This is a genomic window from Cohnella silvisoli (genome assembly GCF_021190915.1).
In the GTDB taxonomy this organism is placed as follows: domain Bacteria; phylum Bacillota; class Bacilli; order Paenibacillales; family Paenibacillaceae; genus Cohnella; species Cohnella silvisoli.
The window spans coordinates 115,343-172,660 of record NZ_JAIOAP010000007.1 but is presented as its reverse complement, the minus strand read 5'-3'; the positions used below and the strand labels follow the sequence as shown (position 1 = coordinate 172,660).

The window sequence follows — 57,318 nt, the reverse complement described above, 5'->3', positions numbered from 1 at the left end:
TGTCCAGGACAGGTTAAAGGCAAAGGGACATCCTTGGCTGGCGGCCAAAGGCTTTCGGAACTCCGCACCGCTAGGTCGATGGTTGAGTTTTCCGGGCGTGCCCGCGATAACCGAGCATGATTTCGGCTTGAGGATCAACGATAAGGAAGTGCAGCGCGGGAACGCTAAGGATATGGTGTTCGGCTTGCAGCAGATCGTAGATTTCGTTGGGTTAACGTATGGCTTGGCAGAGGGAGATCTATTGTATACGGGGACGCCGGAAGGAGTCGGTTCCCTGAACGAAGGGGATACGCTTGAGGTGTGGTGGCATGAGGAGAGCTTGGGCAAGGGACAGGTTAGGCTGTCCCTCTAATTACTCTTCGTCCGTCAACCGCTTGCGAATTTCGAGGAGCTTCGGAAGTTGGCTAAAGAAGACATCGACGACGTCGGGGTCGAAATGGCGTCCTCGTTCCTCCCGGAATAAATTTTCGATTTTCTCTATCGGCCAAGCCGCCTTGTAAACCCGCTCCGCGCTTAACGCATCGAAGACGTCGGCAACCGCGGTAATCCGGCCGAAGATGTGGATTTCCTCGCCTTTTCTCCCTGCCGGATAGCCGCCGCCGTCCCACTTCTCATGATGCTGCTCCGCAACGATAGCCGCCGTTCTCAACAATTGTCTTTTGGATCCTTTAAGCAATTGGTGACCGATTTTCGTATGCGATTTGATAATGTCATATTCTTCTTCGGTCAATTTGCCCGGTTTATTCAATACCGCGTCGGGAATGGCGACTTTACCGATATCGTGCATTGGCGAGGCAGTCCGAAGCAGTTCTGCTTGATCGACGCTTAGGCCGAGACCGAGCGCAAGTACGTAAGAATACTCGGCAACCCGTTTAACGTGGTTACCGGTTTCTTTGGATCGGATTTCACCGACTTCACCCATCGTAGAGATGATCTCCCGCTGCGTGTCGATGATTTCCTGGTGCAGCATAACGGACTCCAGCGATTTGCCGGCATAGGATGCCGCCAAGGACAAGAGTTCCAAATCCCGCAGAGTGAAATAATCGATTTCGGTTAATTTATTAATGGCTTGATAAGCACCAATAATTTCCCCGTCGTTATTGCGGAACGGTACGGTAATGATTGATTTCGTATGATAACCCGTTTTGCGGTCGTTCTCCGCGTTATGCCTCGGATCGTTATAAGCATCCTCGATGATAATCGGTTCCCCGGAAATTATGGCATTGCCCACAAGTCCCGTACCGTATGGGATACGGATCTCGTCTACCCCATGTGCAACGGTAGTGTATAGTTGATGGTTAGGTTCATCTATGAGCCACACGGTGCATCTATCGGATAAAATCATTTCGCGGCCCATGTTGGCCATAAGAACAAGCACGGCGTTCAATTTCTGCTCGCTTGCGATTTTCGCCGTGTAGTCGAATATGATTCGCAATAAATCTTCCGGTGTCAGCTCTTTCTTATACATTAGGGTTCACTCCTTAACGACTCCTTTCCCTTATTCGCGAGAATCGTGTCGAATCCTGCAAGGAAAACGCAAAAAAACAATATCTTCCTATAGGAAAACATTGTTTTATAGCTCGAGGCCGTCATTTACGCGAAATGCCCGCTTAAACCATCGATGTAATAAGTGATCGCTTTGGTCAAACTCTCCATTAAATCTTCGGGCATTTGAAATCCGCCCATAGACTCCAATGAAGCGAATCCATGCACCATGCTGCGTAAACCGCGTATAGCATGGACGGCTTCCGTATCGGGAAGCCCTAAGGGCTGCATAAGCCGAATAAATAAGGCCAATATTTGTTCGGCGGTTTTATCGAATTCGGGCGGCTTCGGGTCGGTTAAGCGGTTAACCGCTTCATAAAGTCCCGGATGAACACGCACGAATCCGACATAGGCTTTGCCGATTTCGATAAGCGCCTGCTTGCCGGATTGTCCGATAGCGGCATCGTTTAATCTATCCCTAAGCAATCGTATGGCGTACAGGGATAGTTTTTGACGCAAATCAGGAAGCCCGGCTACGTGATTGTACAGGGAAGGTGTCTTGATTCCGAGTTGTCCGGCAACATTCCCCAATGTGACTTGATCCCATCCGTCCCGGTCGGCAATTTCCGCTGCGGCACCGATGACGATTTCCGGCTTAATGCCTGCCCTCATCCGCTTTTCCTCCTGCTCAATTGCTTTTCTGCCTCATTAATAGCGCGATCAATGGCGTCCGCAGGCTGATGCAGGGCATAACCGTGGCCTACAACGAGCACGGAAGGGTTTAAGTTGAGCAGCTTACGCGCGCTTTCGATCGCGGTCGGAGTGTGCCAAGTTGCCATCGCAGGGAAGGGGAAGGACCATTTCATATGTCCGGATACGGCCAACCCTCCCTTGGTTTGGAAAGCGTCACCCGCAATCAACGTATTGCTGGTCGTTTCTAGGAAAGCAAAGTGACCAGGCGTGTGACCGGGCGAGGCTACGGCTACGAGCGAACCGATACGGTCGTTATCGTCAATAAGAAAATCGGGAGAGAACAGCGCTTTTTTCGGTATCGCGCCTTTAATCGGCGTTTGGGCTTCTTGCGACAATAGACTGCGGTCACCCTTTAGGATGGATGCATCTCTGCGCGAAATTCCGATTTGGACATCGGGGAACTTTTGTTTTAGGAATGGAACGGCACCGATATGATCATCGTGCGCATGCGTAAGCAATATGCGGCTGAGCGGTTTACCCGTAGCTTCAATAGCCGTGAGAATTCCTTTGGCTACGAAGGGCATGCACGCATCGATTAGCGTAATGCCATCGTCCTCTTCAATAAGGTAGCAGTTCATCGGGAATAGCCGGGGGAGAAAATTCAGTTGCGTTACGGGTCCCCATGTTGTTTTAACCATAATTAACGCCTCCATTTACTAATTGTATTATTATAATAACTAATGTGATTAGTTTTAACAAGAGGTTTTTGCCTCAAGATGATCTTATCCCTGCTTTAGTTGTTTGACTCCCTTACTTTGGGGGAGTTTACTCTTACAATAAGGATGCAAGCAACAAACATATACCTTTTGGGAGGTCTACCTAGTGAAAAGAAACGCAATGGTCATCCTTACCCTCATTCTCGCCTTGTCGACATTGTTGGCAGCATGCGGAAGCAAGAAGAACAACGATACTTCTTCACCGTCCGCATCGACTAGCCCGAGCGCCAGTGCCAGTGCCAGCGCACCGGCAAGCGAACCCGCTTCTCCAAGTAAAGAAGTGGAGCCGTTCACCGTATCCCTTCGCCATATTCAAATCGGCGAACCGCAAAAATTCCGCAAAGCGATTCTCGACGAAGTCGTAAAGAAAACCGAAGCCGAGGTTCCGGGCTTGAAATTCGAGCTGGACGGCGTAGAGGACGCGGTAAACCGCTTCACGAAGCTGCCAGCCGAGATGGCTGCCGGCAACCAACCGAAAATTTTCGATTTGTTCGGAGGTAACGCTGACGCATTGAAATACGCGAAAGCAGGCCGCTTGCTTGACCTGACTCCGATTCTGGATGAACTGCAGCTGAAAGATAAATTCCTTAACGTATTCGGTCAATTTACATTGGATGGCAAAATCTACGGTTTGCCAATCGGAGGCAACATGGAAGGCGTATTTTACAATACGGAAATTTTCCAACAGAACGGACTAAACCCGCCTACGACATGGGATGACTTGATTAAAGCCGCCGACACGCTTAAAGGCAAAGGAATCACTCCTTTCGCGCAGGCTTCCCAAGCTGGATGGGTTCCTAACATGCTGGTCGATACTTTGCTTGGCCGTCATGTCGCAGCGGGCTTCCCGAACGGTCTCACGGACGGTACTTTGAAATGGAATTCACCGGAAATTGTCGCTGCGTATACCCTCTACCAAGATTTCGTGAAAAAAGGCTACTTTACAAAAGGCGAGCTTGGCAAAACGTACGACGATATGTTGAATGAATTCGGTGCAGGCAAAGCAGCCATGATGTTTGACGGCAGCTGGCGCTCATCCGCTTTCAAAGCGGATGGCGTAGCTAAAGCGATTAACGGTAAAGTCGCATTCATAGCCTTGCCGGCTATCCCGAACGCTGCCGGCGAACAAACATCGATCAATGCGAACTACGGAAACGGTTATGGTTTCTCTTCCGACTTGAACGAGAACGAACTGGCAGCCGTTAAAGCATTCATCAAAAATTTATACAACGACGAAATGCAGCTTCGCGGTTTGACGGAAGACGGCGTTCTTCCTTCGATGAAGCTGTCCGATGAAGCGATGGGTAAAGTTACGGATCCGCTTGTTAAACAAGTTCTGGATACGATGAAAGCCGCCGGCTCTTCCTTCGTGCACTTTGACTCCGTCGTACAAAAAGCGGTTAACGCCGAAACGGAAAATCAACTGCAGAAGCTGATCGCCAACAAAGCGACTCCGCAAGAAGTCGGGGACGCGATCCAAAAAGTACAAGATACGGAAAACGCAAAGAAATAATTTAAGCATTGGAAGTTGGTGAGGAGGCACCGCCCGCCCCTGCGTGGGTGGGCCTCCTTGTCCATAGTGGGGAGGAACCATGAAAAATACGCTAAAGAATCCCGCTGTTTACCTAATGTTCATTATTCCTACGATCACGCTGTACGGGTTGTTCTTTTTATACCCCATGTTTTCCTCCGTATTCTATGCTTTTACGAATTGGAACGGATTGGATGAGACCCGGTTCATCGGTTTGGATAATTTCACGACGGCATTCGGGGACGAGAGTTTCCGCAGCGCAATATTCAACAATATGTACTTCATAGTTTTTTCCGTAGGACTACAGGTTCCGATTATTATCATCTTAGCGCTTTTGATTAGCAACGTTAAAAAGTTAAAAGGCTTTTACAAAACGACGGTGTTCATGCCGTCCATCCTTTCCACATCCGTTATCGGGATTTTGTGGGGCTTCATTTATGATCCGGACATTGGACCGATCTCGGCTTTCTTGGGCTTTTTCGGACTCGATCCGATTTATTGGCTGGCGGAGCCCAAATGGGCTATGATCGCCATTCTGCTCACGAACGCTTGGCAGTGGGTCGGCTTTTATATCGTGTTAATTTTGGCGGCTATTCTAGCCATTCCTAAAGAAATCGATGAAGCGGCGGAAATCGACGGGGCGAATGCGACGCAACGCGCTTGGTACTTAACCGTTCCTCTGATCAAACCGATCATTTCCGTCGTCGTTATGCTTTCCATTGCAGGTGCCATGAGGGTTGTCGATATCGTTCTCGTTATGACGAACGGAGGCCCTGCCGGATCGACGGAAGTTATGGCTTCCTACATGGTCAATAAAGCGATCAAATTCGGCGACTACGGTTATGGGACCGCGCTGGCCATTATTATTTTCGCCTTCGCGTTAGTGTTTACGGCCATTTATCAGCTTACGTTCGGTAAGACGGAAAGGATTGAATATTGATGCCGACTTCATTGAAGAAAGCTGTGCCTCACGCCGTATTGTTGGTGTACGTGGCCATCATATTGTTTCCTTTCGTATTTGTTCTTTTCTCTTCGCTGAAAGCGGACAATGTCGAAATTTCCCAGTCTCCGTTCGCGTTTCCTAAAGATTTTTATTTTCAAAATTACGTAGACGCCTGGGTTCAAGCTAAAATCGACGTTTATTTCTTTAACAGCACCTATTTGGCGCTTTCAACCGCTGTACTCGGAGTGCTGCTGGCGGCGGGTACTTCATTCGCGCTGACGCGCATGAAATTCCGGATTACGAGCAAAATCATTTATCAATGCGTTCTGATCGGCTTGCTCATACCGGGTAACGTATTGTTTATCGCCCAGTATATATTAATGATGAAGCTGGATATTCTGAATACCCACTGGGCGCTGTTCTGGCCTTATACGGCAGGCGCATTGCCATTCAGCATCTTGCTCATATCCGCGTTTATGAAATCGATGCCGAATGAGCTGGAAGAGGCAGCGATCATTGACGGCTTAAGCGCTCCGGGGCTGTTCGTCCGCATCATTTTGCCTCTAACGCTTCCGGCGCTGGTAACGGTTTTCATCATTAACTTCCTGGGCAACTGGAACGAGTACTTGCTGGCGAATTTCTTTATCAACAAAGATACGCTGCGCACGTTGCCAACGGGTATGGTCGGGTTCAGGGACGCTTACCAGACGAACTATGCTCTGATTTGTACGGGAATTGTTTTCAGCGTAACTCCGGTGCTGCTCTTGTACGCATTCTTGCAGAAGCAGATTATCGAAGGGATTACGGCGGGAAGCGTTAAGGGGTAAAAATAAGGCATTAACAGACGGGCGCTGTCTCCATTTGGGGACAAGCGCCCTTTGTGTTATAAATGGGGGAGAGACGCGAAAGGAGGGGGTGCCGATGAACGTTAGCTCGTTTCCGCCGCTCATCGATGAACGCTCCCGTATTTTGATTTTGGGCAGCATGCCGGGTGTCGCATCTTTGCGGGCCTATCAATATTACGGAAATCCCCGGAACTTTTTGTGGAGGATTTTGTACGCTTTGTTCGACAATCGGGAGCCCGATCCGGATTACGAGGACAGGCTCGCGTTCGCTTTAGGCAATGGCGTCGCTTTGTGGGATGTCATCGCGAACTGCGAGAGAAAAGGGAGCTTGGATAGCGATATCAAGCTGGCTGTTCCGAACGACATTCCGGGGCTGCTCCAGCGTTATCCGAACATTGAGGCGCTTGTATGCAATGGAGCGAAGTCGTTTGCCGAGCTGAGTAAGCATTATGGCTCATTTCCTGAAGTTGCTGGCCGCAAGGTGATTCGGATGCCTTCGACAAGCCCGATACCTACGCCGCAGTACCGTGGGTTGGAGGATCGTTTGCAGGCTTGGCGCGCGATTATGGAATTGTAAGCAGCTTGACAAGATATCATTTCATCTTTATATTTAACTTTATGGTTAATTATCGAGAAGAAACGTTAAATGAAATTTTTTCAGTTCTGTCCGATCCGACGAGAAGACAGATTATTAAGCAGTTAGCCCAACGTGAAATGACGGTTATGAAATTGGCTGAGCCATACGCTATGTCTTTGCCGGCGATTTCAAAGCATCTAAAGGTATTGGGGAAATCTGGATTAGTGTCTGTGCGCAAGGAAGGGAGGTATCGCTATTACTACTTGAATCCAGCATCTGTGGATACTGCACAGCAATGGTTGACAGATTTAAAAGGGTTTTGGACTTCGCAGTTATCGAGTCTTGAACGTTTTCTGGACAAAAATACAAACAGTGATTAAGGAGTTACTTACAATGATCACAATGCAAAATGGAAAATTTACGCTTGAACTTAATCACACGTACAATACGAGAAAAGAAAATGTGTTTCAAGCTTGGACAAATCCAGAACAATTGAAGCAGTGGTGGGGACCCGAAGGGTTTACGACTACCATTGATCAAATGGATGTTAAAGCAGGGGGGCATTACCGTTTTATTATGCATTCTCCGAACGGGAAAGATCATGTTATCGCCGGTATTTATAAGGAGATTATCTCCAATGAAAAGCTAGTGTTTACCTGGAAATGGGAAAATAATGGTTCGGAGCTTGAGGAAACGCTTGTCACCATTGAGTTTCATGAACGAAATTCAAAAACGGAGCTTGTGATAACCCATGAAAACTTCTCCACAAGGGAAGAAGCAGAAGAACATAACAAGGGCTGGAGCAGTTCTTTGGAAGGAAGCTTGCTAAAGTATTTTGGTTAGGAATAGGGGTAATCCAACCTTGAAAGGAGGTGAACGGAATGAAAGAATTGGCTTGCAACTGCGGTCATGTTGTAAAGGATGAAAATCCGCATGCAGTAGAAGCGAGAATGTGGCATCATGCGATTCACGACCATAGCGACATGCTGAAATCCATGTCTGAAGATCAAATCGTAGGTTGGCTAACGGAAACACACAAAACATTGGGGCTGCAAGCCTAAAAATACATATTGGAGAGGAAGAGTTCGATGCCAAATCCTGTCGTTCATTTCGAGATTACCGGAAAAGATGGAGCCAAATTGCAAAATTATTACAAAGAGCTGTTTCAATGGGAGATTAACGCAAACAACCCAATGAATTATGGCATGGTCGATACGCAAAGCGGCGGAATTAACGGAGGCATCAGCGGATCGGACGGTGGTCCGGGATATGTTACTATCTATGTAGAGGTGGCCGATTTGCAGGCTACTTTAGACAAGGCAGTAGAGTTGGGCGGAAAGATCATCATGCCTATTACCGAAATTCCGGACATGGTAACGATGGCGCTCTTTACAGATATCGAGAACAACATTGTCGGCATTATTAAAGCTCGCGGTTAAAAGATAGATAATAAAAAGAAGCCTATTCTTGTCGCATGCCTGCGACTTGAATAGGTTTTGTTTTATTATCTGATAAGTTGCAGCTACAATGTAAAGAGAAACGAAGTGGTGAGGAACTCAAGCGAGAGAGGGATTACTAATGAGTCAAACAATTCTGATTGTGGACGACGAGCGAGAGGTAGTCGATTTATTAAAATTGTACATTGAAAACGAAGGGTATCATGTTCTGGAAGCTTTTGATGGGAAGGAGGTTATAGATATCGTTCGAAAGCATAAGGTCGATTTGGTTGTGCTTGATATCATGATGCCGGAGCGTGACGGATTTCAGGTCGTGAGGGAACTGCGTCAGTCCTTTTCGATACCTGTCATTTTGTTATCCGCACGTGTGCAGGATCATGATAAAATTTTGGGACTCAATATCGGTGCGGACGATTATATGACAAAGCCGTTCAATCCGTTGGAAGTCGTCGCGCGGATACACGCGCAGTTGAGAAGATATCATCATGTTCAGACTGAAAAGGTTGTCGCTTCCGAGCAAGTGAAGATTGGCGATCTAATTTTAGATAAAGCAAGCTGTCAATTGTACAAAAACGAACAATCCATTGGTCTGACCTCTATCGAGTATAAGTTACTCCTTCATTTTATGGAAAATCCGGAGCGGGTATTTACGAAAAGACAGCTTCTCGAAAGCGTCTGGGAGCAGTGGTACGCTGGCGATGACAATACGCTCATGGTATACATATGCAAACTGCGCGAAAAGATTGAAGCGGAGCCTAAAAACCCGGTTTATTTAAAAACGATCCGGGGACTTGGCTATAAGTTTGAAAAGAGGTGCTGAGGATGCGCCGGAGGATAATGAGCATTCGCGACATGCTGCGTCTTCACTATTTTCTTTTGGTCATCGTCATTAGCGCAGTTGGGGTTGTCAGTATATTATATGCGTCCAAAGGGGCGGATAAGAGCTACGCAGATAAAGAGTTATATGTGAGGACGGCACAGGATTTGGTGGACGCCGAAGATGATGATGAGGGAAAGGCTTCTATAATTAATGAGATTATGAGAGTGAATGGTTGGATCGAAGTACTGGATTCACAGAATAAAGTAACGCAATACATAGGGACTCCCTTGGACAGAACAACATCAGAATCGCTGCAGTTAGACAATGACCCCGAGCATGCACCATATATCAGTTCGGTAGCTTCTTTTAGCAACGAAGGAAATTCTTATTCTTATTTGGTAAAAATACCCGTAGATCAGTTAGAAGTGAGCATTTGGGACAAACAAAATGCTATAGAACGAGATAAACTCATTCAACGCTATAATTTGGGAGCCGTGTTTGGATTTATTCTGCTATCCTCTGCGGTAATTTTTGTTTACAGCAGATGGACGGCAAGAAAAATCAGTTATCCGCTTGCCAAGATTGCTGAAGGAATTGATAAATTAAAAGCAGGGGATTATACGGTTCGCTTGGAATTAAAGCTGGAAAGCGAATTTTTGCAAATTCGAGATACATTAAACGATATGGCTGAGAAATTAGAACGGGCCAATGAAGAAAAGAAGCAGATGGAACAGGACAGGCAAAGAATGCTCGCCGATATCGCCCATGATTTGAAAACGCCTATTTCTACCGTATATGGTTATGCAAAAGCTCTGCATGAAGGAATGGTCAAAGATGCGGACAAACAAAAAAGCTATCTTCTGTCCATCTATAATAAAGCGGAACGGGTTAACTCATTAATGGATACTTTGTTTGAAATGACGCAGCTTGACCATCCAACTTTCAAGTTAGATAAAAAGGAACAAGATATCGGCGAATGTATGCGTGAAATCATATTGGAGCATTTCTCCGAAATCGAAGAAAAAGGAATTGAATTGGAGATAGAAATACCAGAGGAAGAAGTGATCTATTCCTTTGACCGAGAGCAGTTGGGGCGTGTAATAAGTAACTTGATTTCAAATGCGGTACGGTACAATCCGGCAGGCACTCGCTTGCGAACCACCTTGCGAGATCAGCTCGATGGAATTTTTATGGAGATTGCAGACGATGGGAGCGGTATTCCCTTGCATTTGCAATCTATTATTTTCGAGCCCTTTGTACGCGGCGACAAAGCACGCGGTAATGACGGAGGGACAGGTTTAGGGCTGGCGATCGCCCAAAAAATTGTCGGCCTTCATAACGGGTCACTTCAATTACTCAGTACACAAGAGGAGATCACGATATTCCGTATCTTTCTTCCTAAAATTTAAGGTTGCATTAAAATTTGTTTAAGCCGAGGGAAATTTTCTCCTGTTAACATTGGAATTGAATAAAATCAAAATCCAAAAAACAGAGGTGATAAATGATGTTGTTTCAAAAGAAAAAAAATAAATTGAACTTGGTTCCATTTTTTCTAGCTATACTTTTGGCCGTTGCAGTTCCTCTGGCAGCATTTACAGAGACTACAGCGAATGCAGCAGCTGGAAATGCTGCTGGCGGTTTCTCTGAGGAGCTAAACAGCGCGAATAGCCAGTTATGGTCTTCCTCGAACGGTTGGGCAAATGGGGACGACTTTGGCAACGGATGGCGGGCGGATCATGTCGAGTTTGGAAATGGAATTATGGCATTGCGGTTGGACGATCAGTCGTGTCCTTCCGGTTGTTCAAGCAAATCGTACGCATCCGGTGAATATGCTACGAACAATAAATACAGTTACGGACGCGTCGAAACGCGCATGAAAGTGGCTAAAGGAGATGGATTGGTCACTTCTCTGTTTACTTACTCCGGTCCAACGCAGGACACCAAAAATGACGAGATCGATATTGAAATACTTGGAAAAGATACAACGAAGTTAGAAACAAATTATTTTACTAATGGGGATGGTGAGCACAGTACCGTTATTGATCTTGGATTCGATGCAGCCGAAAACTTTCACGATTATGCTTTTGAATGGTCTCCAGTAGCGATCAAGTGGTATGTGGATGGTGTACTCGTACATACGGAAACAGGCCAGCGCGGTCCGCTGCCGACAGTGCCGGGCAACATAATGGTTAACTTATGGTCGGGATCAGGAGCTGCGGAACAATGGACGAACCCGTTTGTTTATTCCGGTACACCTATTTGTGCATATTATGATTCGATTAAGTTTACGCCAGCAGACGAAATGCAAACCATGCGGCCTTTTCCACAGCATACTAAGTATGTAAAGGGCGCGATTAAACCAAACTACGTTACTCAGCAGCAGTTGGATAACGACGTGAGTAAAAAGTACGATGAATGGAAAAACACCTATTTGAAAAAACACCCCAAAAAGTCTGATCAGTATTACGTTTTTTATAATCTTGAAAATGTAGCGACACCGGCCAATGCTGTCTCTTGTTCAGAAGGACACGGTTATGGGATGATGATCACCGCCTTGATGGCAGGATACGATTCGCGTGCCAAAGAGTACTTTGACGGGCTGTATCGTTTTTATAAAGCACATCCAAGCATAAACAATTCGGCTTTAATGGCTTGGCAACAAATGATAACAAGCGATGGAAACATCATCGATACTCCTGAGAGTGATAGCGATAATGGAAATCGTTCGGCTACGGATGGAGATATGGACATCGCTTACGGCTTGTTGTTAGCGGATAAGCAGTGGGGGAGCAGCGGGAAGATCAACTATAGGAGTGAGGCTAAGGCTGTAATTAACGCGATAATGGCAAAAGATATAAATCATAGCCAATGGAACTTGAAATTTGGCGATTGGGTAGATGACAGCGATGCTGACTATGGCACTGCCACTCGCCCATCTGATTTTATGCTTAGCCATTTGAAAGTATTTCAAAAGGTTTCCGGCGATGGTAACTGGGCAAGAGTGAGTGATAAAACATATCGTATAATCAGTTCCATCGCAAGCCGATACAGTCCTTCAACCGGGTTGCTTCCAGACTTTGTAGTATTGAAAAATGGTAATTATACGCCTTCACCAGCAAATTTACTCGAAACGGATAGGGATGGTTATTTCAGTTGGAACGCAGCGCGCACCCCATGGAGAATTCCTATTGACTACCTAATATCAGGTGATGTGCGGGCATTGAAGCAGATTAAAACAATGAATAAATGGATTCAATCGAAAACAAAAGGCGATCCAAAGAAAATCATGTCCGGTTATAAATTAAACGGAACAGATCTGAAAGACAATGAAGGCACAATTGCCTATTCTGGACCGTTTGCGGTTAGTGCAATGGTGGAATCAGGCAATCAAAAATGGCTGAACACGTTGTGGAAAGAGCTTGTTAACTCTCCTACTTCGAGTAATACCTATTATGGCAACAGCATCAGATTGCTTTCCATGATAACCGTTTCCGGAAACTGGTGGACGCCGTAAATAAAAATTTAAAAAAGTTGAAATAATCCATATTTCAGTCGAAATTATTAATTGTCCCCCTGTATTCTTTCCCTTTATTATTAAAATAAAAAAATTAAACGAACTTAAAACAGAGAGGATGTGCTTTTATGTTACGTAAACTGTACTTATTAACTGTACTTACTTGTTTAGTTATGTTAACGCTTTCAGCTTCAACATCCGCTGCAGCCGGGTTAGATGCCGAATACAAAGCGCGTGCCGAAGCGATCACCAGCGTATTTGAGAACGGTACTACAGAACTTCAGTATGGATATGCGGAAAATTTGAACGACGGTCGTGGCATTACATCTGGACGCGCCGGTTTTACCACCGGTACGGGTGATGCTTATGTCGTTGTGAAAAGGTTTACAGACCTTGTTCCGGAAAACCCGCTGGCTCAATACCTGTCTGAGCTTGAGAGATTAAATACAGCATCGCAAAAAGATGACGTCTCGGGGTTGAGTGGATATATTGAGGCTTGGCGCTCCTTGGGCAACGATTCGACATTCCGTCAAGTGCAAAATGACGTCGTCGATGAGATGTACTATGGTCCTTCTCAAGTATTTGCTGACAATTTGGGCTTGAATCTGAACTTGTCTCGCGGACAATTGTATGATGCGATCATTCAACATGGCAGTTCTGCCGATTATTCGGACTCATTACCCGCTTTGATTAACTGGACGAATGAAAGGATGGGTGGAACACCTGCATCCGGCGTTGACGAGAAGGATTGGATGAACGCTTTTCTGGACGTGCGCAGAGCTGATTTGGAAAATGCGGTCGATCCAGCAACCCGAGAAGAATGGAAGAAGTCAGTCGGTCGTGTAGATGTGTACAAGAGCATTGTCGCCGATGGCAATTGGGATTTGAACGGTCCGATTACAATTAACACGCCAGAATGGCAAGTAACAGTTCAATAGCATACGCGGTTTACCTGACAATGACATGATTATCAATCCAATGAAAAGAGGTACTAAACTATGTTATTTCAAAAGAAAAGAATTAACTTGAACCCGATTCGATTTTTTCTAGCTATACTTTTGACAGTTGTAGTTCCTCAGACAGCATTTACAGCGACTACTGCAAATGCTGCTGGTAATGGTTTCTATGAGGAGCTAAACGGCATGAATAGCCAGTTATGGTACACCGCGGATGGTTGGGAAAATGGGGAGAACTTTGGCAACGGATGGCGGGCGGATCATGTCGAGTTTGAAGATGGAATTATGGCATTGCAGTTGGACGATCAGCCGTGCCCTTCCGGTTGTTCAGGCAAATCGTATGCATCCGGTGAATATGCCACACACAATAAATACGGTTACGGACGCGTCGAAGGGCGTATAAAAGCGGCTCAAGGAGAGGGGGTGGTCACTTCTCTTTTCACTTACACCGGCCCAAGTGATGGTACCCAATGGGATGAGATTGATATTGAAATTCTTGGAAAAGATACAACGAAATTGGAAACGAATTATTATACTGATGGAGATGGCGACCACGCTACTGTTATTGATCTTGGATTCGATGCCGCCGCAGACTTTCATGATTATGCTTTTGAATGGTCTTCAACAGCGATCAATTGGTATGTGGATGGTGTACTCGTGCATACGGAAACAGGCCAGCGCGGTCCACTGCCGACATTGCCGGGCCACATTATGGCTAACTTATGGCCGGGAACAGGACTGTTTGAAGGATGGACCCATCCGTTTGTTTATTCCGGTTCACCTATTCGGGCGTACTATGATTGGATTAAGTTTACACCCGCAGACTAGGATGGTGCAATGAAGCAGATTAAAACAATGAACACCGTTTCCGGAAATTGGTGGATACCGTAAATAAAAATAAAAATCTAAAGCCACAAGGATGTTTTCATAATCTTGTGGCTTTAGTTTATACAGAGCCCCTAGCCAATTCCATGTTAACATGGACCTGAATCAATGGTGTTAATTAGGTAAGGATTTAGTGGGAGGTTAAGTCAATGCTGAAAGGAAAAATATTGTTATATGAGTTAATTCGCAATTCAAGAATTAAGAATAGACTGATCGTTTCGTTTCTCTTTTTATCCATTCTTCCCTTGTTTATCACCTCCACATTTACCTATCAAAAAACGAGCGAAGCGATTCATGCCAAAAGCAGTACTTATTCTTTGCAGATATTAGATCAGGTCCGTAATGAAACTAATCGAGAGAATAAGAAGCTGGAATACTTAAGCGATCAAATTATGACGAATAATCTAGTGCAAACCAACCTGATCAATGCGACGAAATTAGATATGCATTCTGTAATGGATACCTATTATGAAGTGAATCAAACGTTCAGCGGCAGGAAGCTGCTAGATCATATTAAATCCTTGCAAATTTATAATTCTTCAGAAGAAATGTTATACGATTTGGGCTACGATCAATTGAAAGAAGAAGATATTAGTCGACTTACGAAGATGATAGCGGAGTATGATGGCAACGATGTTTGGACACATGTGACGACGAAAAATGATGTCGATTGCATTATTCTTGGCAGGCAGATCCATTCACGTGAAAATTGGCTGCATCCCATTGGTTATATTTTTATCGCAGTTAAAGAAAGCTTTTACTCTCGGGATATTTATGGGGACGTTGATATGGGGGAGGGGGCGGATCTCTTTATATTAGATTCACAAGGAAATGTGTTATCAGCCCGAAATCGGGAAATCCAGGTTGGAAAAAAACACGAAAACAGCGTTTTAATCAAACAAATCGTTTCGAATGAAGCTGAAGGTAAACGCTCTTTTTCCATAACGATGCAACGTAACGGTTATTTGGCGGCATATTCCTACGACACCTCAGCCCGATGGTATTTGATCAGCATGATTCCCGAAGCTTATTTGAATAAAGAGACGCGAAAGGTGCTGCCTTATATTTTATACGTATGCGCGTTATGTCTTGTTTTTTCACTGCTGCTTACTTTTATTATTTCTACAAGTATTTCTAAGCCGCTGAAATTATTAACTCTGAACATGAAGCATGTTGCGGACGGCAATCTGAATGTTAGTATTAAAGACTCAAACAAGGATGAAATTGGTTTTCTGACAGGAAAGTTTAATAGTATGGTTGAACAAATTCGGAACTCGATAGATCACACAAAAGAAGAACAAAATAAGAAACGTGAAATTGAATTGCAAATGCTTCAAGCCCAAATCAACCCCCATTTTTTATTTAATACTTTAAATTCATTAAAATGGACGGCGATGTTGAATAACGATGTTAGTGTAAGCAGTGGTTTGACGTCGCTTGCCGAGCTGCTGCGCAGCACAATCGTCGATAAAAAAGAATTGATTTTGTTAAGGGACGAACTCAAAAATGTGGAAAACTATATTGTTATACAACGGCTCCGCTATGGAACCTCGTTTGAGGTAGAGTATCAGATCAATGAAAGATTAAGGGATAGCCGTATTCTTAAATTTATATTGCAGCCTATTGTTGAGAATTCAATTATTCATGGATTGAATCCCAAGGAAAATGATTCGAAGATTATTATTTCCGCTGAAGAATTGGGTGCATATTTGCGAATCACTATTCGCGATAATGGAAAGGGAATGGACGAGCAGCAAATCGAGAAGTTGATGGAATCCGGATATAAAGACAAGCATCGGCTATCCAATATTGGGATTTCAAATGTGAATGAACGGATAAAGCTTAACTATGGCGAAGAATTCGGGCTGACGATTGAAAGTGAAGTGGGAAAAGGAACCCGAGTAATCTTGATGATGCCTCTGCTGGGAATGGAGAGTATGGACAATGATTAAAGTGTTGCTAGTCGATGATGAGAAGATCATGCGAATTGGGATCAAGATGATGATTCCATGGGAGGAGCATGGATTTGAGTGGGTTGGTGGGGCGGAGGACGGCTTAGAAGCGCTTGGTATGATAGAGCAGCATCGTCCGGATATTATTATTACGGATTTAATGATGCCAAAAATGAGTGGACTGGAGCTTATTCAGAGGTTGAATAAGGATCCTCTATTCCATGGCAGAGTGATCGTTCTAAGCAATTACGATGATTATGAATTGGTTCGAGATGCCATGAAACTTGGGGCAGTCGACTATTTATTAAAGCTTACCTTGAAGCCAGAGGAGCTATTAGATGTGTTGGGTAAAGCAGTCATCGAGCTTATTGCGGAAAAAGAAGTGAAGGAAATACATCGAATGAATACCATTGTGATGCGAGAGAGCTTGCTGCAGTCACGTAAAAATTTCCTCAAGGAATTACTCCATGATGATCTTTTGTTAGAAAACGGTATTGCTGCAAAAGCGCAGAAGCTGAACGTTACATTCGGCAATGCTCCAAGCTTTTTACTTTACCTGACATTGGATCAAGTTGAGAAAATCTTGAGAACAGGGAAGTGGGCGGACAAACAGCTGCTGATTTTTTCCATACAGAATATAATATCAGAAATCATAAATGAGTTTTCCCAAGCGGAATTTACCGAGATCGGATTCCGTGATTTTGTTATTATCATACCGGAAAGCGACAAAAATGGCACAGATCACCGGAAGCTCCAGTTGGCCAAGCAAATTTCAAGCATGCTCAAGATATATTTGGATTTAGATGTGAGTGTTTTGATCAGTAGCGTTTTCAAGGGCTTACCTTTAGCAAGGGAAGTCTTCGTCACTTGTAAAAAAGCAGCTGAAATGCGGTTTTATCATAGTGAACCCATGATTGCGCATGCGAGGGAGACTGTGTTTGATCATCTGCACTTTGCCAAGTTGAATCCTTCCTATCATGAGGAATTGAAGAAATTTGCACAATCTGGCAATACGAATGGCTTATTAAAAGTATTTGATGGATTCTTAGATGCGGCAGGTAAGGAGCGTTTTCATCCATCCTTAGTGCTTAAGATGGCCTTATTTGCGATTGAAGAGTGGGAACTGGCTGGAGCAGATACGGAGCAACCGCAAGTGCTGTCCGAGCCCTACAAAAAAAGATTGATTAAAGCAGAGACAATAGGAGAATTCAAGGATGCCTTCGTAAAAGCAGTGCTTGCTCTAAGTGAAAATTCGTTAACGCTTTCCTCCAAAAAATATCGCAAAGAAATAAGGGATATTATTGATTTTATGCTGAAAAATTTGGATCAAAAAATTACATTAAGGATGATTGCCAATCATGTAAATCTGAATGAAAGCTATTTGACTCGATTGTTCAAGTTAGAAATAGGAAAAACGATCATCCATTTCTTGAATGATTTGCGTATGGAAAAAGCGCAGGAGCTTTTGAAAAATCCGGATTTGAGTGTAAGAAGAGTATCTGAGATGGTAGGTATTCCCGATCCCTTGTATTTCAATCGTATCTTTAACAAGGTACATGGGCAAAGCCCGTCGGATTTTAAGAGGAACTGCACTAAAAGTCGAAATAGTCCATATTTCAGTCGAGATTATTAATTTCACCCTTCACCCTTTCCCTATATGATTAGGACCAGAAACATCTTTACTAAATCATTACTATATTAAGAGGGGGAAGTAAATTGAGAAAGAAAATAACAGCAATACTAGCAGCGATCCTTGTAACGGGTTTGTTGGCAGGCTGTTCTGGTAAGAATGCTGACCCAATTGCATCATCTGCATCATCCGAAGCGCCGAAAAATGTGACAATTACAGCTCTTTTCATGAAGCAGGCGGGCTACAGTGAAGATGCGATAAAAGAGGCAACCGATGCATTTATTAAAGAAAATCCGAATATTAAAGTGGAAACGACATTCGTGCCTTATGAGGTTTTAGAGCAAAAAACACTAGTTGCAAACGGTGGGTATGATGTTATTCTCGTTGACGCACCTTGGACAGCCAAATATGTTAAGGCCAATCTGATCAAAGAGGTCACCGACAAAGTGTCCACTGCAGACCGCGATGATATATTTGCCGGCGCGATAAGTGCTATGCAATACGAAGATAAGCTCTATGGTATGCCTTGGTTAAATGATGTGAAGTATTTATTTTATAATAAAGAAATGCTAAAGCAAGCGGGTATTAACGCGCCGCCAAAAACCTGGGATGAGCTCATTGCCGATTGCAAAATTCTAAAAGAGAAGAAGATCGTTGATTTTCCAATCGTCTGGTCATGGAAGCAAGCTGAAGCACTTGCTGTAGATTATGCGCTGATTGCAGGGTCCTTTGGCGGCAAATTCGTTGAAGATGGCAAGCCGGTTGTGAATGATCCTAGCAACATTGAAGCATTAAAATTTATGCAGCAATCGTTAACAGACGGCTTATCGAACCCTGGCTCTCCAGAATATTTAGAAGAAGATGTACGTGGTGTTTTCTCAAGTGGAAAAGCAGCCTTTGCTCTAAACTGGACTTACATGTTCGGTATGGCCAATGATCCAAAGGAATCGAAAATTGTCGGAAATGTTGGGATTGCTCAAGTGCCAGGTACTGCGAAGGCAGCAAGTGCAACGATTAATGGGGGCATGGGTTTATCCATCGCCCAAAGCAGTAAAAATCCAGATGAAGCTTGGAAATATATTCAATATTTGTCCGCTAAGGATTTTCAAAAGAAGCATGCAAAGGATGCACTGCCGATATGGAAATCGTTGTTTGCCGATGCTGACGTGATTGCTACGAATCCAGAATTGGTTAACCTATCCAAAACGCAATATGAATACTTGATCAATCGTCCGCAAGTTCCATGGTATGGTGAATTATCTAAACAAATGCAGGTTGCGGTGCAAGTAGCGTTATTAGGAAGATCCAGTCCAGAGGATGCGCTGAATAAGCTGCAAACTAAAGCATTGGATATGAGTAAATAGTTCATTCGAGGGGGGAGCAACTCCCCCCTTATTTTTTTCTCGACGAGGAGGACATCAGTGTGCAAAGTGGATTAAGACATCGTTGGTTTATTCTATTCAGCATAATACCTGCCCTATTGTTTGTGTTTGGTATCGTGCTCTATCCTTTAGTTCAAACTTTCATTTATAGCCTTAAAAATATGGATCTGCTCTCAGATCATCAAGGTCAATTTGTTGGCCTGAACAACTATACGCATGCTTTGATGGACTCAGATGTGTGGTCTTCGATAGGTAGAACCTTTTATTTCTCAGGGGTTTCTATTACATTGGAAATGATATTAGGGCTGTTAATTGCGCTTTTGCTGAATGAAAAATTGCGCGGGATTGCTTTTCTAAGATCGATCATTATATTGCCGTGGGCTGTACCAACGATTGTTAATGCAGCAATGTGGAAATGGATTTATCACCCTGAGTATGGTGCCCTCAATGGTCTGCTTATGCAGCTACACCTGATTTCAGAATATCGGCCCTGGCTGAGCAGTCCTTGGCTGGCCATGAATATGGTCATTGTTGCAGATGTTTGGAAAATGACCCCTTTTGTCGCTGTTTTTCTGCTGGCAGCGTTGCAAATGAACAATAAAAGCATCTACGAAGCGGCAAGTATAGATGGAGCCAGTATTATTCGCAGATTTTTTACACTTACACTGCCGTTTTTAAAGCCGACCATTCTCGTATTGATTGTAATGAGAACAATGGAAGCATTTAAAGTATTTGATTTGATTTATGCCTTGACACAGGGTGGACCTTCCAATGGCACGATGGTTATTATCTACAAAGCCTTCATCGAGACCTTTAGCAATTTACAGTATTCGAATGGTGCAACCCTTTCCTACCTGATTGCTATCATTATTGGGATTTTAACAATTGTTTATGTGAAGGTACTAAAGCTGGAGGAGGGTGCTTAAATGAAAAGCAAAAGCTTGTCCGTTGTGCAATGTACATTCGGAATTATGGTAGCTTTTTGTACTCTTGCACCATTTGCTTGGCTGTTTATTTCCAGTATTTCTTACCAGGTCGATCTGCAAGAGGTGCCGATTCGTTGGCTGCCGCATCGAATTACCTTTGAACGGTATATCAACATTTTCACTAATTCAAAAAACGAAATTGCTTATGCCTTCCGCATTTCGATGTTTAATAGTCTTAAAGTGGCTGCTTCCGTCACATTGATTGCATTGGTTATCGGGGGCTTAGCTGCCCATGTTTTTGCTAAATTCGATTTTAAATTTAGACAAGGGTTTGTCTATCTTTTCTTATTCACATATATGATTCCATCTGTAGTTATCGTTATTCCGCTATATCTCTTTTTTCAAAAGCTAGGGATGCTGGATACTAAATTCACATTAACCGTCTTGGATCTGACGTTTGCTATTCCTTTTGTCATCTGGATTATGCAGAGTTATTTTCGCCATCTGTCCAAAGATTTCTATGAAGCATCCGCTTTGGATGGCTGCAGTCGACTACAGACTCTATGGTTAGTCGTCGTTCCTATTGTTCGTCCTGGTATTCTTGCTACAACTATATTCGTATTTTTACTGTCTTGGGATGAGTTTTTCTTCTCGTTATTGTTTACATCTTCGCTGAACGCGAAATCTATCTCGGTAGCCATTTCCGAATTTAGCGGCAAACATGCTGTGGATTTTGGAATGGTTGCGACAGGCGGAATCCTTGCCGCACTGCCTCCCTTACTCATTGCGATAATTTTCCAACGGTTCTTGGTTTCGGGGATGACCGCAGGTGGAGTGAAGGAATAAGTTATTGAAAGTTGAAATAATCCATATTTCAGTCGAAATTATTAATTGCCCCCCTGTGCCCTTCCCTCTACTATTAAAACATATTTCCATTATGTAAGGGGGTGATTGTTCTCGTCCGAAATCAGTTAGCCGTTTTATCGAAATGGACAGGTCCCCATGAGGGAGAGGTCATCTTTTCAGGCACTAGCACCAATAACAGGAGGTAATTTTTATGAATAAGAAAATCATGATGCTATTCTTGATTTGCTCGATGTTGTTGTCTTCGTCAGTTTTCTATCCTGAGCCTTCCTTTGCAGACGCAACGATAAGTATCCGCGTTAACCAGGTCGGCTACGAAAAAACGTATCCGAAAACCGCTGTCGTCGAATGGCCTACAATCGGCACCAGACCAACGTCCTATGAAATCATCGATGTGTCCACTTCGCAATCCGTATTTCAGGGAACGATCCAGGCTTCTGATTGGGAAAGCATGTCGACATGGTATATGGATCGGGTATATGCCAAGATCGATTTTACCAATTTTCAGACGAAAGGCAAGTATCAGATCAAGGTTGACCAAGGCAGTACGTATACGTCCCCTGTATTTGACATTGACGATGCTGTGCTATTTAAAAAAACGTTCGCTTCTGCCCTGGATTATTTCAAAAAAAGCCGTAATGCAGGCGCCGTATGGGACGCTGATGCCAACACGAAGCTGTTCGGCAGCAATCCGCTTTCTTACGTTGACGTACGGGGCGGCTGGTATGACGCTTCGGGCGACATTTCCAAGTACATGAGCCATCTGCAGTACACGAATTATATGACTCCACAGCAGACGCCTTTGGTCGTTTGGGTGCTGGATTATATTCTGGAGCACTATCCTGATCAGCTCGATGTAATTGGCCAAAAGACAGCATTGGTGCAGGAGGCCGAATTCGGTGCAGACTTCCTGGTTCGCATGAAGGCGGACAATCCTTATTTCTACGCCACAGTGTTCGATGGCTGGTCCGGCAATTTAGCTGATCGATATGTTACAGCTTATTCGTTCGACTCAGGCGAGAAAAACACGAATTACCAGGCTGCCTTCCGGGAAGGGGGCGGGATGGCGATCGCAGCGCTGGCTGCAACCGCGAGAATGGGCCTGTGGGGAGAGTTTAGCACTACGGATTATTTGAATGCGGCCATCAGCGCTTACGATCATCTCAAGACCAACAATACCTCGTATGCCGATGACGGCGTCGAGAATATCATCGACGATTACTGCGCTCTTATGGCCGCAACTGAATTATATAAGGCGACGAACAACGCGGATTACCTGACCGATGCCAGAGCCAGAGCGGCCAGCATCGTGAGCCGTCAGACTGCGGAAGGCTGGTACTACGCAGACAATGGAACCAGACCCTACTACCACGCAGTAGAAGCGGGATTGCCAGCATTGGCCTTGGCGATATATGCGCAAGCGGATCCGGGGCAAACCCAAACCGCCAACATCAATTCCATTAAGGGCTACATGAACAATTTGGTTGCCATTACCGGTGAGGTCCCCAACAAATTCGGCCTGGCGAGACAAGTCACCAAACATAACGGAACGATCAAGAAAGATTTCTTCATTCCGCGAGAGAACGAGTCGAACTACTGGTGGCAAGGAGAAGACGCGCGTTTGTCCTCTTTATCGGCGATGTCGCTCATCGGCGGCAGATATGCGTGGGGCGGCAGCGCGAATTTGCCGAACACTTTCCGCACGTACTATGCCGATCAGTTGGACTGGATTCTCGGTAAAAACCCATACGGTATTTCCATGCTGAAAGGCTTCGGCACGAATGCCCCGGATTACGGCATCACGAAGTATGGACATACGGATTTAATCGGCGGTATTAGCAACGGTATTCACTCCGGCAATCTCGATGGATCCGGGATCGGCTTTATTCAGACCGGTGAAGATACATGGCGCAGCCTTGAACAGTGGATCCCGCATGCCGCATGGTATATGCTGGCGGTTACCTCGGTTCTTGATGAGGTGCCTGTGACGCCTTAATACCTGTTAAAACAACCTGTTGGATGTATTATACTTCCAATAGGTTGTTTCCACATTAGCAGCGCTTATGATGCAACATGCGGAGGGATGATGAAGGTGGCTGTTAATCAAAGCAATTTTACAGCAGGAATTGACGTGGGGGGAACGAAGACGTTCGTATGTATCGCCGATTCCCAAGGAACCCCGGTTCTAAAGAAGAAATTCCCAACCCTAAAAGGGACGGATCCCGACGTTTTCTTCGGCTGGCTGTTCACCGAAATGCATGGAATGTTGTCCAAGGAAGGCCTACAGACAGAAGAGTTGTCCGGCATAGGAATGGGATTCCCGGGAGTCATATTGAACGAAACGGGAATTTTAACGAATGCGCCAGCATTCTCCTGGCCAGCCACGGATATCAGGCCGATAATCAGAAAGTATTACGACGGCCCCGTCTATCTGGACAACGACGTGAATATGGCTGCAAGAGGCGAGCATTGGAAGGGAGCGGCTCAAGGCAAGCGGCACGTTCTGATGATAACGATAGGCACCGGAATCGGGAGCGCCTTGATTATGAACGGCGATTTGTACGAAGGCGCGGACGGAGCTTCAGGAGAAATAGGCAATTGGGTTTTAGAAGCGAGCTACCCATCCCATATATCGCGGAAGGCGGGAGAAGAGTTCGGACCATTTGAGAACGTGACATCTGGCACGAGTATTGGGGTTTTTGCCCGAAAGTATTTCTGTTTCGGGGAACGCGTATCTTCGATAATGGATATGGCCGGAGGGCGAGTGGACCGAATCGAACCCCTGCACGTTCTGAAAGCCGCTTCGGAAGGAGACCAATCCGCGCTCTGGATTATGGAAAGCCCCTTGAACCATATGGCCATGGGCATTGCGAACGCCGTATCGCTGCTGAATCCGCAATTGGTCGTTCTAGGCGGAGGAGTAGCCGGTTCCAGTTCCTTTTATGTGAATGAAGTGCGCAGAAGGGCATCCAAGCTAACTCCGCTACCGCTTCATATCGAGCAGGCGGAGCTGGGTAACGAAGCAGGCGCATTCGGCGCCATCGCAGCGGTTAGGGCAAAGATGTCTTCGGATTTAGATAGTAGGGGGAGCCATTCCCGATGAACGCTGCGGCGCGGGAAGCCCGGACATCATATGGTACGATTCGCAGTCATGGCAGCTTGCGTACCGCGCTGGGCGGATATGCCGGAGGCGTATACTGGTCCCAATTCCAATTGACGTATTTATGGTTTCCATTTCTATTGCTTAATTCAGCAGCCATTGCCGTTGTTCTGTTACTGCCGGCTCTTGAACATTCTTACTCGGTGCAATTTTCGTTCGCGGAAGGGATGCGCAGAAACCGTTCCTTCCTGATCTTTCTTGCGGGCAGCTTTCTAATAAATTTTCGTGTACATCCAGATCAGACCGCAACCGCAGTGAGTAGCCAGACCTGTAGCTAACCATGCGTCTTGCTTGGCTCCTCCGGCAAAGCCGAAAACAACGGTTGATCCCAATTGAAAAAGGTACATCATGCAAAAAAGTTGCCAGGTTGAAAGGGATTTTGCCTTGAAATCTTTTCCAATCTTCTCCGTTCTACATTAGAACGCCGCGATAGTCGATGTTTTCATCAGCTCAGTCTTGCCAGGACTTACCCACTTGCAGTGAATTATTGCAAATTGATCCTATAAGGGATCTTCAAATCCCAAATAAAGCTTGACATTCCCAAAACACCACAAAAATTTTTAATTGGGGTTTCAGTGGGTAACACGAGCCAAGATCAACACGACCTTATTACATCGCTATTGATGAGATCCACAACGGGCAAGGAAATCTCAAAGAAAAAGTGTTCAAACCCATCAATGCCGTGATTTCCTTATACCAAAAAGAAAAATGTCTACCAGCCTTCACGCTGCCGTAAGGACGTGATATGAGCCGCGTGTTGCTTGCCATGCCATGCGAAGTAGGCTAGGAGTCTGTCTAGCGGATTAAGGCCGCTATCGGGATGCCTAAATGCGATTGAAAATGACTCCGGCGGAAGGGAGCGCAATAGTGCGTCCATTCGTTCGTGTATGCCTTCAAGCATTTTTAGAGAAGGTTCAACCGGAAGCTGTTTTGTATCGGCTAGCTCAACCCAATCGTTTTCTTCGAAAGTTTTGACGAGCGGCTGCTGCTCCGTCAGCGCCAGCTTCGCTCGGATGAAGCCGTTCATAGAGGCGTCCGCCACATGGTGAACGACTTGCCGCACCGTCCAGCCGCCTGGGCGGTATGGTGTATCCAATTGCGTGTCGGATAACCCTTCAACAGCGTTTCGAAGCCTTGCGGCAGTTTGTGCAAGCTCATCGATCCGCTGTTGTCTTTGTTCGGGGCTCACGTTTCCATCGTATTCAAATTTACCGATCGGATACATCGATTTCTCCAAGTCGTCCATGTCCCATTTCTCCTTATCCATGCTCCGGGCTTCATCGGCTCGGATTATTTTCCGCTCGTCAGCTTCTCCATTTGTTCGATAAGCCCTTCGAACACGCTCATCGCTTGCCGGATAGGCTCGGGAGTAGACATATCCACTCCGGCTTCCTTCAGGATGTTGATGGAATAGTCTTTGCCGCCGCTTTTCAGGAAACCGAGATAACGATCGACGGCGGGCTTGCCTTCGTCAAGAATCTGCTTGGCGAAGCTAGTCGCCGCGGAAAATCCAGTCGCGTATTTATATACGTAGAAGCTGTTATAGAAATGCGGGATCCGCGCCCATTCCATCTCGATATCCTTGTCAATGACCATGCCCTTGCCGTAATAGTTAACGTTAAGGTCATAATAGATCGAGCTCAGCTCTTGCGGAGTTAGCGCTTCGCCGTTTTCCGCTTTCTCATGGATGATTTTCTCGAATTCCGCGAACATCGTCTGACGGAATACCGTTGTCCGGAATTGATCGGCGTAATAAGTGAGCAGGTACATTTTTTCCTTGGCATCCGTCGATTTCTCGAGCAAGTTGTTCATGAGCAGCGCTTCGTTGAGAGTAGAAGCGACTTCCGCGAGGAAAATCGTATATTGCGCATCCCGGTAATCGTTGTTGCTGTCCGAATAGAAGGAATGCAGCGCATGGCCCATCTCGTGCGTCAACGTGAACATACTGTTCAAGTTGTCGTTATGATTGAGGAGCACGTAAGGATGTGTTCCGAAAGCACCCCAGCTGTAGGCTCCGCTGCGCTTGCCTTCGTTTTCGTAAATGTCGATCCAGCCGCCGTCGAATCCTTCTTGGAGCGCCTTCCGGTAATCTTCGCCGAGCGGGGCAAGGCTTTCGTACACTTTGGCTTTCGCTTGGTCGTATGTGATTTCCATATCGAACTCATCGACAAGCGGAGCGAATAGGTCGTACATATGTAACTCGTCTAGCTTCAGCAGCTTTTTGCGCAAATCCATATACCGGTGCATAAGAGGCAAATATTCATGAATAGTAGAGATCAAATTGTCGTAAACCGATTGCGGAATGTTGTCTCCGAATAGCGACATTTCCAAGGCGGACGGATAGTGGCGCGCTTTCGCGTAAAATAGATTCTTGGTTACGTTAGCATTTAATGTAGACGCTAGCGTATTGCGCCATTTGCCGTAAGTGTCGTACATCGCCTTGAAAGCTTCGCGTCGTACTTCTTGGTTTTTGCTTTCCAAGAACTGAATGTAACGGCCGTGCGTCAACTCCACTTCTTCGCCTTGCTCGTTCTTAATCTTCGGAAACTTGAGGTCGGCATTGTTCATCATTCCGAAGATCGTACCCGGTGCTTGAGAAATGTTGCCGGCTTGAGCCAGCAGGGATTCTTCGTTTTTGGACAAAATATGCGGCTTCTGGCGAAGCATCTCTTCCAACGTCCGTTTATATTTCGCAAGAGCGGGATTGGCGATTAGTCCAGTCAATTGCTCCTCGGACAAACTTAGAATTTCTGGCGTGATGAAGGAAGTCGCTTCGCCTACTTCAACGCTTATCTTTTTGGATTTATCGGAAAGCGCCTGATAGGACGGTTCGGCCGTATCTTCGTGATGGCGCATATTGGCATACACGTAGAGACGTTCAGTCAATAGAGAGATATCATCCTCCAAGGCAAAGCAATTAGCGATGGAAGCGGCATCCTTGAGTTTCCCTTGATAACTCGTAATTTCGCCGATTTGTCTTTTGACGCGCTTGAATTCGGCATCCCAAGCAGCTTGATTCGGGTACAGGTCTTCCAGCTTCCAACGGTGCTCCTGAGGGGTTTCGGATCTTTTGGTTACTTGTTTCATGGGCAATGACAACCTCCTAATTAAAGTATCATCGGATAATGTTGCACCCGCGCTTGAACTGCTCGGTACTGCGGGAGAAGCGCCGGAAGGCTTAAGTGTGGTCGTGCATACGAAAGACAACGCGGCCATAGCGGCGGCGATCGATAAGGCATACGGCTTCATGGGACGCCTCCGGGAACGGAATGTGTTACCGGATTAGTATGTCCTTACCTTTAGGTGCCTACGCGAAAGAAGCTGTAGACAATTAGGAAAAAAGCGAATAACACCAAAAGAATGGACAATATCGCCATCGATCGGCGCATGGTCTCGGGTATCCGTTCCCTGGACAGGATCAGGACAACCGCCAAGCCAAAAGACGCAATAACGAAAATAAGAGTCGCTTCGGTATCCATTAAACGGAAACCTCCTTCACTCAAATGGATTTAAATACTTTTGAGCTTTTCCATTGTGAGGCGGAGATCTTCTTCGCCATTGGGAAAGTCCTCGGGCAGGAATCTGTTCTCGGCCCAATTCATCATCTCGGGACGGCTGACGAATTTATGGCAGATCTCGCCCCACTGATCCGATATTTCCCGGACGACTAGCGTTTTTCCTTGTACTTCTACAGTCAGCATATTGTAGTTGTCGTGCTTATAGACGGTATGTTTGGTAAACATGGGAGTCTCCTGATCTTGGCATTAGCTGCCGTTTTTCTCATCATAGAAGAGATGAACGGAGAAATCAACGTAGGAGGCGGAAAATAGAGGTTGACAGCCATGCTCCGGTATGGGAATCTACTGTAAATCCGCACATGCGGTTGATTAAACACAGACGAGCAGAGTTGAGATGAGACGGATGAGCCGAGAGGAGTAGAGAGTATGGAAAACAAGATGAACAACGAGTTGGACAGTTCGCCCAATCCACCCAAACAACCCAGTCGACTCAGTCGACCCAATCCACCGAGTCCACCCAGTCCGGTCAGTCCACCCGGTCCGCCCAAACCACCCGCGTATCCACAGATGGGAGTGGCGTCGACCTGTCGTTCGTTTGAAGAGTATTGCGCCATGTTTAGATTGGAGGATGCAGATTGGAAGCGGGGACCGGTGCTCGACGTAGCTGGGGGCGCTTCATCTTTCACAGCACAGCTAACCGCTTTGGGAGTGCCGGCGTTCGCGGTCGATCCTTTCTATGCGGGATTGACTGAGGACGTTATTGCCTCTGCGTTCACTGAGATCGACACCTCGACAGCTAAATTGGCTGCCAATGCTGATGTCTATGACTGGAGTTTCTATGGTTCACCTGAACGTCATCGCAACATTAGGGAACGCTCGTTAGCTTTGTTTGCGGAAGACTTCCGTAGAGCGGATGCACATACACAGTATAGTTCAGCGGCACTTCCCAACCTGCCTTATGATGATAATGCTTTTGGCTTGGTCGTGTGCAGCCATTTTTTGTTTCTATATGCCGATACCTTCGGAGAGCCGTTTCATGCGGCTTCCATTGCTGAGATGCTGCGTGTGCTTAAGCCAGGTGGAGAACTACGAATATATCCATTGATAACCTTAAAATGGGAGGAATGTCTGTTCATTTCTGACATTTTAAGAGAGCTTCAAGACGTAGATGAAGTGGAGTATTTACAGACCGGTTTGCCCTTCGTGCCAGTCCAAAGTTCCTTACTGCGACTGGTAAAAACGGCTTAATGGGCAAAGTTGGATATCTTGCAAAAAAGGGTAATTTCGGTTATAATTATTTCATTCGTCGACTTACGACGAGATTTTAGGAGGTTTTTCATTTGAGAGGAACAGTTAAGTGGTTTAACGCAGAAAAAGGCTACGGTTTTATCTCCATTGAGGACGGTAACGATGTATTCGTTCACTTCTCGGCTATCCAAGGCGAAGGCTTCAAAACTTTGGAAGAAGGCCAAGCGGTAGAATTCGAAATCACGCAAGGCAACCGTGGTCCTCAAGCATCCAACGTGGTGAAACTGTAAGTCTCGCGACCGCGAAGACTTATCTTCATATCACGACCCAACAACTAACCCCTGGCCGATGCTAGGGGTTTTATCATCTAGCCGAGAAGAGTCCCTCTTTTACGAAGTAAGAGGGGGATGAATCGGCGGTGTTAAGCTTTTGCTATTTGCACTTGAATGGGAACATATGTGCTATAATAGAGAGGTGAAACATCTACGTAGGAGGAGGTGAACAAAGCTCTTATGCTGCACCCTAAAGCTTTTCGCTTTCGCCTCTATCCAACACCCGAGCAGATGACCCTCATGCACAAGATGTTCGGGTGTTCCCGTTTTGTGTTCAATCACTTTCTCGCCAAATGGAATGAATCGTACAACGAGACGGGATCAGGTTTGTCCTATCACAAATGTGCGACAGGTATCCCTGCGCTCAAACAATCCTTTGACTGGCTCAAGGAAGTAGACAGTATTGCGCTTCAATCTTCCATCCGCCACTTGGCGGATTCGTTCAACCGCTTCTTCCGTAAACAAAACGAGGCTCCCCGTTTCAAAAGCTGCAAAAATCCGGTTCAATCCTACACCACGAGAATGACGAACGACAATATTGCGATCCGGGACGCAGAGTTGAAGCTGCCGAAACTCGGATGGGTCCGTTTTGCGAAATCGCGCGAAGTGGAAGGACGTATCTTATCGGCTACCGTAAGACGGAGCGCAACGGGCAAGTACTTCGTGTCCATCGTCTGCGAGATGGACATCGCGCCACTGCCCAAGCTGGACACTGCCATTGGAATCGACTTTGGGCTGAAGAAATTTGCCGTTTGCAGCCGCGGGGAAGATGAGATTAATCCCAAACATTTGCGAAAGCGGGAGAAACGGCTGGCGCACTGGCAGCGGATCCTGTCGCGCCGCAAGCAAGGGGGAGCCAACTGGAATCGCGCCAAACGGAAAGTAGCCATGATTCATGAGAAAATCGCGAATAGCCGGCAAGATTTTCTGCATCAAATCACGACCAGATGGATACGTGAAAACCAAACGATCTGTCTGGAGGATTTGCAAGTATCGGACATGCTGCAAAACGGAAGATTAGCCAAGGCGATATCCGAGGTGTCGTGGTCAATGTGCCGGTCGATGCTGGAATACAAGGCAAAATGGTACGGACGCACGATCAGCGTAGTGGCGAAAGATTACCCGTCCAGCCAATTGTGCTCCAGCTGTGGACATCGCAACCCGGAAGTGAAGAACTTGTCGCTGCGGGAGTGGGATTGCCCGGTATGCGGAAGCCGCCACGATCGGGATAAGAACGCCAGCCTGAACATTGAGAAAGAAGGATTGCGTTTGGCAGCAAAGACTGCCTGAACTGCCGGGACGGCGGGGATCGCTTGGTCAAGTTCGGACCGAAAGGTGCGATTACCGAAGAATCCCACACCTCAGCGCTACGACGCAGGTGGCGGGAGTGTTCAACTTTTAGATCATACACGATCCCAACCTTAACCCTCTTATCCTGCAACGATCCCCCAGCTATCCCTTTGACCATATTAACGACAAAATGGTACACTATTGCTGGGTTTTCTTGATACTAATGTCTCACGGGGGTTAATGGTTATGCCAAAATTCAAGCTTTTCGCAGGCCGCAAAGGCAAAGCAGATCAAGCCAAAAACAATCGTTTCGTGAAGCTAGGTCGCGAAATTTATGTACAAGCACGCAGGGGCGGCACCAACCCTGAAGCGAATTATGGTCTCAAATCAGCGATTGCTAGCGCTCGCGCCATTCAAATGCCAGCCGAAAACATCGAAAGAGCGATAAAAAAGGCTGCCGGCGGAGCGGATAGCGTTGAATACGAAGATATCTTGTATGAAGGATACGGTCCAGGCGGAGTAGCCATCATGGTTAAATGTCTTACCGATAACCGTAATCGCACGGCAGCCGATGTTCGTTCGATTTTCAACAAACGCGGCGGGAACATGGGGGAATCCGGTTGCGTAGCCTATATGTTTGATCAGAAAGGATTACTTGTCGTTTCGAGAGAAGAGACTGAATTGGACGAAGACAGCTTCATGATGGAAGCATTGGATGCGGGAGCGGAAGACGTCGTCATCGGGGAAGACAGCTTTGAGATTCTGACCTCGCCGGAAGATTTCGATTCCGTAAAAAACAAACTGGAAGCGGCGGGTTATTCATTCGAGACGGCAGGCGTGCGCTGGTTGCCGCAAAATACGGTAGCGGCAGACGGAGAAAATGCCGATAAGCTCTTGAAAATGATGGACGCGTTCGAAGACAATGACGATGTGCAGGACGTCTACCACAATTTCGAGATTAGCGACGAGGAAATGAATAAGCTCGGCTAAAACGAGTAGCAATGAGGCCTTCGGGCCTTTTTTTGTTAGGTATGAGAGCATGTACATCTATACTCATTTATCGAATAGTTGGTCATAGAACCACTTGTTATTAATTTATGCAGAGCTCCATCGGGATTAAAGGTATTATTGCTTCGAAACCAATATTCGCTAAAGTAGTGATACCGATATTTCTCGGAGATATGGCCATAGAATTTCCTGATGAAGCGATCCGCTTGTTTAAGCAATCCGAGTTTGGCTTTCCTAACTAGGGAATGGTCAGTTGGTTTGGCAGGCAGCCAAAAAGCGGATAGCCAGTTCGCGTCAGCTTTATGCATGGCGTACCTAACGGCATGCAGCAGCTTCAGCGCCGTTCGGTACTGAGTCTTGAGGGTTATTGAAATTTTACGCGCTGAAATACGTTCCCCCGAAGCAACCCAGTAGAAAGTAAGCAGCCAATATCGGAGCGGGAGCTTCGTTCGATGCATAGCCGTGCCCGACGTGATGGAGGTTTGCGTTTTGCAAATGGAACATTCAAACAAATTCCGGGTCTTTATATAACTATATTTGTGTTCTCCGCATTTCGTACAAATGAACCCGCGCGGCCATCGGATGTCAAATAGATAATCCCTGCAAGCCTGTTCGTCAGGGAAGCGAGCCATAAACTGCCGAACGGATATCATACAAAGCCCCTCTTTCAACAAGAGTTCATTTCTTGATTCTTCAATTATAACAGAACACGTGTTCTTATTTCAATGAAAATTTGGAAATTTTCAGTAAATAAATTGGGCAAAAGGATTCCATTACACATTTTCGTCATCCCTGAGTAATCTACACAGGGTGATTTTCAAATCGGTGTATGTACTTTACTCAGGGAACTCTCGGACGAGAATGAGCGGTATGCACTTTGCTCAGGGAGCTCTCGGATGAGATTGAGCGGTATGCACTTTGCTCAGGGGACTCTCGGATTAAGATGTTCGGTATGCACATTACTCAGGGACACTTTTATTTGAGTTAGAGGAGGACATAAGAAGTGAAGAAAGCCGCTATCCGACCAAGGATAACGGCTTTCTGGAGGCTTGTGCTCAAAGAGTTTCTTTTATGAGGGGACGACTGCGGAAGCAAGCATTTGAACTTTGTCGATCGTGCCGCCGCCGAGACAGGTTTCACCGTCATAGAAGACGACAGCTTGTCCGGGAGTAATTGCTTTCTGCGGGGAATCGAACTCGACCTGATAGCTGCCATTACCCAGCGGGGTTATCGTAACACCTTGATCGGGCTGGCGATAACGGAACTTCGCAGAACATCGAATGGCGCTGACCGGCAGCTCCGGGCTGATCCAATTGACTTCAGTCGCGGTTAATCCCACGGAATACAGGCTGGCATGAGCATCGCCCTGAACGACATAAAGCGTGTTGCTCTCCAAATCTTTCTCTGCGACGAACCAGGGTTCGCCGCTTCCTGATCCGCCGATTCCAAGTCCTTGCCGCTGTCCAAGCGTATAGTACATGAGTCCGTCGTGCCGGCCTTTGACTTCGCCTGATACAAGATCCACCATATTGCCCGGTTTAGCGGGCAAGTATTGGCTCAGAAATTCCTTGAAATTTCGCTCGCCGATAAAACAGACGCCAGTGCTGTCCCGTTTCTTAGCGGTCGCGAGGCCGGCTTCCTCCGCGATCTTACGGACATCCGGCTTGTTCAGATGGCCGATGGGGAACATGGCACGGGAAAGCTGGGATTGATTAAGCGCATGAAGGAAATAGGATTGATCCTTATTCGTATCGATGCCGCGTAACAACTCATATTTACCATCCCGCAGCCCAACGCGTGCGTAATGGCCTGTGGCGATAACTTCGGCGCCTAAATCCAATGCTTTTTGCAAAAACTCGCCGAATTTGATTTCCCTATTGCACATGACATCGGGATTCGGCGTTCTGCCTCTGCGATATTCTTCAAGGAAGTACTCGAACACCTTGTCACGGTACTCCTCTTCAAAATTTACCGTATAGTAAGGGATTCCGATTTGATTGCATACCCGTCGCACATCCTCGGCATCTTCCTCTGCGGTGCACACGCCGAATTCGTCGGTGTCATCCCAATTTTTCATGAACACTCCGATGACATCGAAGCCTTGCCGCTTTAGGAGCAGCGCCGTCACGGAGGAGTCTACTCCGCCAGACATGCCAACAACGACGCGGACCTTGGAAGGATCCGGATATCTTGTTGCATCTATGAAATCAACAGGGTTATTTTCCATTTTCATCTCTCCTTGCTGCTTGCGTTTCGAATTTCCTCGTTTTATTTTAGCATATTGGAACCTATTTCTCACTTAGGACAAACCTTTCATGAATATGTCACGTTTTTTTTGACCAAAAAGGAAATAGATGTGATAACATAGATTTAATATGGGGATACCCTCCATTTAACGCGAGCATTGTGGCATATCGCAACCTATTCTATGCTTACGGCATGAAAGCAGGTGTTCTTTTGAAAATTTCGACGAAAGGCCGCTATGGCTTAACGATCATGATGGAACTTGCGGCTAAATTCGGCGAAGGGCCGATTTCCTTAAAGAGCATTGCGGAGAAGAACGGTCTCTCCGAGCACTACTTAGAGCAATTGATCGCTCCATTGCGCAATGCTGGTTTGGTCAAAAGCATTAGGGGAGCTTACGGTGGATATATTTTGTCCAAGGAACCGGAAACGATTTCCTCAGGCGATGTTATTCGGATTCTCGAAGGACCGATCAGTCCCGTCGATTTTACCGAAGAAGACGATCCGGCCAAACGGGATTTATGGTTGCGCATCCGGGACAGTATTGCCGAAGTTCTCGACTCTACGACTCTTCACGATATGATTCATTATAAAGGCGAGGACAAGCTGGACAATTACATGTTTTACATTTAGAAGAAGGTGTAAGCATGCCCTCCATTTATTTCGATCACGCGGCGACAACATCTATGAACGCAGAGGTCATTAAAGCCTACGTTGAGGCGGCAAGCGGCGCGCCTGGCAACCCTTCTAGCCTGCATGCACAAGGACGTGCCGCAAGAGAGAAGGTTTCCTCCGCGCGGGATCGTTTCGCGGGTATTCTGAATTGCGAACCTTCTGAACTTGTATTTACCGGAAGCGGAACCGAAAGCGATAATTCGGCATTGTTCGGGGCTGCACATGCTCAACTCAAGCGAGGACGCAAGGGAATCGTTACCACAGCCGTTGAACATCATGCAGTACTGCATGCCTGCAGGCAATTGGAGTCGCAAGGGTTCTCTCTGACAATATTGCCCGTAGACGAATTCGGACGCGTTTCGTTAGCCGACGCGCAAGCCGCTATCGATGATACGACGGCGGTAGTCAGCGTCATGGCTGGCAACAATGAAACAGGAACGTTACAGCCGATTGCCGAAATCGGCGAATGGGCTCGCAAGCATAAAGCTCTGATGCATGTCGATGCCGTACAGGCTTTTGGCTACATGTCCTTGGATTCACGGGAGTTACCTATAGACTTGCTAAGTTTATCCGCGCACAAAATCAATGGGCCGCAAGGCGTTGGTTTGCTGTATATCCGCAAGGGAACTCCGTTTCAGCCATTGCTTTACGGAGGCACCCAGGAGCGCAACCGAAGAGCCGGAACGGAAAACGTCGCCGGAATCGTCGCCTTCGCCAAAGCAGCGGAAATGGCTTACGGTCATCTTCAAGCAAGGCGGGAGCATACGGAAAATATTCGCGGCTCCCTGCTGAAGGCGCTGACGGAGCAACTAGGTTCGAATAGTTTTATGATCAACGGCCATCCCGATTACCGACTTCCGCAAATACTGAATTTGAGTTTCATCGGCATTTCTTCGGAAAGCATGCTGATGAATCTTGATCTGGAGGGCGTGTCGGCTTCTGGCGGCTCTGCTTGCACATCGGGTTCCTTAAAACCCTCGCATGTATTATCGGCAATGAAATTTTCTTCCGAAAGATTGTCATCGGCCGTACGTTTTAGCTTCGGTTTGGGCAATACTAGGGAAGAAGCCGAGAAAACGGCGAAAATTACTGCAACCATTTCGGCGCGTTTGCGTAATAGATAACAAGCGCTTGAATTGTTAGGAGCCCGGTAATGATCCAGGTTGCGCGAATGATTGGCTTGCCCATGCTTCTCGAAAACGGTAAATGCATCGGGAAAGTCAAAGATATTTGGTTTGATGAATTTTGGAAGCTGGTCGGCGTCGTGTTAGATCGCGTTGTATGGACCGGAATTCGGAAAAAACCTAAGATCGTCTATTGGGAAGATATCGTTTATTGCGGCGAAGATGCCTTGTTGATTCGCGACAGTACGGTTATTGCGGCTAAAGATAACAAACAACTGCTGCGGACGTTTCATTCCGGAGTTGTCCGGTTAAAGGATATGCCGGTTTATACGATTGATGGACAACGTTTAGGTGAAGTATCGGACGTTTACATTAAACCGTCCGAGGGTACACAGATAATAGGATATGAGTTGACAGACGGTTTTCTCGCTGATGTATTCGAGGGACGGCGGAAATTGTTTTTGCCGGAAGCCCCTGAGAATATCACCTTGGGCGAGGATGCCATTTTGGTACCGGCTTCTTATGAGCGGATACTTACGAGAGACCATACGCGGAAAGTGACAGGTGAAGACGGATGATGAGATGCCCGAACTGCAGTTCCAAAGACATTGGGAAAATCGGTTCCCATCAATTTTATTGCTGGAGCTGTTTTATCGAATTGACGGTAAACGGCGAGAAAATGTCGGTATATCAAGTAGAAGAAGACGGTACGTTAAGCTCTCTCGACGATTTGTTTTTCGATGAGCCAATGCCCGCTCAAATTCATGCGAACGGGATGTAATTAAATGTAATTAAAGTCCCACAGAGCACTCTCGACTCTCCTGCCGGAGAAATCGGGGTGCTTTTTTATTTGCTAGGGTTTACCGATCGGGACAAGTACATATACTGACAATGAACGTTCGAAAGATGGGTGAGGTTGAACTGGAGGTGGAGAGATGGGCCGGTTTGCTCAGAGCCGTTTGTTTACTGTGCTTATCTATGCCATACTTTTTTTGCTGGTCTTGTTTCTCGTCGTGTTGGTGCGCCCTATGCTATTGTCCGTTTATGATTTTCTCAAGGCGGTGCTGGCCCCTTTTCTCGTGGCGATGATCATTTCCTATATGCTTAACCCGATCGTGAATTTGCTGTATGAACGGAAAGTTCCGCGCACGGCTGCAGTATTGCTCATCTATGCCGTCTTTATCTCGGTTTCCGTCGTCATTCTGATGAATTTCATTCCGATGTTCATGAATCAGGTCGAGGAATTGAACGAGCATATGCCGGATTTAACGATGAGGGCGCAAAGCATGGTCGACCACTTTAACAACAACAATGTATTGCCGGGCAGCGTACGTGATGGTATAAACAAATCGATAAGCACCTTGGAAAAACAGGTCGAAGAACGCATTGCCGATTTTCTGAACAATATTGGCGCCGTCGTAAATGTTCTATTCATTGCGATGATCGTTCCTTTTCTCGCTTTTTATATGATGAAGGACTTGGATGTGTTCGAACGCGCGGCTTTGCAATACGTCCCTCGGGCGAGGCGCAAGCATGCGATTAGACTCATGAAGGATATTGATGCGGCCCTTGGCAGCTATATTAGGGGACAGCTGATCGTTTCTTTATGCATCGGGGTACTCGCTTATATCGGTTACCTGATTATAGGAATGCCTTATCCGCTCCTGATGGCGGGGTTTGTTTCTTTGTTCGATATTATTCCTTATTTGGGCCCATTTTTCGGGGCTCTTCCTGCATTGCTCATGGCGACAACGATGTCTTGGAAAATGGTGCTGATGGTTATTATCGTCAATATGATATGCCAAAACCTCGAAAGCAACGTAATCAGTCCGCAAGTCGTCGGAAAAACGATGAAGATGCATCCTCTGACGATCATATTGGTATTGCTTATAGGCGGTCAATTGGCTGGCATAGTGGGGATGATTCTTGCCGTTCCTTTCTATGCGGCGATGAAAGTTGTCGTACAGCATGTAGCGGCGTATTATATTCATAGAAAAACCGTTTGACAGCGCGGAAACACGTTGTCTATAATTTATATGATCAACATATTGAAAAACGTTGACGGAACATAAGTACCTCGTAGGTCCGCATGGCCAGAGAGAAGATTTCATGCCGTATTGCTGCGTAACGCAGGAGAAGGCTGGGCTGAGAAAATCTTCGGTGCGAAGGGCGTGGGAAGCTGGTTTCGGAGTGCGGAGTCAATTCCGCCGGCAAGGGCCGTTATCCCGGCAAGAGGAGATTGTATTCGTGCGAATACAATAACCAGGGTGGTACCGCGAAGATTTTCGTCCCTGATTTAAGGGGCGTTTTTTTATTTTTTAGGAACAAATTTGAGGAGGATCCCCTTATGAAAGCAATGAAAGCTTCAGAAATACGATCGAAATGGTTAGCGTTCTTCGAAAGTAAAGGCCACAAAATCGAGCCGAGCGCGCCGCTCGTTCCTCATAACGATCCTTCCTTGCTGTGGATCAATGCCGGAATGGCTCCGCTTAAGGCTTATTTCGACGGACGGCAAGTACCGGAAAATCCGAGAATCGCCAACTCGCAGAAATGCATCCGCACGAACGATATCGAGAACGTAGGCAAGACGCGTCGTCACCATACCTTTTTCGAGATGCTCGGCAATTTCTCCATCGGAGAGTATTTCAAAGAAGAAGCGATCACTTGGGCTTGGGAGTTCTTGACGGGTCCGGAATGGATCGGTTTCGATCCTGAGAGGCTGTCTGTAACGGTGTATCCCGAGGATGAAGAAGCGTACCGTTACTGGAACGAGAAGATCGGCTTGCCTGCGGAACGCATCGTTAAGCTGCAAGACAATTTTTGGGACATCGGCGAAGGTCCTTGCGGACCGTGTACGGAAATTTTCTATGACCGCGGGGATAAGTACGGCGACCTCTCCGATCCCGATTGCACGACAGGCGGAGAGAATGAACGTTTCCTAGAAGTGTGGAACCTCGTGTTCTCGCAATTCAACCACAACAAAGACGGCAGCTACACGCCGCTTCCGAATAAGAACATAGATACAGGCGCCGGCTTGGAGCGGTTCGCCTCCATCGTTCAGGACGTCGATTCCAACTTCGACACCGACCTGTTCATTCCTTTGATCGAGCGCACATCCGGAATTGCGGGCGTGAAGTATAAAGCGCGCGAGGAGCACGACGTCGCGTTAAAAGTCATCGCCGATCATATTCGTACGGTAGCCTTCTCCGTCGGGGACGGGGTTCTTCCATCGAATGAAGGCCGCGGTTACGTCATTAGGCGTTTGCTGCGCCGTGCGGTTCGTTATGGAAAGGTGCTGGGTATCGATCGTCCTTTCCTATGGGAGCTTACGCCTACGGTTGGCGAAGTGATGGGCGGCTATTATCCGGAAGTGCTGGAAAAACGCGAATTCATCGAGAAGGTCATCCGTACGGAGGAGGAGCGATTCCACGAAACGTTGACGGACGGATTGGCAATTCTCGCCGACCTATGCGAGAAGGCGCGCGGCGAAGGCCGCAGCGAGATTTCCGGTCCGGATGCTTTCAAACTATATGACACTTACGGTTTCCCGTTCGATTTGACGGAAGACTACGCAACGGAGCAGGGAATGACCGTCGATCGCGCGGGATTCGATTCCTCGATGCAGGAGCAACGCGAGCGCGCTCGCGCAGCTCGCCAAGAGACGGATAGCATGAAGGTACAAGGCGGGCCTTTAGCCGAGTACACAGAAAAGAGCGAATTCGTCGGGTATGACAGCTTGACGGCTGAAGCGCGCGTTATCGCAATCGTTGCCGACAATGAATTCGTCGATGCTGCCGGCGTTGACGAGAAAGTGCTGGTCGTTCTGGACCGCACGCCATTCTACGCGGAGAGCGGCGGACAAGTAAGCGACCGCGGCGTGCTGACCGGTAAAGGGCTTAACGCGGAAGTTAGCGGCTTAAGCAAAGCGCCGCATGGCCAACCCGTTCATCAGGTCGTTGTAACGGGCGGCATCCTAAAGGTAGGCGATACGGTAACGGCTTCCGTCAACGCTTCCGAGCGGAGCGATACCATTCGCAACCACACCGCCACTCATTTACTGCATCGGGCACTGAAAGACGTGCTCGGCGAGCATGTCAATCAAGCGGGTTCCCTCGTAGAGCCGGAACGCCTGCGCTTCGACTTCTCTCATTTCGGCGCGATTACGGCCGACGAGTTGGCGGAGGTAGAACGCCGCGTAAACGAGCAGATTTGGAAAGGCACGGAGCTCGACATCGGCTTCAAACCGATTGCCGAAGCTAAAGCAATGGGCGCGATGGCTCTATTCGGCGAAAAATACGGCGATATCGTCCGCGTCGTCCGCGTCGGCGATTACAGCTTGGAGCTTTGCGGCGGTTGCCACGTTCGCAACACTTCGCAAATCGGATTGTTTAAGCTGGTAAGCGAGAGCGGAATCGGCTCGGGCGTTCGCCGTATCGAGGCGGTCACCGGTCGCAACGCTTATAACTATCTTGACGATCAATTGAACGTGCTTAAGGGGGCTGCCGCTCTACTCAAGTGCGGCGTCAACGACGTAGCCAAACGGATCGAAGCCGTTCAAGTCGAAGTTCGCCAATTGCAGCGCGACAACGAATCTTTGCAAGGCAAGCTAAGCCGCCTTGAGGCAGCCGATCTCGTGTCCGCTGCGAAAACCGTCGGCGGCGTAACGCTATTAGCTGCGCAAGTAAACGCAGGCGGCATGGACGCCCTGCGCGGCGTCGCCGACGAGCTCAAGCTTAAGCTCGGATCCGCCGTGCTCGTGCTCGGCTCTATATCCGACGACAAGGTTAACCTAGTCGTCGCCGTAACCTCTGATCTGCTCGCTTCCGGCCTCCATGCCGGCAAGCTGATCAAAGACATTGCCGCCATATGCGGCGGCGGCGGTGGCGGCAAGCCGGAACTTGCCCAAGCCGGCGGCAAAGACCCGTCCAAGCTTCCCGAAGCTCTAGCCGCTGCCGAAGGGCTGGTCTTGGCTCAGGTTTCGTTGCATTAATACGTGAATTTCGGCTGAGTTTTAAGGGAAGGAGACAAAGTGTCTCTCGGAAGAGTTTACGTCCGCCTCTGGGAGCCCATTGCCACCATTAATTCTCATCAGGGCAATGGGCGGACAGCAAGCGGCTGGAGAGAGATACTTTGTCGTATTCCCGGATTTGGCGTAAGCAAGCTTTTCCGAAGATTTCCTGTCAACAACAGATTATGTTATTATGATTGTAAGTGTTTAATAGTTGGTCAGTGAGAGCGAGGTGCTGGAGATGAGCTCGTTGGACAAGAACCATCTAGACCAGACGGTCAAATTTGACGTAGTAGCGGATCCTCAGGAAGTATCCGCCCGCGACATTTTATTCACGGTGCATGACGCACTAGTAGAGAAAGAGTACCATCCCATTAATCAGATCGTCGGCTACCTGCTCTCGGGCGATCCGGCTTACATCCCGCGCCACAATAACGCACGCAGTCTGATCCGCAAGAAGGAACGCGACGAATTGATCGAAGAACTCGTTCGTTTCTATCTTCAGCAAAACCGCTAATCGATGCGTGTCATGGGGCTCGATTACGGGGAGAGACGGATTGGGGTTGCGATGAGCGATCTTTTTGGATGGACGGCTCAAGGGTTGGAAGTTATCGATCAGAAAATTGTCAAAGATCCAATGGGTCGGATTGCCGAATTAAGTAAACAATACGAAGTAGAAACCATAGTCGTCGGACTTCCGAAAAACATGAACGGAACCGTCGGTCCCAGTGGTGAATATTGCATCGCATTCGCGGAACAGGTAAGACAGACACTATCCTTGCCTGTCCAGATGTGGGATGAAAGATTGACAACCGTATCCGCGGAACGTACTTTGCTTGAGGCAGACGTGAGCAGGCGGAAACGAAAACTGGTTATCGATAAGATGGCAGCGGCCATTTTATTGCAAAGTTACCTTGACTCCATAGCGAAATGAGGGAAATACCATGACAGACGAAATCAACGGCCAAGAGGATGCCGAGATCATTTACATCCCTGACGATGATGGCAACGAGGAAGCGTTTGAAGTTATTATGCGCTTTGAGTTGGACGACGGAACGGACCGCAAATATTTAATGGTTGTTCCTGCCGAAGAAGACGGCGAAGAAGAGCAGGAAGTATTCGCTTTCCGCTACGATGAAGAGAATGAAGAAATCAAACTGTACCCGATCGAAGATCAGGCCGAGTGGGATATGGTCGAAGAAACTTTCAACACCTTAATCGGCGAGTTCGACGAGGCAGAGGGAAATAACAATGGTAAATAAGGGAAAAGAAGAGCTATCGACCTTGCGGCAAGCATATGGAGACGAAGTCGAGCTGCAAGGCGATGATGGCGCGTCCCAATTGTTTCGCATCATGGCCGAGCTTAACTTGAACGGGAATAATTACGCGATCTTGCAATCGGAAGCGATGAAGCAAGAAGATGAGATCGAAGCGTTTAGAGTCGTTGCGGATCCGAGTGGAGACGTTCAGCTCGAAACGATAACCGACGAAGATGAGTGGGAGCAGGTTGCCGAAGCTTACGACGATTCGCGGTTTGGCAGTGATGACCAGCCTTGAGTATTAACGGAACAAAGAGCGGGCGACCGCTCTTTTTCACGACAACAGGGCTTGCTGGAGGGGAACAGGCGTGGATAGAGATGATGGGCCGGTATCGAATGGTTGGAAATCGATATACGGCAATAAAGTGAGCGGCGATGAGGACAAACCGACGGACGTCAGCGAAACGGCTGCGGCAACGGAAACGAATAAGACTTCGTATCCGAGCAGGGTAGCAGCTTCTAACCGCTCTGCGGCTTCGTCGGTTCCGTCCGCTCAAGCTCCGCAATCTGAAACTGCGAGAACGACGGCTGTACCTGTTGTTGGCCGTCGGAAGCCGCGCGTCTTGCTCTGGTCCTTCCTGATCGCTCTCGGATTGGTATTGTCGATGGTTGCAGGGGTATTGTTTTATTTGTGGAATGGGCTGCGACCGACTTCGACATCCGCTACGCCGGTGCAAATTACGATTAGTTCCGGCATGCGTGCCAAGAAGGTTGCGGAAGTGCTCGAACAAAACGGACTTATTCGCAGCGCATTTCTTTTCAGCGGTTGGTTGAAGCTTCAGGGCGAAGGGTCGCGTTTTCAAGCTGGCGTATATGAACTGACTCCGGGTATGACCCGCGACCAAATCGTAGCGAAGTTGAACAACGGGGAAATTATGGCCGCCGCCACGATCCATTTCACGATTCCCGAAGGGTTCACCGTTCAGCAGATCGCTGCCCGGTTAGCGGAAACGGCCGGCGTTAACAAGGCGAAGTTCCTCGAAGCAGCGGGGCAGCCCGCGCAATGGACGGGATCCATGTGGACGAAGACGCTTCCGACGGATAACAATCTAAGGTTCCCGTTAGAAGGGTATCTTTTCCCGGAGACGTACGAGATGAAACGGGGAAGCACGGAAGCCGACATTATAAACCGGATGCTCTCAGAGCTCGATCACAAGCTCGATCAACTGCCCGAGGATTGGCAGAGCACGCTGGAAGAACGCGGACTTACCGTTCATCAACTGCTTACGATCGCTTCGTTGGTAGAGCGCGAGGTTGTTGTCGACGACGAACGCCCTATCGTCGCAAGCGTCATCCAGAATCGTTTGAAGAAGAAAATGCCATTGCAAATCGATGCAACGATCCAATATTTGCTTGATAAGCAAAAGGAAAGGTTGCTGGAAGTTGACCTGAAGGTGGATAGCCCTTACAATACTTATTTGAGGGCGGGGCTTCCTCCGGGACCGATTGCGAGCCCGAGCTTCAAGTCGATCGAAGCGGCATTATTCCCCGAGCAAACGGATTATTTATATTACGTTACGAAGAAGGACGGTACGAACACCCATTTATTCGCCGTAACTTATAAGCAGCATCAGAAAAATATCCAACTCAGCGAAAAGAACGTCAAAAAATAATCGACGCGTTAGTTTAATCGAACGCGCCCCGACCCGGCGAGCTTATTCGAGGAACCTCTAAGGTACCTTGTATATAGCGCGCCGGGTCGAAGATTTCCCGGAGGTGTATACCCATTTCAACCGTTATTCCCGAATTGCTAATATCCGCCGGTTCTCCGGAACAGATGGAACGATATATTCAAGCAGGGGCAACTGCTGTTCTTATAGGAGAGTCCCGCTTCGGAATGCGACAGCCTGGCGATATTATACAATCCCAATTGAAAGAAGCCGTTTCGACGGCTCACCGTTTAGGCGCAAAAGCGTATATCAACATGAACAAACTATTCCGCAACGACGAACTTGGTTCGTTGCCGGAATATTTAACGTTGGTGAAAGAAGCGGAAGCGGACGCCATCGTATTCGGTGATCCGGCCGTGTTAATGAACGTAAGGCAATATGCGCCAGGTATGACCTTGCACTGGAACGCGGAGATGACGGGTACGAACTCGGCTGCCGCATCTTATTGGGGACGTCGGGGCGCATCGCGTGCGGTTATTGCACGCGAGCTGAACGAAGAGGAAATCGCGGATCTTAAGAGCAAGGTGGAGATGGAAGTTCAGATTCAAGTCCATGGGACGACGAACATTTATCATTCTCATCGAAATCTCGTTCAAAGCTATCTCGAGCATTTGGGGCGCGAAGCTTCGCTAGTTCGCAGAGGGGCGGATAATGGGCTCTTCTTGGTAGAATCGGAACGACCGGACGAGAAATTTCCCGTCTACGAGGACGAAAATGGCACCCATGTGATGAGTCCCGATGACATATGCTTATTAGAGGCGCTGCCGGAATTGATAACCGCCAATGTCGACAGCCTCTATATTGAAGCATTGCTTAAATCGGATGAATATAACGAAACGGTACTAAGAAGCTATCGACAGGCATTGGAATTATGGAAACAAAACCCGAATAATTTCAAATTCGACCCTGATTGGTTAACGAATATTCAGCAACTGCAAAATCCCGATAGGGAGCTCGGATTCGGATTTCTGTACAAGGAACAAGTTTATTAATGATCATCGAAAGGAGGAAATAAGGATGAGTCAAACTGTAATCCAGGAAACCCCTCGTGCGACGGGGAAAAGGCAACGTTTAGCCAAACCGGAGCTTCTTGCGCCGGCCGGAAGCTTGGAGAAATTAAAGTTTGCGGTCCACTATGGCGCGGATGCGGTATACATCGGAGGTCAAAAGTACGGCCTCCGTTCAAATGCCGACAACTTCAGCTTCGAAGAAATGCGGGAAGGGGTTGAATTCGCGGCCCAATATGGCGCTAAAGTGTTCGTGGCCACGAATATATACGCCCATCAGGAGGATTTAGCGGGGATAACCGATTATCTTCAGGAGCTTGAGAACGCAGGGATAGCCGCAATTATTGCAGCGGATCCGGCGATCGTTGAATTGGCGCTGAAAGTAGCTCCCAAGCTTGAAGTCCATTTGAGCACCCAACAATCAACGATGAATTGGCAGGCCGTTCAGTTCTGGAAGGAAGAGGGACTGCCGCGCGTCGTGCTTGCCCGCGAAACGACGATGGATGAAATACGGGAAATGAAAGCCCGCGTGGATGTTGAAATCGAAGTGTTCATCCATGGCGCCATGTGCTCATCCGTATCGGGCCGTTGCGTGTTATCTAACCATTTCACAGACCGCGATTCTAATCGCGGCGGCTGCTGTCAATCGTGCCGTTGGAAGTATGACCTGCATGCAGACGAACAATCGGTAGCGGATCCCGGTCACAACCCGTTTACGATGAGTTCCAAGGATTTGTGCATGATCCAGCACATTCCGGATCTTATCGAAGCGGGAGTAGACAGCTTTAAGATCGAGGGCAGGATGAAAAGCATTCATTACGTAGCTTCGGTCGTTAACGTTTATCGGCAAGCGATCGATGCGTACATGGCGGATCCGGAAGGCTATCAATTGCGTCCCGAATGGGTGGAAGACATCGGTAAAGCGGCGAACCGACCGCTGAATACCGGATTTTTCTACGCGGTCCCCGGAGCGGAAGAGCATATTTACGAGCCCGAGGAAAAACCGGCTCCGTATGACTTTGCAGCTATCGTCACCGATTACGACGAAGCGACCGGAATCGCTACCGTACAGCAGCGCAGCCCATTCCGTCCGGGAATGGAAGTGGAGTTCTTCGGTCCCGGTGGCAGGCAGTTCAAGCAACAGGTCGGCGACATTACCGATGAAGAAGGCAACGCTCTAACCGTTGCCCGTCATCCGCTGCAGAAAATTCGGATCGCTACCGCGCAACCGGTCGTCCCTTTTGATTTAATGCGAAAACGATTAAATTAAAATTTTTTTAATAAACGAAAGGTATTTTGTCCGGACTTGTCGAATTGTCACCATTATGTAAATGTTGGGAGCTATGCGGCCGATATATACATTATGGACAGTTCGGCAAGTCTTTTTTTGTTGCCGCAAGTCAGTCGTCACTACATAGTCGGAGGTTCAAAAAACAGATGAAAAAATCGTGGCGTGAGGTTTTGGGTGCGATACAATGGAAGAAAGCCGCCGAGGGTGTAAGCGGTTTATCTAAAAGAGTTGGAGGACAGTTTAAGGGGACGAAGATAGAGAATCCTATCCGTTCCGTCGGCATGAAATTGTTTTTGCTTATTTTCTGCAGCATATTGGCGTGCGTCTTATCATTAGGCTGGTTTTCTTACTCTAAGTCGAGCTCGATTATCAAGAACAAAGTGGCCGATTCAAGCATTCAGACCGCACAGCAGACGGCTGGTAAAATCGCCTTGTTATTCGAAGGCTACGAACGGCAATCCCTTCAATTCATTACGGACAATACGTTTATTAGTTTGTTGAATACATTGGGCATTACCAAAGACGATTATGAAACGTTCGACACGGCAAGGCAGCTAACCGAGAAGATGAGCGGCGTGGCGATGGCCGATTCCAGTTATGAATCGATTTCTTTAATACCGGTCGATTCCGAGGGCCAATTCATGACGACGGGAAGTACAATCAATAAGGAACAAATCGGCAAATTACCGTATTTGAAAACCATTTCCGAAGGCAACGGAAGAGCCGTATGGATCCCTACGATGGCCAAGGGATTGGATGGCGCCCGTTCCGCCCCGACCCTTGCTCTAGGCCGGATGATGAACCAAGGGAAGCCGTACTACTTGATTCTTGAAATCAAGACGAAGGTTTTGGAAGAAAAAATGAAAACCGTTCAGTTCGGCGAGGGCAGTTCCTCATTTATCGTTGCAAAAGACGGTACGACCGTGTACGGACCCGACGCAACGAAGTGGGGGTCGAAGTACGAATATGAATTGCCGGGCAAAGAAGGATCCTCGACGATTAGCGTAGATGGAACCAAAACCCTGTCTTCGGCGGGCATTCTGGATAATAACGAATGGAAGGTCATCGGCAATATTCCCGTCTCCTCCCTCGTGAAAGATGCCAAAGCAATCAGCAATTTGACATGGTTAATGTCTTTGATCGCTGCCCTCATTGCAGGCGGTATCGGATTGATCGTTATGTTAACTGTCGGCAAACCTCTAGCACAGTTGCGGACGTTAATGAACGAGGGAGAAAGAGGTAACTTAACCGTCCGTTCCACCATTCGCAAGAAGGACGAGATCGGACAAGTGTCCGACAGCTTTAACCGGATGATGGAGGAAATTACCGGACTTGTTCGGCAAACGAATTTGTCCGCGCAAGAGGTGCTTGAGACGGCTGCCGCACTAACCGACTCATCCCGTAAAACGGCAGGCGCCGCGAAGGAAATTGCCATCGCGACCGAGGAAATAGCTAACGGTGCAACTAATCTTGCCGTAGAGTCGGAAAAAGGAACGGATTTGACCCTTCAGATCGGCTCTCAAGTGCAGTCTGTTATCAACTCCAATGTCGAAATGGGACAATCGGCGAATGAAGTCGAGGAAGCCGGACGTCAAGGTTCGATTTATATGGGCAGCCTGATCGAGAAAACGGGCCAAACGGAAGAAATGACCCGTTCGATGGTAGATAAAGTAGACAAGCTTAAGGAAAGCACGCGTTCAATTCGTAAAATCCTTGACGTGCTGGGCAATATGACGAAACAAACGAATATCTTGTCCTTAAACGCTACGATTGAAGCGGCGAGGGCTGGCGCGGCAGGCAAGGGATTCATGGTTGTCGCGGACGAAATCCGCAAGCTGGCCGATCAATCTCGACAGTCCATCGGAGTCGTAGGCGGCATCGTGGAAAATATCCAACGCGAAATCGATGAGACGGTATCCGTATTGTCCGAAGCGTATCCGATATTCCAAGAGCAGATCGAATCGGTTCGCGAAGCGAATCAAATATTCGTCACCGTACAGGACAACATGGGTGGGTTCGTTAATCGTTTGGAGTCGGCTACGGATTCCGTTCGCCAGCTGGAGGATGCGCAAAACACGTTATCCTTGGCGATGAGCAACGTCAGCGCGGTTGCCGAGGAAGCTTCCGCAACGTCGGAGGAAGTCGCTTCTCTAAGCAACGAGCAGTTGAACATCAGCGATGGCCTAGTTCAATTGTCCAACCGCTTGGAGGCTGTGTCGGGACAACTACGCGAATCATTAAGCCGGTTTACGGTCTCTTAATTATTAATCGTTATCGCAGGCAGGCAGGGGAAATATCCTGCCTGCTTTTTTATGCGAGAATATGGAGATAATAGAAGAAAGAGAGGTCGCAGAAAAGAAAGGAACGGAATTATCCATATGAAGAGAGAATGGGCTATGCGAGGGTTCCACGTGCTGCTGTTTATCGCTATTATATTCGGCGTTGAGGGAGCGAGATTGGCTTGGCTGCAGCTTGGTTTCGGCGGTGCGCATACGGCAAGCGGGTCTCTCGCCCGAAGCGCCTTCCTTCAGCGTTCCGACGGTCTTATGCTCGATAGCGGAAGGGGACAGTTTCGCGACCGCAACGGGCGGTTGCTGACGGGGAAGGCCGTGCAAAGCTTGGCGGCTTTTCCCGATGATGGGTTCATGCGAGGGACGGAGAAGGATATACAGCGGCTTGCCGACTCCCTCGGTGTAAACGCTCAGCGGTTGGAAAGCTGGCTGACGGAACTCCGCGAGCCTGAAGTTTGGAAGGATTCGGGTGCTGCTCGTGCGTTGGAATTAACGAAGGAGCAAATCGATGCGGCTAAAAAATCAAATTTGCTCGGAGTGTCTGTGCTTCCATTTTTTAACCGATACCCTGCCGATTATACGCCGATTCATGCCATCGGTTACATTTCCCAACATCCTGAAAGAGTACGCCAATTATACGGTAAACAGCTGTCCAACCATCATATGAACGTGACGAGTTATGTCGGAGGATCCGGTTTGGAGAAATCGCTGGATCGAGTCATACAAGGCATTGCGCCAACGACGGTCATGCAGGTTACGGACGCGGCCAGAAGACCGCTGGAGGGGCTGGGGCTGAGAATGACGGCTCCCGACAACCCGCATTTCCCGCTGCAGGTGACAACTACTTTGGACTTAGGGATGCAAAGAGTCGTGGAAGAAGTGATGAGCAAATACGGAATAAGCAAAGGAGCTGCCGTCGTTCTCGATGCGGCGAATGCGGATATAAGGGCCATGGTGTCTCTTCCTCGATTGGATCCGTATCATATTGGAGCGAAAGAGACGGACGAACGTAATCATGCGCTGACAGCCGCTCCGCCTGGCTCGGTTTTCAAAGTCGTGACATTAGCTGCGGCGATAGAGTCGGGAGTTACGACTTGGGATGAAATGTTCCACTGCAACGGTCATTATGGTAAATACGGGCTGAAGTGCTGGAGAGAAGAGGGGCATGGGGTACTGACGCTCGAACAGGCTTTTGCGGAGTCGTGCAACGTCGTGTTTGCCGAATTGGCAGAGCGGATGGACCCGGCTTGGCTGCAAATTACGGCAGAGCGCATGGGTCTGGGCAGGCAAATCGGGTGGAGCACGGATAAGTTCGTCGACGGAAAGCCGCTTAGATTGTTAGAAGAGGAGGAAGCTGGCTCCATTTTCATGAGTCGCCAACTGGCCAATGACGGCGGGGTGAGAACCGGAACCGGAATCGGTCAGCGGGATGTAAGGGTAACGCCGTTGCAGGCAGCGAACATGGCCGTCACGATATTGCACAATGGACATGTGTTTGCTCCACGCCTCGTTAAGGAGATTCGTTATGCGGACGGAGGGTTAATGACTCCTCTAGAGGTCCAATCCGCTGAATCCAAATACGGTCATATTGGATCCAGAACGGCTGCCCTATTACGGGAGGGCATGCGTTCTGTCGTTTTAGAAGGCACAGCTGCAAAAGCCTTGAAAAATTCGGTTTGGCCGCTGGCGGGCAAATCCGGCACGGCCGAGCTCGCAGGCAAGCAAAAGGCCCGCAACGACCAATGGTTCATCGGTTACGGGCCTGTCAAAGGAACACCGCATTACGCGATCGCGGTGCTCATTGAAGATCAGCCGGCAGGGCTGCGCAATCGCGCGGCTGCCGTATTCGGAGCGATTATGGACGGGCTTTGCCTTCTGGAACAGCAATCTCACTAGGCTGCGGAGCAAGCGGCGGGACGGTGAATTCCTCGCTCGGGTAACGAATCCACTTGTGGAAATAACCTTGATCATAGAGCGCTTTAAGCAATATCATGAGAATCGGCGCTAATATAAGTCCGGCAACGCCGAATAGCGATAAGGAAACCATCATAAAGGCGAGCATAGTGAATGCGGAAACGCCGACGGTTTGCCCGGTAATGCGCGGCTCAAGAAATTGCCTCGTAAGCGTAACGACTAGTAGCAGCGCGGTTAACCAAATCGCAAGGTTCGTCTCGCCCGTAATGAATAGGTAGATGATCCAAGGGATGAACAAAGTGTTAACGCCGAGCAGGGGAAGCACATCGAAAATTCCCGCCAGCAAGGCTATGGAGAAGGCGTTATTGACCCGAAGCGCTAAGAGAGTTATGAATATTACGATAAAGGTAATGCTGATAAGCTTGCCTTGTGCCTTAAGGTAGGCTCCGATTCCTTTGAAAACGTTGTTGCGAAGAAACTCTAAAGCGATTTTGAGCGTTTTGGGTGCTCTGTCTTGGCCGAGCTTCTTCCATGTATCGATTTCCAAGCTTAAGAAATAAGCGAGAATAATGGCGATGGAGAAGTTAAGCACGAAAGACGAGAACGAGCTCAGCATTCCAACCATCCAAGTCAGGAATATTGTAGCCCATTTCGTTCCTAGATTGGTGATAAAGCCCACGGCGTCATTCAACTTCTCGGCAACGCCCGCGGGCAACGAATTAATATGCCCTTGCACATTGCCTGTTAGAGAAGCGAATTGCTCCTGTAGCAGTACTTGGTAGTGAGGCAAGTCTTTGCTCAATTGGATAATCTGCTGCGTGAAAATATAGCCAAGCCCGATAAAGATCGCCAGGATGACTAAGGTGAACAGCATGACGCTGATGCCGGAGGCGATCGATTTGCGCAAGCCCCAACGGTTAAATAGCCTCGCAAGCGGTTCGATACACCAAAAGATGAGGAAGGATAAAAAAACGGGAGTTGCCAGGTTGTAAAGATAACTGAATACATACATCGTTAACCAGACCGTTAGCACGATAACACCGATATCGAACGCGGTGCGCCAATATTTCTGGTACAAAGATAACATCCGCTAATCCACCTTTTTCAGCGTACGAGAGAAAGCACGACTGTTCTATTTATTGTTATTGTATATGATATCAAAAAAGATGCCTACAAGCATGCCTATTTTGCGGTCGTGTATGATAAAATAGAAGACAGGCGCAGAACCGCACGCACTTTAAATATGGCAATCAAGATGGTGGGGAAGGCATGGAACTCATCCTTTGGATCGGTTTTTATTTTTTGACTTTTTATGCATTTTTGCCGGCTTTGATCAGCCGGATTTTTGGGTTTAGGGTATTCACCCGCGGCAACACGGATAAGGAGATCGCGCTCACCTTCGATGACGGACCTGATCCGATATATACGCCCAAGCTGTTGGGTTTACTTAAACGGCATGGAGCGAAAGCGACTTTTTTCGTCGTTGGCGAGAATGCGGAACGTTATCCCGACATAGTAGCCAGAATACATGAAGAAGGCCATATTATCGGTATTCACAATTACGTCCATCATACGAACTGGTTTATGCGCCCGCGGACGGTTAAACGGCAAATTCATCGTACTTCGGATGTCATTAAGCGGATTACGGGTTCAAGACCGATGTATTATCGACCCCCTTGGGGAATCGTTAATGTATTCGACTATGCGAACCTAGGGTACTTGCAAATCGTGTTATGGACTTCTTTGTTCGGAGATTGGCGCAAGAGAGTAAACGCGGATAAATTGTACAAACGGATGAAAAGGAAGCTGAGACCCGGGCAGGTGTTTCTGCTTCACGACTGCGGCATTACTTTCGGAGCCGATCGCGACGCGCCGGCAAACACGATAGCCGCGTTAGCGCGCATATTGGACGACGGGCAAACAATGGGGTACCGTTTCGTCGGAATCGACGAAATGATAGCACTCTCGGAACGACCGCGATACCCGCATACTAACAATCAATCGGCCGTGAGGAGACCCAGCATGAGCAATGATGAATCCGTAACCGGCAACAATGAACCCCATTCGATTGGCCTGTTTAAAAAGCTGATCGTAACGATCTGGATGTTATGGGAAAAAGTGTTTCACTTCTTATTTCGGCTTCGTCCCGTGGGGGAGGGCAAATCATTTAATTATCGTGTCCGCCGTTATGCGGGACCGCCTTTGGATTTGCGCGCGGATACTACTCTCCATTCAGGGGATTACATTATGGAAATCCATTTCGAGAACCGGATGTTATTTAATCTGGGGATGAATTCCCGTTCGACTTTGCAAACGGGCATTAAAATCATCCGCGAGATGGAAAAGGCGTTGCCGGATATGGCAAGGGAGCTTTCGACGACTCCGAACGGCGATAAAGTCAAGGCGCTTTATGGAGTTTCCATGATACACAGAGGCGCGGAATCGCTCGGATACGGGACATACGACTTGCCTCGGGGACTGTTCTCGTGGATGACGAATATTTATTTGCGGATTCTCATTCGCGTTATTCACCCTGAAGGGAACGAAAGGGTGCGCACGAAAGGGGAAAGGATGTCCCCGCGCATGCTTATTATGCCCCGGGATATTTTATTGACTTGGGCGGACGAGACCAGAGTTAAGCGACGACCGCAGCGGGAACGGGCGGCTAAGAAGGAAATAAGCGTCAAGAAAGCAGAAGTTCCGCATGAAACAGCGGACTATGAAGAGGAAACGATGGGCAAGCTCGTTTAGATGACGTGAATAGTTAAGAGAGTGTGCAGCTGGTACTGGATTCCTGGTACCGGCTTTTTATTTTGCTTTTTTATCGATTATGGTTTTTGCGGGGATGTATCTCCTTCCGGTTGCTGCTCCACCCCGCAAAGTGAAGTTAAGCTTCGTAGCCGAGTCCGATTACTTTGCGGGGACCCCGGGTTGAAATCGTGAAATTTGAATTGGTAAACTCGTAGCAAGGAGATTTCACGATTTCAAAGGCAAACGCTGTCGCTCCTACAGGAGATACATCCCCTCTTTTCTTTATCGAATCAGGTAAGAACAAGCCAATAAAATCACAAAAAGAAACCACTTTTTTGTAATAGAAGTACCACTCATCAGCATTCAAAGGAGTGATTTTTTTTACATTCAATACCATGGACCAATACCTTGCTAATGGATTTAGAGGCGACGTCCCCGAAAACCATCTTGTTCTCGTCGTTAATGCCACTGTGAATCGGATAGATGACAAAATCTCCGTAGTGTACCAGGATTCCGGAGGTTTCTGCTTAGTTGCTTGTTTAGGGTAAGCTTATAAGTCGGGTGGCTTTCGCTTGCCCGCAACCTGCTCAAGAAAGCAGCAATTGACCAAAAACGAAAAAGTGTTGGAACAGGATCAAAACCTCCTGCACCAACACTTTTTCGTTATGAGTATGATTTTTGATAAAAGTGAGCTATCCCGTAAGTGAACTTGGCTACTTTGAGACTGCCCTAACTTCTAGCTGTCATTACATTTTCATGACGCCGCCTTGGCTGGCGTTGGTAACGAGGTGGGAGTAACGCGCTAGGTAGCCGCGTTTGATCTTCGGTTCAAAGCCCGGCCAGTTCGTACGGCGGCGCTCCAACTCTTTATCGCTTACTTCAAGCGTGATCGTGCGGTTATTCATGTCGAGCTCGATCATGTCGCCGTCTTCGACAAACGCAATAGGTCCGCCTTCTGCAGCTTCGGGGGAAATATGGCCGATCGCGATGCCGCGGGACGCGCCGGAGAAACGGCCGTCCGTGATGAGTCCGACTTTCGTGCCGAGACCCATACCGACGATTTGGGAAGTCGGGGCAAGCATTTCCGGCATGCCGGGACCGCCCTTCGGCCCTTCGTAACGGATGACGACGACGTGGCCTTCTTTGACTTTGCCTTCGGTCAGACCTCTAAGCACGTCATCCTGGGAGTCGAAGCAAATGGCCGGTCCGCGGTGGTAGCCGCCGACGGACTTGTCGACCGCTCCGACTTTGATGATCGATCCGCCGGGAGCAAGGTTCCCGAACAGGACGGATAGGCCGCCTTCTTTGCTGTGCGGATTATCGATCGGGCGAATAACGTCCGTGTCGAGAATTTCGCAGCCTTCCACGTTCTCGCGCAGCGTCTTGGCGGATACGGTCAGCAAATCGCCGTTCAAAGCGCCTTCTTTTTTAAGCAGCTCATGGATAATAGCGCTGACGCCGCCCGCGTTGTGCAGATCTTCGATATGGTGGTCGGAAGCGGGTGCCAGCTTAGACAAGTAAGGTACACGCTTAGCGACTTCGTTAATGCGTTCAATCGGGTAATCGATGCCAGCTTCGTGGGCAAGGGCGAGCGTATGCAACACGGTGTTCGTGGATCCGCCCATAGCCATGTCGAGAGCGAAGGCGTTATCGATCGTATCCTTCGTAACGATATCCAGAGGTTTAATATCTTTCTTAATGAGCTCCATCAGCTGAGTCGCGGATTTCTTGACAAAATCGCGGCGTTCAGGCGCGACAGCCAGAATCGTACCGTTACCCGGCAACGCGAGCCCGAGAACTTCGGCCAAGCAGTTCATTGAATTGGCGGTAAACATGCCGGAACAGGAACCGCATGTCGGACAACCATATTGTTCGAGCTCTGTTAAGCTTTTCTCGTCGATCTTGCCGCTCATGAAGGCGCCTACGCCTTCGAATACGGACGTGAGCGAGATGGCGCGTCCGTCGCTTGTGCGTCCGGCTTTCATCGGTCCGCCGCTGACGAAGATCGTCGGAATGTTGACGCGCAATGCGGCCATCATCATGCCGGGGGTGATTTTGTCGCAGTTCGGAATACAGACCATGCCGTCGAACCAGTGAGCGTTAACTACGGTTTCGATGGAATCGGCGATGATCTCGCGGCTGGCCAAGGAATAGCGCATGCCGATATGGCCCATCGCGATCCCGTCGTCCACGCCGATCGTATTGAATTCAAAAGGAACGCCGCCCGCTTCGCGGATAGCATCTTTAACGATTTTTCCGAATTCTTGCAAATGAATATGTCCGGGAACAATATCGATGTAAGAATTGCAGACTGCGATGAACGGTTTTCCGAAATCTTCTTCTTTCACGCCGGCGGCGCGCAGCAAGCTGCGGTGCGGGGCGCGGTCAAAGCCTTTAGTAATCATGTCTGAACGCATTTTTTTGTTGGCCATCTATAGTCCCTCGCTTTCGGATAAACCGGATTGTCATATCCTTGATTTTATCACAGATTCGGACGGCTTGACCAGACAAGGCTGTTTAAATAAAGGATGGCCTAAGCATTGCGCCGAAAAGAAAAATATTGAATGATTGGCGTTACATACATGTTACATATCGTTTGGTTTGAGTGAATAATTAACAAATTATTTTTGGTTAATGTAATAAAACTTCACATATTCGATTTACAACCCGAAACAGGTTTCCTATAATGAAAGGAAAGCTATCAGAAAGGGGATGCGGCATGAATTTGACGGAACGTGAAAAAGAGAAGCTGCTCATTACGGTTGCGGCTGACTTAGCGCAAAGAAGGCTGGCTCGCGGCGTGAAGCTCAATTATCCGGAATGTATCGCGCTGATCACATCCGCCATTATGGAAGGCGCAAGGGACGGTAAAATGGTTGCCGAGCTGATGGCCTACGGAACGACGCTGCTTACGCGCGATCAAGTGATGGAAGGCGTGCCGGAGATGATCCATGAAGTGCAAGTGGAGGCGACTTTTCCGGATGGGACGAAGCTGGTGACGGTGCATCAGCCGATTCCTTGATGCGGTTACATCTTGATAAGGAGGAATGCGGTTATGATCCCGGGAGAAATAAGGGCTAAAGCCGGCTCGCTGGAGCTGAACGCGGGCAGGCGTACGATAGAGCTTATCGTTAACAACGCGGGGGATCGGCCCGTGCAGGTCGGTTCTCATTTTCACTTTTTCGAAGTGAATCGATCGTTGCATTTTCCTAGAGAGCAAGCTTTCGGCATGAGGCTCAATATTCCCGCGGGTACGGCCGTGCGATTCGAGCCCGGCGAGGAAAAACCGGTTCAATTAACGGAGCTTGGCGGAGCCAAGCTTGCCTACGGCTTGAACGGGCTGTCGAATGGATACGTGGCGGGTGAAATGAGTCCGGAGGATGTCGAGCGGTTGAGGACGTGGAGTGCTCTCGAATAAATAGACTTACAGAGGGGGAGAGCGAGTATGCGCATGGATCGTCAAAGCTACGCGGGGATGTTCGGCCCGACAACCGGAGATGCGGTTAGATTGGCGGATACGGACTTGTGGGCGGTTATCGAACGCGATTACACCGTATATGGGGACGAGTGCAAATTCGGCGGCGGCAAAGTGATCCGGGACGGGATGGGGCAATCCAGCCGCGCGATTAGAAGCGAGGGTGTTCTGGATACGCTGATCACGAATGCCGTTGTCATCGATCACTGGGGAATCGTAAAAGGCGATGTCGGGATCAAGGACGGCGTTATCGTCGGCATTGGCAAAGCGGGTAATCCCGACATTATGGACGGCGTCGATCCCAATATGGTCGTCGGCGCAAGCACGGAAGTCATCGCCGGAGAAGGTAAGATCGTTACGGCCGGAGGCATCGATACGCATATTCATTATATTTGCCCGCAGCAGATCGAGACTGCGTTATCTTCGGGGGTAACGACGATGATTGGCGGCGGAACCGGGCCGGCAACGGGGACAAATGCGACGACCTGTACGCCCGGTGCTTGGCATCTTCGCAGAATGTTGGAAGCGGCCGAAGCGTTCCCGATGAATCTCGGTTTTCTGGGCAAGGGGAACGCTTCGACTTTGGAACCGCTCATCGAGCAGATCGAAGCGGGCGCCATCGGCCTGAAGCTGCACGAAGATTGGGGCACGACTCCCGCCGCCATCGACGCATGTTTGTCGGCTGCGGATCAATATGACGTTCAAGTGGCCATTCATACCGATACGCTGAACGAAGCAGGGTTCGTGGAAGACACTT

At 47.9% G+C, this 57,318-nt stretch carries 59 protein-coding genes and 1 pseudogene (2 of these 60 only partly in view); 46 read left to right on the top strand and 14 right to left on the bottom strand.

Translation table 11 applies throughout. The annotated features are described in order from the left end of the window. Positions 1-352, top strand: the 3' portion of a protein-coding gene (locus tag K7P76_RS15070) for a fumarylacetoacetate hydrolase family protein (protein WP_232186132.1). Its footprint begins 302 nt before the window's first position; the window shows 352 of its 654 coding nt (coding positions 303-654); the start codon falls outside the window, past its left edge; its stop codon occupies positions 350-352. Here K7P76_RS15070 and K7P76_RS15065 read toward each other — a convergent pair whose 3' ends face one another. The 3 genes from K7P76_RS15065 to K7P76_RS15055 form a co-directional block, all read right to left on the bottom strand. Further along, positions 353-1,468: an HD domain-containing phosphohydrolase gene (locus K7P76_RS15065; RefSeq protein WP_232186131.1), complete on the bottom strand. Its 1,116-nt coding sequence runs from the start codon at positions 1,466-1,468 to the stop codon at positions 353-355. It abuts the gene before it with no gap. A gap of 125 nt (positions 1,469-1,593) precedes the next feature. Next, positions 1,594-2,157: a TetR/AcrR family transcriptional regulator gene (locus K7P76_RS15060; RefSeq protein ID WP_232186130.1), complete on the bottom strand. Its 564-nt coding sequence runs from the start codon at positions 2,155-2,157 to the stop codon at positions 1,594-1,596. Beyond that, positions 2,154-2,876, bottom strand: coding sequence for an MBL fold metallo-hydrolase (locus K7P76_RS15055; RefSeq protein WP_232186129.1), 723 nt, complete (start codon positions 2,874-2,876; stop codon positions 2,154-2,156). The genes K7P76_RS15060 and K7P76_RS15055 overlap by 4 nt, the downstream gene beginning before the upstream one ends. A 184-nt stretch (positions 2,877-3,060) precedes the next feature. Here K7P76_RS15055 and K7P76_RS15050 point away from each other — a divergent pair, with 184 nt between their 5' ends. The 21 genes from K7P76_RS15050 to K7P76_RS14950 all read left to right on the top strand — a co-directional run bounded on the left by K7P76_RS15050 (position 3,061) and on the right by K7P76_RS14950 (position 24,674). Continuing rightward, entirely contained in the window at positions 3,061-4,467 is a 1,407-nt protein-coding gene (locus K7P76_RS15050) for an extracellular solute-binding protein (protein WP_232186128.1), read from the top strand. 79 nt (positions 4,468-4,546) lie between these two features. Beyond that, entirely contained in the window at positions 4,547-5,425 is an 879-nt protein-coding gene (locus K7P76_RS15045) for a carbohydrate ABC transporter permease (protein ID WP_232186127.1), read from the top strand. Continuing rightward, positions 5,425-6,255, top strand: coding sequence for a carbohydrate ABC transporter permease (locus tag K7P76_RS15040; RefSeq protein ID WP_232186126.1), 831 nt, complete (start codon positions 5,425-5,427; stop codon positions 6,253-6,255). Before K7P76_RS15045 ends, K7P76_RS15040 begins: the two co-directional genes overlap by 1 nt. A 94-nt stretch (positions 6,256-6,349) precedes the next feature. Next, on the top strand, positions 6,350-6,850 hold the full coding sequence (locus K7P76_RS15035) for a DNA-deoxyinosine glycosylase (protein WP_232186125.1): 501 nt from the start codon (positions 6,350-6,352) through the stop codon (positions 6,848-6,850). Next, positions 6,826-7,230, top strand: coding sequence for an ArsR/SmtB family transcription factor (locus K7P76_RS15030; protein WP_232186124.1), 405 nt, complete (start codon positions 6,826-6,828; stop codon positions 7,228-7,230). The genes K7P76_RS15035 and K7P76_RS15030 overlap by 25 nt, the downstream gene beginning before the upstream one ends. Before the next feature lie 13 nt (positions 7,231-7,243). Beyond that, complete coding sequence (locus tag K7P76_RS15025) at positions 7,244-7,693, top strand: SRPBCC family protein (protein ID WP_232186123.1); 450 nt, start codon at positions 7,244-7,246, stop codon at positions 7,691-7,693. Between the two features lie 38 nt (positions 7,694-7,731). Beyond that, positions 7,732-7,911: a hypothetical protein gene (locus K7P76_RS15020; protein WP_232186122.1), complete on the top strand. Its 180-nt coding sequence runs from the start codon at positions 7,732-7,734 to the stop codon at positions 7,909-7,911. A 27-nt stretch (positions 7,912-7,938) separates the two neighbouring features. Then, complete coding sequence (locus tag K7P76_RS15015; RefSeq protein WP_232186121.1) at positions 7,939-8,289, top strand: VOC family protein; 351 nt, start codon at positions 7,939-7,941, stop codon at positions 8,287-8,289. A 139-nt stretch (positions 8,290-8,428) separates the two neighbouring features. After that, the gene (locus K7P76_RS15010) at positions 8,429-9,127 is read left to right on the top strand and encodes a response regulator transcription factor (RefSeq protein ID WP_232186120.1); all 699 of its coding nucleotides are present in this window, start codon (positions 8,429-8,431) and stop codon (positions 9,125-9,127) included. Between the two features lie 17 nt (positions 9,128-9,144). After that, positions 9,145-10,536: a HAMP domain-containing sensor histidine kinase gene (locus tag K7P76_RS15005; protein WP_232186119.1), complete on the top strand. Its 1,392-nt coding sequence runs from the start codon at positions 9,145-9,147 to the stop codon at positions 10,534-10,536. A 92-nt stretch (positions 10,537-10,628) separates the two neighbouring features. After that, the gene (gene bglS / locus K7P76_RS15000) at positions 10,629-12,641 is read left to right on the top strand and encodes a beta-glucanase (RefSeq protein ID WP_232186118.1); all 2,013 of its coding nucleotides are present in this window, start codon (positions 10,629-10,631) and stop codon (positions 12,639-12,641) included. Positions 12,642-12,769: 128 nt separating this feature from the next. After that, positions 12,770-13,579: a chitosanase gene (locus K7P76_RS14995; RefSeq protein WP_232186117.1), complete on the top strand. Its 810-nt coding sequence runs from the start codon at positions 12,770-12,772 to the stop codon at positions 13,577-13,579. 60 nt (positions 13,580-13,639) lie between these two features. Continuing rightward, positions 13,640-14,425, top strand: coding sequence for a beta-glucanase (bglS, locus tag K7P76_RS14990; RefSeq protein ID WP_232186116.1), 786 nt, complete (start codon positions 13,640-13,642; stop codon positions 14,423-14,425). Between the two features lie 206 nt (positions 14,426-14,631). Then, positions 14,632-16,434 carry a cache domain-containing sensor histidine kinase gene (locus K7P76_RS14985; protein WP_232186115.1) on the top strand — a complete coding sequence of 601 codons (1,803 nt, stop codon included), beginning with the start codon at positions 14,632-14,634 and terminating at the stop codon, positions 16,432-16,434. Continuing rightward, positions 16,427-18,067: a response regulator gene (locus K7P76_RS14980; protein ID WP_232186114.1), complete on the top strand. Its 1,641-nt coding sequence runs from the start codon at positions 16,427-16,429 to the stop codon at positions 18,065-18,067. Before K7P76_RS14985 ends, K7P76_RS14980 begins: the two co-directional genes overlap by 8 nt. An 83-nt stretch (positions 18,068-18,150) precedes the next feature. Continuing rightward, on the top strand, positions 18,151-19,428 hold the full coding sequence (locus K7P76_RS14975; protein ID WP_232186113.1) for an extracellular solute-binding protein: 1,278 nt from the start codon (positions 18,151-18,153) through the stop codon (positions 19,426-19,428). Between the two features lie 59 nt (positions 19,429-19,487). Beyond that, positions 19,488-20,372: a carbohydrate ABC transporter permease gene (locus K7P76_RS14970; RefSeq protein ID WP_232186112.1), complete on the top strand. Its 885-nt coding sequence runs from the start codon at positions 19,488-19,490 to the stop codon at positions 20,370-20,372. Next, entirely contained in the window at positions 20,373-21,218 is an 846-nt protein-coding gene (locus tag K7P76_RS14965; protein WP_232186111.1) for a carbohydrate ABC transporter permease, read from the top strand. A 211-nt stretch (positions 21,219-21,429) separates the two neighbouring features. Next, on the top strand, positions 21,430-23,232 hold the full coding sequence (locus tag K7P76_RS14960) for a glycoside hydrolase family 9 protein (RefSeq protein WP_232186110.1): 1,803 nt from the start codon (positions 21,430-21,432) through the stop codon (positions 23,230-23,232). Positions 23,233-23,328: 96 nt separating this feature from the next. Beyond that, positions 23,329-24,339: an ROK family protein gene (locus K7P76_RS14955; RefSeq protein ID WP_232186109.1), complete on the top strand. Its 1,011-nt coding sequence runs from the start codon at positions 23,329-23,331 to the stop codon at positions 24,337-24,339. Then, positions 24,336-24,674, top strand: a complete 339-nt coding sequence (locus K7P76_RS14950; RefSeq protein ID WP_232186108.1) for a hypothetical protein — start codon at positions 24,336-24,338, stop codon at positions 24,672-24,674. The genes K7P76_RS14955 and K7P76_RS14950 overlap by 4 nt, the downstream gene beginning before the upstream one ends. Here K7P76_RS14950 and K7P76_RS33665 read toward each other — a convergent pair. The 3 genes from K7P76_RS33665 to pepF form a co-directional block, all read right to left on the bottom strand. Further along, positions 24,609-24,746 carry a hypothetical protein gene (locus K7P76_RS33665; protein ID WP_373692404.1) on the bottom strand — a complete coding sequence of 46 codons (138 nt, stop codon included), beginning with the start codon at positions 24,744-24,746 and terminating at the stop codon, positions 24,609-24,611. The genes K7P76_RS14950 and K7P76_RS33665 overlap by 66 nt on opposite strands. A gap of 362 nt (positions 24,747-25,108) precedes the next feature. Next, the gene (locus tag K7P76_RS14945) at positions 25,109-25,642 is read right to left on the bottom strand and encodes a YfiT family bacillithiol transferase (protein ID WP_232186107.1); all 534 of its coding nucleotides are present in this window, start codon (positions 25,640-25,642) and stop codon (positions 25,109-25,111) included. Between the two features lie 44 nt (positions 25,643-25,686). Then, positions 25,687-27,483, bottom strand: a complete 1,797-nt coding sequence (pepF, locus tag K7P76_RS14940; RefSeq protein ID WP_232186106.1) for an oligoendopeptidase F — start codon at positions 27,481-27,483, stop codon at positions 25,687-25,689. Between pepF and K7P76_RS14935 the strand changes: the two genes are divergently transcribed. Next, a complete protein-coding gene (locus K7P76_RS14935; RefSeq protein ID WP_232186105.1) occupies positions 27,482-27,682 on the top strand; it encodes a hypothetical protein in 201 nt (66 codons plus the stop codon). The genes pepF and K7P76_RS14935 overlap by 2 nt on opposite strands. 13 nt (positions 27,683-27,695) lie before the next feature. On the opposite strand, the gene K7P76_RS14930 is transcribed toward K7P76_RS14935, so the two are convergent. Then, complete coding sequence (locus K7P76_RS14930) at positions 27,696-27,875, bottom strand: hypothetical protein (protein ID WP_232186104.1); 180 nt, start codon at positions 27,873-27,875, stop codon at positions 27,696-27,698. A gap of 30 nt (positions 27,876-27,905) precedes the next feature. Continuing rightward, the gene (locus K7P76_RS14925) at positions 27,906-28,139 is read right to left on the bottom strand and encodes a hypothetical protein (protein ID WP_232186103.1); all 234 of its coding nucleotides are present in this window, start codon (positions 28,137-28,139) and stop codon (positions 27,906-27,908) included. A 387-nt stretch (positions 28,140-28,526) separates the two neighbouring features. On the opposite strand from K7P76_RS14925, the gene K7P76_RS14920 reads away from it, so the two are divergent. The 4 genes from K7P76_RS14920 to K7P76_RS14905 all read left to right on the top strand — a co-directional run bounded on the left by K7P76_RS14920 (position 28,527) and on the right by K7P76_RS14905 (position 31,774). After that, positions 28,527-29,162, top strand: a complete 636-nt coding sequence (locus K7P76_RS14920) for a class I SAM-dependent methyltransferase (RefSeq protein ID WP_232186102.1) — start codon at positions 28,527-28,529, stop codon at positions 29,160-29,162. Between the two features lie 92 nt (positions 29,163-29,254). Then, a complete protein-coding gene (locus K7P76_RS14915) occupies positions 29,255-29,452 on the top strand; it encodes a cold shock domain-containing protein (RefSeq protein WP_135150164.1) in 198 nt (65 codons plus the stop codon). A gap of 222 nt (positions 29,453-29,674) precedes the next feature. After that, the gene (tnpB, locus tag K7P76_RS14910; protein WP_232186251.1) at positions 29,675-30,784 is read left to right on the top strand and encodes an IS200/IS605 family element RNA-guided endonuclease TnpB; all 1,110 of its coding nucleotides are present in this window, start codon (positions 29,675-29,677) and stop codon (positions 30,782-30,784) included. Positions 30,785-31,030: 246 nt separating this feature from the next. Beyond that, entirely contained in the window at positions 31,031-31,774 is a 744-nt protein-coding gene (locus tag K7P76_RS14905) for a YebC/PmpR family DNA-binding transcriptional regulator (RefSeq protein WP_232186101.1), read from the top strand. 35 nt (positions 31,775-31,809) lie between these two features. Here the strand turns inward: K7P76_RS14905 and K7P76_RS14900 are convergent, their stop codons facing one another. From K7P76_RS14900 to mnmA, 3 genes and pseudogenes are all read right to left on the bottom strand, one after another. After that, positions 31,810-32,250: a hypothetical protein gene (locus tag K7P76_RS14900; RefSeq protein WP_232186100.1), complete on the bottom strand. Its 441-nt coding sequence runs from the start codon at positions 32,248-32,250 to the stop codon at positions 31,810-31,812. A gap of 36 nt (positions 32,251-32,286) precedes the next feature. After that, a pseudogene (locus K7P76_RS33660) lies at positions 32,287-32,424 on the bottom strand (transposase family protein); the annotation flags it as partial. 437 nt (positions 32,425-32,861) lie between these two features. Then, positions 32,862-34,019, bottom strand: a complete 1,158-nt coding sequence (mnmA, locus tag K7P76_RS14895) for a tRNA 2-thiouridine(34) synthase MnmA (protein ID WP_232186099.1) — start codon at positions 34,017-34,019, stop codon at positions 32,862-32,864. Positions 34,020-34,249: 230 nt separating this feature from the next. On the opposite strand from mnmA, the gene cymR reads away from it, so the two are divergent. From cymR to K7P76_RS14820, 15 genes are all read left to right on the top strand, one after another. After that, positions 34,250-34,669, top strand: coding sequence for a cysteine metabolism transcriptional regulator CymR (gene cymR, locus K7P76_RS14890; protein WP_232186098.1), 420 nt, complete (start codon positions 34,250-34,252; stop codon positions 34,667-34,669). Positions 34,670-34,683: 14 nt separating this feature from the next. Further along, positions 34,684-35,835, top strand: coding sequence for a cysteine desulfurase family protein (locus K7P76_RS14885; protein ID WP_232186097.1), 1,152 nt, complete (start codon positions 34,684-34,686; stop codon positions 35,833-35,835). A 29-nt stretch (positions 35,836-35,864) separates the two neighbouring features. Then, entirely contained in the window at positions 35,865-36,413 is a 549-nt protein-coding gene (locus K7P76_RS14880) for a PRC-barrel domain-containing protein (RefSeq protein ID WP_232186096.1), read from the top strand. Then, positions 36,410-36,616, top strand: a complete 207-nt coding sequence (locus K7P76_RS14875; protein WP_232186095.1) for a YrzR-like zinc ribbon domain — start codon at positions 36,410-36,412, stop codon at positions 36,614-36,616. The genes K7P76_RS14880 and K7P76_RS14875 overlap by 4 nt, the downstream gene beginning before the upstream one ends. 154 nt (positions 36,617-36,770) lie before the next feature. Next, positions 36,771-37,841 (top strand): AI-2E family transporter, encoded by a 1,071-nt coding sequence (locus K7P76_RS14870; protein ID WP_232186094.1) that lies wholly within the window; start codon positions 36,771-36,773, stop codon positions 37,839-37,841. 350 nt (positions 37,842-38,191) lie between these two features. After that, complete coding sequence (alaS, locus tag K7P76_RS14865; protein ID WP_304518406.1) at positions 38,192-40,825, top strand: alanine--tRNA ligase; 2,634 nt, start codon at positions 38,192-38,194, stop codon at positions 40,823-40,825. Positions 40,826-41,084: 259 nt separating this feature from the next. Next, a complete protein-coding gene (locus tag K7P76_RS14860; protein WP_232186092.1) occupies positions 41,085-41,360 on the top strand; it encodes an IreB family regulatory phosphoprotein in 276 nt (91 codons plus the stop codon). A gap of 3 nt (positions 41,361-41,363) precedes the next feature. Further along, positions 41,364-41,777, top strand: coding sequence for a Holliday junction resolvase RuvX (gene ruvX, locus K7P76_RS14855; protein ID WP_232186091.1), 414 nt, complete (start codon positions 41,364-41,366; stop codon positions 41,775-41,777). Positions 41,778-41,787: 10 nt separating this feature from the next. Further along, positions 41,788-42,105, top strand: coding sequence for a DUF1292 domain-containing protein (locus tag K7P76_RS14850; protein ID WP_232186090.1), 318 nt, complete (start codon positions 41,788-41,790; stop codon positions 42,103-42,105). Further along, positions 42,095-42,400, top strand: a complete 306-nt coding sequence (locus K7P76_RS14845; protein WP_232186089.1) for a DUF1292 domain-containing protein — start codon at positions 42,095-42,097, stop codon at positions 42,398-42,400. The genes K7P76_RS14850 and K7P76_RS14845 overlap by 11 nt, the downstream gene beginning before the upstream one ends. Before the next feature lie 70 nt (positions 42,401-42,470). Continuing rightward, a complete protein-coding gene (mltG, locus tag K7P76_RS14840) occupies positions 42,471-43,775 on the top strand; it encodes an endolytic transglycosylase MltG (protein ID WP_232186088.1) in 1,305 nt (434 codons plus the stop codon). 134 nt (positions 43,776-43,909) lie between these two features. Continuing rightward, the gene (locus K7P76_RS14835) at positions 43,910-44,824 is read left to right on the top strand and encodes a peptidase U32 family protein (RefSeq protein WP_490166408.1); all 915 of its coding nucleotides are present in this window, start codon (positions 43,910-43,912) and stop codon (positions 44,822-44,824) included. A 25-nt stretch (positions 44,825-44,849) separates the two neighbouring features. Further along, positions 44,850-46,109, top strand: a complete 1,260-nt coding sequence (locus K7P76_RS14830; RefSeq protein WP_232186086.1) for a peptidase U32 family protein — start codon at positions 44,850-44,852, stop codon at positions 46,107-46,109. 167 nt (positions 46,110-46,276) lie between these two features. After that, on the top strand, positions 46,277-48,391 hold the full coding sequence (locus K7P76_RS14825) for a methyl-accepting chemotaxis protein (RefSeq protein ID WP_232186085.1): 2,115 nt from the start codon (positions 46,277-46,279) through the stop codon (positions 48,389-48,391). 117 nt (positions 48,392-48,508) lie between these two features. Beyond that, positions 48,509-50,317, top strand: a complete 1,809-nt coding sequence (locus tag K7P76_RS14820; protein WP_232186084.1) for a peptidoglycan D,D-transpeptidase FtsI family protein — start codon at positions 48,509-48,511, stop codon at positions 50,315-50,317. On the opposite strand, the gene K7P76_RS14815 is transcribed toward K7P76_RS14820, so the two are convergent. Continuing rightward, positions 50,277-51,422, bottom strand: coding sequence for an AI-2E family transporter (locus K7P76_RS14815; RefSeq protein WP_232186083.1), 1,146 nt, complete (start codon positions 51,420-51,422; stop codon positions 50,277-50,279). The genes K7P76_RS14820 and K7P76_RS14815 overlap by 41 nt on opposite strands. Before the next feature lie 182 nt (positions 51,423-51,604). On the opposite strand from K7P76_RS14815, the gene K7P76_RS14810 reads away from it, so the two are divergent. Then, positions 51,605-53,086, top strand: a complete 1,482-nt coding sequence (locus K7P76_RS14810; protein WP_232186082.1) for a polysaccharide deacetylase family protein — start codon at positions 51,605-51,607, stop codon at positions 53,084-53,086. A gap of 136 nt (positions 53,087-53,222) precedes the next feature. On the opposite strand, the gene K7P76_RS14805 is transcribed toward K7P76_RS14810, so the two are convergent. Both K7P76_RS14805 and ilvD read right to left on the bottom strand, forming a co-directional pair. Next, positions 53,223-53,483, bottom strand: a complete 261-nt coding sequence (locus tag K7P76_RS14805; RefSeq protein ID WP_232186081.1) for a hypothetical protein — start codon at positions 53,481-53,483, stop codon at positions 53,223-53,225. Between the two features lie 349 nt (positions 53,484-53,832). Next, complete coding sequence (gene ilvD / locus K7P76_RS14800; RefSeq protein WP_232186080.1) at positions 53,833-55,518, bottom strand: dihydroxy-acid dehydratase; 1,686 nt, start codon at positions 55,516-55,518, stop codon at positions 53,833-53,835. 287 nt (positions 55,519-55,805) lie between these two features. Here ilvD and K7P76_RS14795 point away from each other — a divergent pair, with 287 nt between their 5' ends. The 3 genes in view from K7P76_RS14795 to ureC are tightly spaced (at most 33 nt apart) and all read left to right on the top strand, a layout consistent with a single transcriptional unit that may run on beyond the window. Beyond that, positions 55,806-56,108, top strand: coding sequence for an urease subunit gamma (locus K7P76_RS14795; protein ID WP_232186079.1), 303 nt, complete (start codon positions 55,806-55,808; stop codon positions 56,106-56,108). Positions 56,109-56,141: 33 nt separating this feature from the next. After that, positions 56,142-56,504 carry an urease subunit beta gene (locus tag K7P76_RS14790; RefSeq protein WP_232186078.1) on the top strand — a complete coding sequence of 121 codons (363 nt, stop codon included), beginning with the start codon at positions 56,142-56,144 and terminating at the stop codon, positions 56,502-56,504. Positions 56,505-56,537: 33 nt separating this feature from the next. Beyond that, positions 56,538-57,318, top strand: partial view of an urease subunit alpha gene (gene ureC, locus K7P76_RS14785; protein WP_304518405.1) — the 5' end (the start) only. 926 nt of this gene lie beyond the right edge of the window; only the first 781 of its 1,707 coding nucleotides appear in the window; the start codon lies at positions 56,538-56,540; the stop codon falls past the right edge of the window.

What these genes read in the sequence shown, in the direction of transcription:
- K7P76_RS15065 (WP_232186131.1), bottom strand. Translation starts at nt 1,468, where the DNA reads ATGTATAAGAAAGAGCTGACACCGGAAGATTTATTGCGAATCATATTC.
- K7P76_RS15060 (WP_232186130.1), bottom strand. Translation starts at nt 2,157, where the DNA reads ATGAGGGCAGGCATTAAGCCGGAAATCGTCATCGGTGCCGCAGCGGAA.
- K7P76_RS15055 (WP_232186129.1), bottom strand. Translation starts at nt 2,876, where the DNA reads ATGGTTAAAACAACATGGGGACCCGTAACGCAACTGAATTTTCTCCCC.
- K7P76_RS15045 (WP_232186127.1), top strand. Translation starts at nt 4,547, where the DNA reads ATGAAAAATACGCTAAAGAATCCCGCTGTTTACCTAATGTTCATTATT.
- K7P76_RS15040 (WP_232186126.1), top strand. Translation starts at nt 5,425, where the DNA reads ATGCCGACTTCATTGAAGAAAGCTGTGCCTCACGCCGTATTGTTGGTG.
- K7P76_RS15035 (WP_232186125.1), top strand. Translation starts at nt 6,350, where the DNA reads ATGAACGTTAGCTCGTTTCCGCCGCTCATCGATGAACGCTCCCGTATT.
- K7P76_RS15025 (WP_232186123.1), top strand. Translation starts at nt 7,244, where the DNA reads ATGATCACAATGCAAAATGGAAAATTTACGCTTGAACTTAATCACACG.
- K7P76_RS15020 (WP_232186122.1), top strand. Translation starts at nt 7,732, where the DNA reads ATGAAAGAATTGGCTTGCAACTGCGGTCATGTTGTAAAGGATGAAAAT.
- K7P76_RS15015 (WP_232186121.1), top strand. Translation starts at nt 7,939, where the DNA reads ATGCCAAATCCTGTCGTTCATTTCGAGATTACCGGAAAAGATGGAGCC.
- K7P76_RS15010 (WP_232186120.1), top strand. Translation starts at nt 8,429, where the DNA reads ATGAGTCAAACAATTCTGATTGTGGACGACGAGCGAGAGGTAGTCGAT.
- K7P76_RS15005 (WP_232186119.1), top strand. Translation starts at nt 9,145, where the DNA reads ATGAGCATTCGCGACATGCTGCGTCTTCACTATTTTCTTTTGGTCATC.
- bglS (WP_232186118.1), top strand. Translation starts at nt 10,629, where the DNA reads ATGATGTTGTTTCAAAAGAAAAAAAATAAATTGAACTTGGTTCCATTT.
- K7P76_RS14995 (WP_232186117.1), top strand. Translation starts at nt 12,770, where the DNA reads ATGTTACGTAAACTGTACTTATTAACTGTACTTACTTGTTTAGTTATG.
- bglS (WP_232186116.1), top strand. Translation starts at nt 13,640, where the DNA reads ATGTTATTTCAAAAGAAAAGAATTAACTTGAACCCGATTCGATTTTTT.
- K7P76_RS14985 (WP_232186115.1), top strand. Translation starts at nt 14,632, where the DNA reads ATGCTGAAAGGAAAAATATTGTTATATGAGTTAATTCGCAATTCAAGA.
- K7P76_RS14980 (WP_232186114.1), top strand. Translation starts at nt 16,427, where the DNA reads ATGATTAAAGTGTTGCTAGTCGATGATGAGAAGATCATGCGAATTGGG.
- K7P76_RS14965 (WP_232186111.1), top strand. Translation starts at nt 20,373, where the DNA reads ATGAAAAGCAAAAGCTTGTCCGTTGTGCAATGTACATTCGGAATTATG.
- K7P76_RS14960 (WP_232186110.1), top strand. Translation starts at nt 21,430, where the DNA reads ATGAATAAGAAAATCATGATGCTATTCTTGATTTGCTCGATGTTGTTG.
- K7P76_RS14950 (WP_232186108.1), top strand. Translation starts at nt 24,336, where the DNA reads ATGAACGCTGCGGCGCGGGAAGCCCGGACATCATATGGTACGATTCGC.
- K7P76_RS33665 (WP_373692404.1), bottom strand. Translation starts at nt 24,746, where the DNA reads ATGATGTACCTTTTTCAATTGGGATCAACCGTTGTTTTCGGCTTTGCC.
- K7P76_RS14945 (WP_232186107.1), bottom strand. Translation starts at nt 25,642, where the DNA reads ATGGACGACTTGGAGAAATCGATGTATCCGATCGGTAAATTTGAATAC.
- K7P76_RS14935 (WP_232186105.1), top strand. Translation starts at nt 27,482, where the DNA reads ATGGGCAATGACAACCTCCTAATTAAAGTATCATCGGATAATGTTGCA.
- pepF (WP_232186106.1), bottom strand. Translation starts at nt 27,483, where the DNA reads ATGAAACAAGTAACCAAAAGATCCGAAACCCCTCAGGAGCACCGTTGG.
- K7P76_RS14930 (WP_232186104.1), bottom strand. Translation starts at nt 27,875, where the DNA reads ATGGATACCGAAGCGACTCTTATTTTCGTTATTGCGTCTTTTGGCTTG.
- K7P76_RS14925 (WP_232186103.1), bottom strand. Translation starts at nt 28,139, where the DNA reads ATGTTTACCAAACATACCGTCTATAAGCACGACAACTACAATATGCTG.
- K7P76_RS14920 (WP_232186102.1), top strand. Translation starts at nt 28,527, where the DNA reads ATGTTTAGATTGGAGGATGCAGATTGGAAGCGGGGACCGGTGCTCGAC.
- tnpB (WP_232186251.1), top strand. Translation starts at nt 29,675, where the DNA reads ATGCTGCACCCTAAAGCTTTTCGCTTTCGCCTCTATCCAACACCCGAG.
- K7P76_RS14905 (WP_232186101.1), top strand. Translation starts at nt 31,031, where the DNA reads ATGCCAAAATTCAAGCTTTTCGCAGGCCGCAAAGGCAAAGCAGATCAA.
- K7P76_RS14900 (WP_232186100.1), bottom strand. Translation starts at nt 32,250, where the DNA reads ATGCATCGAACGAAGCTCCCGCTCCGATATTGGCTGCTTACTTTCTAC.
- mnmA (WP_232186099.1), bottom strand. Translation starts at nt 34,019, where the DNA reads ATGGAAAATAACCCTGTTGATTTCATAGATGCAACAAGATATCCGGAT.
- K7P76_RS14885 (WP_232186097.1), top strand. Translation starts at nt 34,684, where the DNA reads ATGCCCTCCATTTATTTCGATCACGCGGCGACAACATCTATGAACGCA.
- K7P76_RS14880 (WP_232186096.1), top strand. Translation starts at nt 35,865, where the DNA reads ATGATCCAGGTTGCGCGAATGATTGGCTTGCCCATGCTTCTCGAAAAC.
- K7P76_RS14875 (WP_232186095.1), top strand. Translation starts at nt 36,410, where the DNA reads ATGATGAGATGCCCGAACTGCAGTTCCAAAGACATTGGGAAAATCGGT.
- K7P76_RS14870 (WP_232186094.1), top strand. Translation starts at nt 36,771, where the DNA reads ATGGGCCGGTTTGCTCAGAGCCGTTTGTTTACTGTGCTTATCTATGCC.
- alaS (WP_304518406.1), top strand. Translation starts at nt 38,192, where the DNA reads ATGAAAGCTTCAGAAATACGATCGAAATGGTTAGCGTTCTTCGAAAGT.
- K7P76_RS14860 (WP_232186092.1), top strand. Translation starts at nt 41,085, where the DNA reads ATGAGCTCGTTGGACAAGAACCATCTAGACCAGACGGTCAAATTTGAC.
- ruvX (WP_232186091.1), top strand. Translation starts at nt 41,364, where the DNA reads ATGCGTGTCATGGGGCTCGATTACGGGGAGAGACGGATTGGGGTTGCG.
- K7P76_RS14850 (WP_232186090.1), top strand. Translation starts at nt 41,788, where the DNA reads ATGACAGACGAAATCAACGGCCAAGAGGATGCCGAGATCATTTACATC.
- K7P76_RS14845 (WP_232186089.1), top strand. Translation starts at nt 42,095, where the DNA reads ATGGTAAATAAGGGAAAAGAAGAGCTATCGACCTTGCGGCAAGCATAT.
- K7P76_RS14830 (WP_232186086.1), top strand. Translation starts at nt 44,850, where the DNA reads ATGAGTCAAACTGTAATCCAGGAAACCCCTCGTGCGACGGGGAAAAGG.
- K7P76_RS14825 (WP_232186085.1), top strand. Translation starts at nt 46,277, where the DNA reads ATGAAAAAATCGTGGCGTGAGGTTTTGGGTGCGATACAATGGAAGAAA.
- K7P76_RS14820 (WP_232186084.1), top strand. Translation starts at nt 48,509, where the DNA reads ATGAAGAGAGAATGGGCTATGCGAGGGTTCCACGTGCTGCTGTTTATC.
- K7P76_RS14815 (WP_232186083.1), bottom strand. Translation starts at nt 51,422, where the DNA reads ATGTTATCTTTGTACCAGAAATATTGGCGCACCGCGTTCGATATCGGT.
- K7P76_RS14810 (WP_232186082.1), top strand. Translation starts at nt 51,605, where the DNA reads ATGGAACTCATCCTTTGGATCGGTTTTTATTTTTTGACTTTTTATGCA.
- K7P76_RS14805 (WP_232186081.1), bottom strand. Translation starts at nt 53,483, where the DNA reads ATGGTATTGAATGTAAAAAAAATCACTCCTTTGAATGCTGATGAGTGG.
- ilvD (WP_232186080.1), bottom strand. Translation starts at nt 55,518, where the DNA reads ATGGCCAACAAAAAAATGCGTTCAGACATGATTACTAAAGGCTTTGAC.
- K7P76_RS14795 (WP_232186079.1), top strand. Translation starts at nt 55,806, where the DNA reads ATGAATTTGACGGAACGTGAAAAAGAGAAGCTGCTCATTACGGTTGCG.
- K7P76_RS14790 (WP_232186078.1), top strand. Translation starts at nt 56,142, where the DNA reads ATGATCCCGGGAGAAATAAGGGCTAAAGCCGGCTCGCTGGAGCTGAAC.